64 protein-coding genes (1 of these 64 cut by a window edge) are annotated in these 53,311 nt (G+C 57.3%); 32 read left to right on the top strand and 32 right to left on the bottom strand.

Going from position 1 to position 53,311, the window contains the following annotated elements; translation table 11 throughout:
• Positions 1 to 484: the beginning of a Gfo/Idh/MocA family protein gene (locus ACZ6WW_RS22480; RefSeq protein WP_465276182.1), read on the bottom strand. The gene continues 713 nt to the left of window position 1, outside the view; only the first 484 of its 1,197 coding nucleotides appear in the window; it begins with the start codon at positions 482 to 484; its stop codon lies beyond the left edge, outside the window.
• Between the two features lie 342 nt (positions 485 to 826).
• On the opposite strand from ACZ6WW_RS22480, the gene ACZ6WW_RS22475 reads away from it, so the two are divergent.
• Entirely contained in the window at positions 827 to 1,903 is a 1,077-nt protein-coding gene (locus ACZ6WW_RS22475) for a LacI family DNA-binding transcriptional regulator (protein ID WP_465276181.1), read from the top strand.
• A 90-nt stretch (positions 1,904 to 1,993) separates the two neighbouring features.
• Complete coding sequence (locus tag ACZ6WW_RS22470) at positions 1,994 to 3,607, top strand: glycosyl hydrolase family 28-related protein (protein ID WP_465276180.1); 1,614 nt, start codon at positions 1,994 to 1,996, stop codon at positions 3,605 to 3,607.
• A 227-nt stretch (positions 3,608 to 3,834) separates the two neighbouring features.
• Here ACZ6WW_RS22470 and ACZ6WW_RS22465 read toward each other — a convergent pair whose 3' ends face one another.
• Positions 3,835 to 5,829, bottom strand: coding sequence for a beta-L-arabinofuranosidase domain-containing protein (locus ACZ6WW_RS22465; RefSeq protein WP_465276179.1), 1,995 nt, complete (start codon positions 5,827 to 5,829; stop codon positions 3,835 to 3,837).
• Positions 5,830 to 5,970: 141 nt separating this feature from the next.
• Here ACZ6WW_RS22465 and ACZ6WW_RS22460 point away from each other — a divergent pair, with 141 nt between their 5' ends.
• The gene (locus tag ACZ6WW_RS22460; RefSeq protein ID WP_465276178.1) at positions 5,971 to 6,318 is read left to right on the top strand and encodes a hypothetical protein; all 348 of its coding nucleotides are present in this window, start codon (positions 5,971 to 5,973) and stop codon (positions 6,316 to 6,318) included.
• A gap of 118 nt (positions 6,319 to 6,436) precedes the next feature.
• Entirely contained in the window at positions 6,437 to 6,760 is a 324-nt protein-coding gene (locus ACZ6WW_RS22455) for an EF-hand domain-containing protein (RefSeq protein WP_465276177.1), read from the top strand.
• A 127-nt stretch (positions 6,761 to 6,887) separates the two neighbouring features.
• On the opposite strand, the gene ACZ6WW_RS22450 is transcribed toward ACZ6WW_RS22455, so the two are convergent.
• The gene (locus tag ACZ6WW_RS22450) at positions 6,888 to 7,223 is read right to left on the bottom strand and encodes a transposase family protein (protein ID WP_465276176.1); all 336 of its coding nucleotides are present in this window, start codon (positions 7,221 to 7,223) and stop codon (positions 6,888 to 6,890) included.
• A gap of 319 nt (positions 7,224 to 7,542) precedes the next feature.
• Between ACZ6WW_RS22450 and ACZ6WW_RS22445 the strand changes: the two genes are divergently transcribed.
• On the top strand, positions 7,543 to 8,712 hold the full coding sequence (locus tag ACZ6WW_RS22445; RefSeq protein WP_465276175.1) for a lactonase family protein: 1,170 nt from the start codon (positions 7,543 to 7,545) through the stop codon (positions 8,710 to 8,712).
• A gap of 82 nt (positions 8,713 to 8,794) precedes the next feature.
• On the opposite strand, the gene ACZ6WW_RS22440 is transcribed toward ACZ6WW_RS22445, so the two are convergent.
• The gene (locus tag ACZ6WW_RS22440; RefSeq protein WP_465276174.1) at positions 8,795 to 9,172 is read right to left on the bottom strand and encodes a hypothetical protein; all 378 of its coding nucleotides are present in this window, start codon (positions 9,170 to 9,172) and stop codon (positions 8,795 to 8,797) included.
• 2 nt (positions 9,173 to 9,174) lie between these two features.
• Complete coding sequence (locus ACZ6WW_RS22435; RefSeq protein ID WP_465276173.1) at positions 9,175 to 9,441, bottom strand: ClpX C4-type zinc finger protein; 267 nt, start codon at positions 9,439 to 9,441, stop codon at positions 9,175 to 9,177.
• Between the two features lie 210 nt (positions 9,442 to 9,651).
• Between ACZ6WW_RS22435 and ACZ6WW_RS22430 the strand changes: the two genes are divergently transcribed.
• From ACZ6WW_RS22430 to ACZ6WW_RS22415, 4 genes are all read left to right on the top strand, one after another.
• On the top strand, positions 9,652 to 10,218 hold the full coding sequence (locus ACZ6WW_RS22430) for a RebB family R body protein (RefSeq protein WP_465276172.1): 567 nt from the start codon (positions 9,652 to 9,654) through the stop codon (positions 10,216 to 10,218).
• A gap of 403 nt (positions 10,219 to 10,621) precedes the next feature.
• Complete coding sequence (locus ACZ6WW_RS22425) at positions 10,622 to 11,155, top strand: hypothetical protein (protein WP_465276171.1); 534 nt, start codon at positions 10,622 to 10,624, stop codon at positions 11,153 to 11,155.
• A gap of 93 nt (positions 11,156 to 11,248) precedes the next feature.
• Positions 11,249 to 11,716: a hypothetical protein gene (locus ACZ6WW_RS22420; protein ID WP_465276170.1), complete on the top strand. Its 468-nt coding sequence runs from the start codon at positions 11,249 to 11,251 to the stop codon at positions 11,714 to 11,716.
• A 744-nt stretch (positions 11,717 to 12,460) separates the two neighbouring features.
• Complete coding sequence (locus ACZ6WW_RS22415) at positions 12,461 to 13,579, top strand: acyltransferase family protein (protein WP_465276169.1); 1,119 nt, start codon at positions 12,461 to 12,463, stop codon at positions 13,577 to 13,579.
• Positions 13,580 to 13,682: 103 nt separating this feature from the next.
• Here the strand turns inward: ACZ6WW_RS22415 and ACZ6WW_RS22410 are convergent, their stop codons facing one another.
• The gene (locus tag ACZ6WW_RS22410; RefSeq protein WP_281850789.1) at positions 13,683 to 13,973 is read right to left on the bottom strand and encodes a hypothetical protein; all 291 of its coding nucleotides are present in this window, start codon (positions 13,971 to 13,973) and stop codon (positions 13,683 to 13,685) included.
• A 151-nt stretch (positions 13,974 to 14,124) separates the two neighbouring features.
• The gene (locus ACZ6WW_RS22405; protein WP_465276168.1) at positions 14,125 to 15,162 is read right to left on the bottom strand and encodes a LysR family transcriptional regulator; all 1,038 of its coding nucleotides are present in this window, start codon (positions 15,160 to 15,162) and stop codon (positions 14,125 to 14,127) included.
• Here ACZ6WW_RS22405 and ACZ6WW_RS22400 point away from each other — a divergent pair.
• Positions 15,153 to 15,926, top strand: coding sequence for an SDR family NAD(P)-dependent oxidoreductase (locus tag ACZ6WW_RS22400; protein WP_465276167.1), 774 nt, complete (start codon positions 15,153 to 15,155; stop codon positions 15,924 to 15,926). The genes ACZ6WW_RS22405 and ACZ6WW_RS22400 overlap by 10 nt on opposite strands.
• A 36-nt stretch (positions 15,927 to 15,962) precedes the next feature.
• Here ACZ6WW_RS22400 and ACZ6WW_RS22395 read toward each other — a convergent pair whose 3' ends face one another.
• Positions 15,963 to 16,433: a methyltransferase family protein gene (locus ACZ6WW_RS22395; protein WP_465276166.1), complete on the bottom strand. Its 471-nt coding sequence runs from the start codon at positions 16,431 to 16,433 to the stop codon at positions 15,963 to 15,965.
• Between the two features lie 42 nt (positions 16,434 to 16,475).
• Positions 16,476 to 17,060: a DUF4124 domain-containing protein gene (locus ACZ6WW_RS22390; protein WP_465276165.1), complete on the bottom strand. Its 585-nt coding sequence runs from the start codon at positions 17,058 to 17,060 to the stop codon at positions 16,476 to 16,478.
• Between the two features lie 90 nt (positions 17,061 to 17,150).
• Here ACZ6WW_RS22390 and ACZ6WW_RS22385 point away from each other — a divergent pair, with 90 nt between their 5' ends.
• Positions 17,151 to 17,609, top strand: coding sequence for a DUF2946 domain-containing protein (locus ACZ6WW_RS22385; protein WP_465276164.1), 459 nt, complete (start codon positions 17,151 to 17,153; stop codon positions 17,607 to 17,609).
• Between the two features lie 234 nt (positions 17,610 to 17,843).
• Positions 17,844 to 19,238, top strand: coding sequence for a PepSY-associated TM helix domain-containing protein (locus ACZ6WW_RS22380; RefSeq protein ID WP_465276163.1), 1,395 nt, complete (start codon positions 17,844 to 17,846; stop codon positions 19,236 to 19,238).
• Positions 19,239 to 19,257: 19 nt separating this feature from the next.
• On the opposite strand, the gene ACZ6WW_RS22375 is transcribed toward ACZ6WW_RS22380, so the two are convergent.
• From ACZ6WW_RS22375 to ACZ6WW_RS22345, 7 genes are all read right to left on the bottom strand, one after another.
• Positions 19,258 to 19,380 (bottom strand): hypothetical protein, encoded by a 123-nt coding sequence (locus ACZ6WW_RS22375; protein WP_465276162.1) that lies wholly within the window; start codon positions 19,378 to 19,380, stop codon positions 19,258 to 19,260.
• 86 nt (positions 19,381 to 19,466) lie between these two features.
• Positions 19,467 to 20,141, bottom strand: coding sequence for an ankyrin repeat domain-containing protein (locus tag ACZ6WW_RS22370; RefSeq protein ID WP_465276161.1), 675 nt, complete (start codon positions 20,139 to 20,141; stop codon positions 19,467 to 19,469).
• A gap of 232 nt (positions 20,142 to 20,373) precedes the next feature.
• The gene (locus tag ACZ6WW_RS22365) at positions 20,374 to 21,399 is read right to left on the bottom strand and encodes a hypothetical protein (protein ID WP_465276160.1); all 1,026 of its coding nucleotides are present in this window, start codon (positions 21,397 to 21,399) and stop codon (positions 20,374 to 20,376) included.
• A 14-nt stretch (positions 21,400 to 21,413) separates the two neighbouring features.
• Positions 21,414 to 22,793, bottom strand: a complete 1,380-nt coding sequence (locus tag ACZ6WW_RS22360) for a hypothetical protein (RefSeq protein ID WP_465276159.1) — start codon at positions 22,791 to 22,793, stop codon at positions 21,414 to 21,416.
• A 219-nt stretch (positions 22,794 to 23,012) separates the two neighbouring features.
• Complete coding sequence (locus ACZ6WW_RS22355) at positions 23,013 to 23,900, bottom strand: hypothetical protein (protein ID WP_465276158.1); 888 nt, start codon at positions 23,898 to 23,900, stop codon at positions 23,013 to 23,015.
• Between the two features lie 136 nt (positions 23,901 to 24,036).
• Complete coding sequence (locus ACZ6WW_RS22350; protein WP_465276157.1) at positions 24,037 to 24,564, bottom strand: hypothetical protein; 528 nt, start codon at positions 24,562 to 24,564, stop codon at positions 24,037 to 24,039.
• Between the two features lie 166 nt (positions 24,565 to 24,730).
• The gene (locus ACZ6WW_RS22345) at positions 24,731 to 25,870 is read right to left on the bottom strand and encodes a P-loop NTPase family protein (protein ID WP_465276156.1); all 1,140 of its coding nucleotides are present in this window, start codon (positions 25,868 to 25,870) and stop codon (positions 24,731 to 24,733) included.
• Between the two features lie 904 nt (positions 25,871 to 26,774).
• Here ACZ6WW_RS22345 and ACZ6WW_RS22340 point away from each other — a divergent pair.
• Genes ACZ6WW_RS22340 through ACZ6WW_RS22325 form a run of 4 tightly spaced genes read left to right on the top strand, consistent with a single transcriptional unit; the run spans position 26,775 to position 32,051 of the window.
• Entirely contained in the window at positions 26,775 to 29,258 is a 2,484-nt protein-coding gene (locus tag ACZ6WW_RS22340) for a TnsA endonuclease N-terminal domain-containing protein (RefSeq protein WP_465276155.1), read from the top strand.
• The gene (locus tag ACZ6WW_RS22335) at positions 29,255 to 30,337 is read left to right on the top strand and encodes an AAA family ATPase (RefSeq protein ID WP_465276154.1); all 1,083 of its coding nucleotides are present in this window, start codon (positions 29,255 to 29,257) and stop codon (positions 30,335 to 30,337) included. Before ACZ6WW_RS22340 ends, ACZ6WW_RS22335 begins: the two co-directional genes overlap by 4 nt.
• A complete protein-coding gene (locus tag ACZ6WW_RS22330) occupies positions 30,334 to 31,605 on the top strand; it encodes a TniQ family protein (protein WP_465276153.1) in 1,272 nt (423 codons plus the stop codon). Before ACZ6WW_RS22335 ends, ACZ6WW_RS22330 begins: the two co-directional genes overlap by 4 nt.
• Positions 31,602 to 32,051, top strand: a complete 450-nt coding sequence (locus ACZ6WW_RS22325) for a hypothetical protein (protein WP_465276152.1) — start codon at positions 31,602 to 31,604, stop codon at positions 32,049 to 32,051. The genes ACZ6WW_RS22330 and ACZ6WW_RS22325 overlap by 4 nt, the downstream gene beginning before the upstream one ends.
• Positions 32,052 to 32,372: 321 nt before the next feature.
• Here ACZ6WW_RS22325 and ACZ6WW_RS22320 read toward each other — a convergent pair whose 3' ends face one another.
• Together ACZ6WW_RS22320 and ACZ6WW_RS22315 are read right to left on the bottom strand one after the other, a co-directional pair.
• Entirely contained in the window at positions 32,373 to 33,083 is a 711-nt protein-coding gene (locus ACZ6WW_RS22320) for a YjjG family noncanonical pyrimidine nucleotidase (RefSeq protein ID WP_465276151.1), read from the bottom strand.
• Positions 33,084 to 33,230: 147 nt separating this feature from the next.
• Complete coding sequence (locus tag ACZ6WW_RS22315) at positions 33,231 to 35,408, bottom strand: ESPR-type extended signal peptide-containing protein (protein WP_465276150.1); 2,178 nt, start codon at positions 35,406 to 35,408, stop codon at positions 33,231 to 33,233.
• A gap of 590 nt (positions 35,409 to 35,998) precedes the next feature.
• Between ACZ6WW_RS22315 and ACZ6WW_RS22310 the strand changes: the two genes are divergently transcribed.
• Entirely contained in the window at positions 35,999 to 36,229 is a 231-nt protein-coding gene (locus ACZ6WW_RS22310; RefSeq protein ID WP_465276149.1) for a GntR family transcriptional regulator, read from the top strand.
• Positions 36,230 to 36,814: 585 nt separating this feature from the next.
• Here the strand turns inward: ACZ6WW_RS22310 and ACZ6WW_RS22305 are convergent.
• The 14 genes from ACZ6WW_RS22305 to ACZ6WW_RS22240 all read right to left on the bottom strand — a co-directional run bounded on the left by ACZ6WW_RS22305 (position 36,815) and on the right by ACZ6WW_RS22240 (position 44,070).
• Positions 36,815 to 37,891 (bottom strand): tyrosine-type recombinase/integrase, encoded by a 1,077-nt coding sequence (locus tag ACZ6WW_RS22305; protein WP_465276148.1) that lies wholly within the window; start codon positions 37,889 to 37,891, stop codon positions 36,815 to 36,817.
• The gene (locus tag ACZ6WW_RS22300; protein WP_465276147.1) at positions 37,872 to 38,129 is read right to left on the bottom strand and encodes a hypothetical protein; all 258 of its coding nucleotides are present in this window, start codon (positions 38,127 to 38,129) and stop codon (positions 37,872 to 37,874) included. The genes ACZ6WW_RS22305 and ACZ6WW_RS22300 overlap by 20 nt, the downstream gene beginning before the upstream one ends.
• Positions 38,129 to 38,347 carry a DUF4224 domain-containing protein gene (locus ACZ6WW_RS22295; protein WP_465276146.1) on the bottom strand — a complete coding sequence of 73 codons (219 nt, stop codon included), beginning with the start codon at positions 38,345 to 38,347 and terminating at the stop codon, positions 38,129 to 38,131. Before ACZ6WW_RS22295 ends, ACZ6WW_RS22300 begins: the two co-directional genes overlap by 1 nt.
• On the bottom strand, positions 38,347 to 38,604 hold the full coding sequence (locus ACZ6WW_RS22290) for a hypothetical protein (protein WP_465276145.1): 258 nt from the start codon (positions 38,602 to 38,604) through the stop codon (positions 38,347 to 38,349). Before ACZ6WW_RS22290 ends, ACZ6WW_RS22295 begins: the two co-directional genes overlap by 1 nt.
• A complete protein-coding gene (locus tag ACZ6WW_RS22285; protein WP_465276144.1) occupies positions 38,604 to 39,290 on the bottom strand; it encodes a hypothetical protein in 687 nt (228 codons plus the stop codon). Before ACZ6WW_RS22285 ends, ACZ6WW_RS22290 begins: the two co-directional genes overlap by 1 nt.
• Entirely contained in the window at positions 39,287 to 39,637 is a 351-nt protein-coding gene (locus ACZ6WW_RS22280; protein ID WP_465276143.1) for a hypothetical protein, read from the bottom strand. Before ACZ6WW_RS22280 ends, ACZ6WW_RS22285 begins: the two co-directional genes overlap by 4 nt.
• Entirely contained in the window at positions 39,634 to 39,864 is a 231-nt protein-coding gene (locus tag ACZ6WW_RS22275; protein ID WP_465276142.1) for a hypothetical protein, read from the bottom strand. The genes ACZ6WW_RS22280 and ACZ6WW_RS22275 overlap by 4 nt, the downstream gene beginning before the upstream one ends.
• Positions 39,861 to 40,316, bottom strand: a complete 456-nt coding sequence (locus tag ACZ6WW_RS22270; RefSeq protein ID WP_465276141.1) for a hypothetical protein — start codon at positions 40,314 to 40,316, stop codon at positions 39,861 to 39,863. The genes ACZ6WW_RS22275 and ACZ6WW_RS22270 overlap by 4 nt, the downstream gene beginning before the upstream one ends.
• Positions 40,313 to 40,645: a hypothetical protein gene (locus tag ACZ6WW_RS22265; RefSeq protein WP_465276140.1), complete on the bottom strand. Its 333-nt coding sequence runs from the start codon at positions 40,643 to 40,645 to the stop codon at positions 40,313 to 40,315. Before ACZ6WW_RS22265 ends, ACZ6WW_RS22270 begins: the two co-directional genes overlap by 4 nt.
• Positions 40,646 to 40,748: 103 nt before the next feature.
• Entirely contained in the window at positions 40,749 to 40,997 is a 249-nt protein-coding gene (locus ACZ6WW_RS22260; protein ID WP_465276139.1) for a hypothetical protein, read from the bottom strand.
• The gene (locus ACZ6WW_RS22255) at positions 40,994 to 41,590 is read right to left on the bottom strand and encodes a hypothetical protein (RefSeq protein WP_465276138.1); all 597 of its coding nucleotides are present in this window, start codon (positions 41,588 to 41,590) and stop codon (positions 40,994 to 40,996) included. Before ACZ6WW_RS22255 ends, ACZ6WW_RS22260 begins: the two co-directional genes overlap by 4 nt.
• Positions 41,590 to 42,408 carry a hypothetical protein gene (locus tag ACZ6WW_RS22250; RefSeq protein ID WP_465276137.1) on the bottom strand — a complete coding sequence of 273 codons (819 nt, stop codon included), beginning with the start codon at positions 42,406 to 42,408 and terminating at the stop codon, positions 41,590 to 41,592. Before ACZ6WW_RS22250 ends, ACZ6WW_RS22255 begins: the two co-directional genes overlap by 1 nt.
• Positions 42,405 to 43,289 carry a Cro/CI family transcriptional regulator gene (locus ACZ6WW_RS22245; protein ID WP_465276136.1) on the bottom strand — a complete coding sequence of 295 codons (885 nt, stop codon included), beginning with the start codon at positions 43,287 to 43,289 and terminating at the stop codon, positions 42,405 to 42,407. The genes ACZ6WW_RS22250 and ACZ6WW_RS22245 overlap by 4 nt, the downstream gene beginning before the upstream one ends.
• A gap of 103 nt (positions 43,290 to 43,392) precedes the next feature.
• Positions 43,393 to 44,070 (bottom strand): S24 family peptidase, encoded by a 678-nt coding sequence (locus ACZ6WW_RS22240; RefSeq protein WP_465276135.1) that lies wholly within the window; start codon positions 44,068 to 44,070, stop codon positions 43,393 to 43,395.
• Between the two features lie 84 nt (positions 44,071 to 44,154).
• On the opposite strand from ACZ6WW_RS22240, the gene ACZ6WW_RS22235 reads away from it, so the two are divergent.
• The 15 genes from ACZ6WW_RS22235 to ACZ6WW_RS22165 all read left to right on the top strand — a co-directional run bounded on the left by ACZ6WW_RS22235 (position 44,155) and on the right by ACZ6WW_RS22165 (position 52,877).
• A complete protein-coding gene (locus ACZ6WW_RS22235) occupies positions 44,155 to 44,451 on the top strand; it encodes a YdaS family helix-turn-helix protein (protein WP_465276134.1) in 297 nt (98 codons plus the stop codon).
• A 96-nt stretch (positions 44,452 to 44,547) separates the two neighbouring features.
• Positions 44,548 to 45,009 carry a phage regulatory CII family protein gene (locus ACZ6WW_RS22230; protein WP_465276133.1) on the top strand — a complete coding sequence of 154 codons (462 nt, stop codon included), beginning with the start codon at positions 44,548 to 44,550 and terminating at the stop codon, positions 45,007 to 45,009.
• A 425-nt stretch (positions 45,010 to 45,434) separates the two neighbouring features.
• Positions 45,435 to 46,394 (top strand): ParB/RepB/Spo0J family partition protein, encoded by a 960-nt coding sequence (locus tag ACZ6WW_RS22225; protein WP_465276132.1) that lies wholly within the window; start codon positions 45,435 to 45,437, stop codon positions 46,392 to 46,394.
• Positions 46,391 to 47,902 (top strand): DEAD/DEAH box helicase, encoded by a 1,512-nt coding sequence (locus ACZ6WW_RS22220; protein WP_465276131.1) that lies wholly within the window; start codon positions 46,391 to 46,393, stop codon positions 47,900 to 47,902. Before ACZ6WW_RS22225 ends, ACZ6WW_RS22220 begins: the two co-directional genes overlap by 4 nt.
• Positions 47,899 to 48,099: a hypothetical protein gene (locus ACZ6WW_RS22215; RefSeq protein ID WP_465276130.1), complete on the top strand. Its 201-nt coding sequence runs from the start codon at positions 47,899 to 47,901 to the stop codon at positions 48,097 to 48,099. The genes ACZ6WW_RS22220 and ACZ6WW_RS22215 overlap by 4 nt, the downstream gene beginning before the upstream one ends.
• Positions 48,096 to 48,530: a Ref family recombination enhancement nuclease gene (locus tag ACZ6WW_RS22210; RefSeq protein WP_465276129.1), complete on the top strand. Its 435-nt coding sequence runs from the start codon at positions 48,096 to 48,098 to the stop codon at positions 48,528 to 48,530. The genes ACZ6WW_RS22215 and ACZ6WW_RS22210 overlap by 4 nt, the downstream gene beginning before the upstream one ends.
• A complete protein-coding gene (locus ACZ6WW_RS22205) occupies positions 48,527 to 49,447 on the top strand; it encodes a toprim domain-containing protein (protein ID WP_465276128.1) in 921 nt (306 codons plus the stop codon). The genes ACZ6WW_RS22210 and ACZ6WW_RS22205 overlap by 4 nt, the downstream gene beginning before the upstream one ends.
• The gene (locus ACZ6WW_RS22200; protein ID WP_465276127.1) at positions 49,444 to 49,590 is read left to right on the top strand and encodes a hypothetical protein; all 147 of its coding nucleotides are present in this window, start codon (positions 49,444 to 49,446) and stop codon (positions 49,588 to 49,590) included. The genes ACZ6WW_RS22205 and ACZ6WW_RS22200 overlap by 4 nt, the downstream gene beginning before the upstream one ends.
• Positions 49,591 to 49,843: 253 nt before the next feature.
• Positions 49,844 to 50,170, top strand: coding sequence for a hypothetical protein (locus ACZ6WW_RS22195; protein WP_465276126.1), 327 nt, complete (start codon positions 49,844 to 49,846; stop codon positions 50,168 to 50,170).
• Positions 50,167 to 50,454, top strand: a complete 288-nt coding sequence (locus ACZ6WW_RS22190; RefSeq protein WP_465276125.1) for a hypothetical protein — start codon at positions 50,167 to 50,169, stop codon at positions 50,452 to 50,454. Before ACZ6WW_RS22195 ends, ACZ6WW_RS22190 begins: the two co-directional genes overlap by 4 nt.
• Positions 50,451 to 51,137 (top strand): hypothetical protein, encoded by a 687-nt coding sequence (locus ACZ6WW_RS22185; protein WP_465276124.1) that lies wholly within the window; start codon positions 50,451 to 50,453, stop codon positions 51,135 to 51,137. Before ACZ6WW_RS22190 ends, ACZ6WW_RS22185 begins: the two co-directional genes overlap by 4 nt.
• Before the next feature lie 216 nt (positions 51,138 to 51,353).
• Positions 51,354 to 51,545, top strand: coding sequence for a hypothetical protein (locus ACZ6WW_RS22180; protein WP_465276123.1), 192 nt, complete (start codon positions 51,354 to 51,356; stop codon positions 51,543 to 51,545).
• Positions 51,542 to 52,039: a lysozyme gene (locus tag ACZ6WW_RS22175; protein WP_465276122.1), complete on the top strand. Its 498-nt coding sequence runs from the start codon at positions 51,542 to 51,544 to the stop codon at positions 52,037 to 52,039. The genes ACZ6WW_RS22180 and ACZ6WW_RS22175 overlap by 4 nt, the downstream gene beginning before the upstream one ends.
• The gene (locus ACZ6WW_RS22170; RefSeq protein ID WP_465276121.1) at positions 52,039 to 52,521 is read left to right on the top strand and encodes a lysis system spanin subunit; all 483 of its coding nucleotides are present in this window, start codon (positions 52,039 to 52,041) and stop codon (positions 52,519 to 52,521) included. The genes ACZ6WW_RS22175 and ACZ6WW_RS22170 overlap by 1 nt, the downstream gene beginning before the upstream one ends.
• Positions 52,518 to 52,877 (top strand): hypothetical protein, encoded by a 360-nt coding sequence (locus tag ACZ6WW_RS22165; protein WP_465276120.1) that lies wholly within the window; start codon positions 52,518 to 52,520, stop codon positions 52,875 to 52,877. The genes ACZ6WW_RS22170 and ACZ6WW_RS22165 overlap by 4 nt, the downstream gene beginning before the upstream one ends.
• Positions 52,878 to 53,311 lie beyond the last annotated feature (434 nt).

Here is a 53,311-nt window from a genome sequence, read left to right as displayed (position 1 = left end):
GCTCGTCGGTCAACCAATCCTGCAAGTAACAGCCATGCACGAACACCGCCGGGCCGACCTTGCCCTTGGCGATCATCGCGCGCGCCTGCTGCACCAGCGGGTAGCCGCGATAGTTAAAGGTGACCACGTGCGCGACACCCGATTGGCGCGCGGCTTCGTACAGTTCGCGCGCTTCGGGCGTACTGCTGGCAAGCGGCTTGTCGGAGATCACATGCTTGCCGGCACGTAGCGCGGCCAGGGAGACCTCGCGGTGCAAGTGGTTGGGCGTGGTGTTGTGAACCACCTGCACGGCGGGGTCGGCCAGCAGTTCCTGGTAACTCGCGTAGCCACGCCCGGCGTTGAGTTCGCGCGCGCGTTTTTTTGCGGATTCGAGGCTGGAGCCAGCGATACCGACGATCTCGACGTCGCCCAGGCGACGCACGGCATCGAGGTGATGTGCGGCAATAAAGCCGGGGCCGACAAGCCCCATGCCGAGCTTCTTCATCGGGCCCCCACCCTGGCGCTGGTCGTTATGGACTGGCCTGCCATTTCCCCTCCGAGCTACCGCTGTCGCAAAAATGTATTCGATTACATCCGCATAAACACTGGTGTTTGCTGCTTCACAGGTTTGGATTTTGCTTCAGCGCCACAGGCGACTTCGTCGTAGAGCGCTTGAAATGTGGCAGTGTATGTAACAGATGCGCAAAGGCAGGCGCAACGATTTCATGTAATCCATTACATTGCATTGCACAAATATCGATCGAGGTGACCACCCAGGCATCTCGTTCTAGGGCGCTACCGGCTGGTATCGTCCCAGGCACAATGGCGACAAAGGGGATAGGAACGCGTGAGTACGGACGGATCCAAGCGTAAACGGCAGAGTGCGAAGGGCGCGGACAAGAATGCTGCGCCGCAGCCTGCGCGTGTCCGGACGGTCAAGGAAATTGCCGCCATCGCCAAAGTTTCAGTTGCAACCGTCTCACGCGCCTTGCAGCGGCCGGAGATCGTCAGCGAGGAGACCCGCCAGCGCATCCACGAGGTCGTCAAGCGCCTGGGCTACACCCCCAACGCGTTGGCGCGCAACCTGCGCACGGCGCGCACGCGCCTGATCATCGCCTTGCTCCCCGACATCGCCAACCCGTTCTTCTCGGAGGTCATCCGCGGCATCGAGCAGGTAGCGCACGAGAACGGCTATTCGGTGCTATTGGGCGAAACGCAAAGCAGCCTGGTACGCGAGCAAGCCTACGCCGATATGGTCGCCGCCCGCCAGGCCGACGGCATCATCACCATGTCCCACCGCGTCCCGGCCATCCCCATTGATGGGCGCCTGCCTGTGGTCAATGCGTGTGAGTACGTCAAGGACAAGAAGATTTCCAGCGTCTATATAGATAACGTTGCTGCGGCGGGCGCTGCGGTCGACTATCTCGTGACGCTGGGGCATCGCGATATCGCCTTTATTGCCGGGCCGTCGTCGAGTCCGATTTGTGTGGACCGGGAGCAGGGTTATCAGCTTGCGTTGCAGCGAGCGAAGATTGCCGCAAACCCCGCGCTGACTGCCGTCGGTGACTTCTCGATCGAGGCGGGCGAGCGCGCCATTGACCTGTTTCTATCGCAGGGGCAGTCGTTTAGCGCAGTGTTCTGCTCCAACGACGAAATGGCGATCGGTGCGATGCGTGCTTTGATCTCGCATGGATTGCGCGTGCCGGAGGATGTCTCCGTGGTTGGCTTCGATGACATTCGTTTCGCGCGGTACACCTCGCCGCCATTGACTACCGTAGCCCAACCGAAGAACGCGTTGGGGCGGGAGGCGATGACCATGTTGATCGAGCTGCTGAATGATCCGGAGGTGCCGCCGCGGAAGCGGGTGCTGTCGGCGGATTTGGTGGTGCGGGGATCCACGGCGCCGCGAGCGGATGGGCGCTGATGACGAAGCAGCGTAACCATGGAGCGGATTCATTGAGGTGACGGTCTTTGAATCGTCGTTAATGAGTTCGATCTGTGCGTTGGACGTCGGTTGAGCGAAGTCAAGATTGATACAAATGTGCTGCGTGCCTGGTGGCGCGAGTTGAAGGCGCGGACGCCCTGGCGCTTCCAATATGAATCATGGGTTGCGACTGATAGTGAGGAAAGCATCATGAAAAGACGGGAATTTGTTGGAGCGCTCCCGCTCGTCGTTGGCGGCACATTAGCTATTACCTCCACCAAAGCCAATGCTCAAACACAATCGACATCGACGTACATAAGCGTCAAGCAGTTTGGAGCTGTTGGAAATGGAGCCGCTGACGATACCGCGGCCATCACGGCGGCTTTCACATATGCGTCGGGGCAGGCTTACCCGATATGTGTATTTTTCCCTGATGGGGAATATTTGGTCAGCGCAGGATTCACGATACCGGTTGGTGTAACGGTTCGAGGATCGGGGCGAGGCTCTGCAACGATTGTTGTTGGTGTCAGCGGTATCACAGTCTTCTCTTGCATCCAAAGTTCATTTGCTTATGCCAACATCACAGTGTGTGACCTTGGCATTCAAACATCTAAATCCAATGTGATTGGGATGCACTTTACGCTTTGCGAGATGACTTGCGTGGAGCGAGTTCTGTTTGCTGGCTGTACGCAGAGCATGGCTATAGATCGGGGACAACACCATCAGATTCTAGATGTAGTAAGTCGCGGATACAGCAGCAATCCTGCGGGCACGTTCCGCTTCTGGTCTTCCGTGGATACGGATTACATCTATCACTTAACTGTCAATAGCTTGCTTTTTTCCAATAGCGGCACCGGTGTTTCGACTGTCATGGACCCTGCTGCGATCTACCTGCGACGGGGCATCACTAGCTATTTCAGCCAAGTCATTGCTGGCGATCTAACGGATGGTGGGGCAGCGAGCGCGAGTTTTATTGTGATTGAGAACGACTGTCAAGGCTGCAAATTTTCTCAATGCATTGGGGTATACCCTGCCCAGGGAATCGTGATCAAGCAAGGAAGCGGAGTGGCTGCTTTCCCCGAGGTTATCGAATTCAATGGCGTTGATATCGACCAGCCCACTGTGCTTGCGATTCAAATTGTTGAGGCAAAGTACGTAACTTACAACGGTGGCACAATTACGCCCCGAGGCGGCTTCACCAATCTGAACCCTATTGTAGTGTACCCCGGAGGTCAGTTCGTCACGTTCAACGCAACAACGGTGTCTGGATTCTCCGGTGGCGCTGGATTTTTTCTAAACGGCGGATCCTACATTGAGCTCAACAACTGCATAGTCGATGGTTGTAGCACCGCTTTTGTTTTTGCCGGAGGCGACCACATACGGATAAGCGGAGGCAGCGTGACCAATTGCACCAACAAGTATTCCGGTGCGTACAACACGGTTGGCAGCTACTACCGTGGCGTATATGGTTTCAATCCATTCGCAGTTGGAACCCCGGCCTTGCCGCCCTCTGGTGCCGCGCTAACCAATAACTTGGGTGTGCGGTGTAGCGTATACATGACTGGAGGCAACATCACGGCCTTACAGATCAATGGGCAGGCGATCCCCTCTAGCGCTGCAAATGGCGCGATCGATCTCGAGCCAGGCGACTCGATCAGCGTAACTTACTCCACCAGTCCTTCGTGGACGTGGATCGGGCACTAAAAGTTCGCGCTGACCAATTCATGGGGGCTGGTCCATTTGAACGGTGATTCAAGCGCATCGTTGATAAATCCGACTCCTCGTTGCTTGGAGCCGGGCATGCAGCCCAAGCGAATGTTGGATGTCTCTGCTACCACGCTTGGGCTTTAGGAGGCACTGCAAATGCGCACTCGCCGCACCACGCGAGATGCTTTGTCTCCAACTCTAATATCAAATCGCCAAGCGCAACTTCAAGAAGTCAGCGCCGGAAACGAAGTGATGCGTAGCTTCGCGCCCGCGTAAGGCACAAGACGCAATGTGGTGTACGGCTCGTCCTCCACCTCGGGCTTCACGGGCACAGGATCAGCAGCGCCCTCTTGTGCCTTCCATGCCACAAGCCGCCCCTGCACGGTAAGCGTCACCGCCGGTGTTGCACCAGCAAAAGGAAGCGCACCGATCGTATGCTCCTCCACGGTGCCATCAGCGCTCACGGCATAATTCCACTGCGAAGTCGGATACACCTGCCAGTCATTGGTAAGACCGCGTTTGCGCCACTTCACCCAGGCCTCGCCAATCGGCAACGAGAACACCAACGGGCCCCGGCTGAAACTTATCGAGTCGTTATAGCCTGTTTCGGTAACGACTTCGGCGGGAAACGACAGGTGGATCGTGTCGCCCGCGGTCCATTGGCGTTCCACCGTAAGGAAGCCTTCTCCGGCGTTCACCTTCATCGGCTCACCGTTGATTCGCACCGACGGGGAGCGGCACCAGGCCGGCAGGCGCAGGCGCAGGGGGAACGTCACCGGGGATGCTGGCCGCATCGTCATGGCGATGTCGTTGCGGAAGGGATAGTCGGTGTCTTGTTCAATCTCGATGGGCACTCCGCGCGCCACGGTTTTGACGCGGCAGGGCGCGTAAACCGTTGCGGCGAGGCCTCCGTCCGCGCAGGCCATCCACAGACTTGCCGTCAGCTTTGGCCAGCCTTGGTGGAAGTTGGCCGTGCAGCAGCCAAAGTGCGGATCGAGGCCGAACAGGTTCGCTTCGGGACCGTTGGTCGTCCACGGTCGGCGGTGCAGGCTGCATTCCACCTGGTTGGGCTGCTGATCGTACTGGTGTGCCCACATGTCGTCGGTAAAGGCGCCCGGTAATGCGTTATAGGCGATACGTTCGATCCGGTCGCCCAGGGCGGCGTCGCCGGTGATCGCCAGCGCTACCTCCAACGAATACAGCGCCTCCACCACCGTGCACAGTTCGGTACCTTGGGAAGGATTGCGTCCGGCAAGATGCTCGTCGGCGGAATACATGCCATTGGCCAGGCCGTGGTAGCGGTCGAGCATGGCGAGCTGGTGATGGATCGCGGCGCGGTCATTCGCGTCGCGCGAGATCAACGACCACACCGGCGATGCCTTGAGTGCCTGCGCGACGTTGACGCCGTGCACCTGCAGCCCGTCGTCCTCCATGAAGACATCCTTGCCGCTCTTGGCCTCGAGCAGCTTCGCGTCGGTCTTTTCCCGGAAGGGAAAATCGGCGTACATACCTTGCCAGTCGTAGCCCTGCTTCTTCAGTAAAGCGGCCAGCTCAAGAAGCTTTGGGTCCTGCGTACGCGCATACAGCCAGAGCACGGAGGCCACTTCGTCTTGCCAACGCATCCGGCCCCAATCGCGCAATGGGCGTTCCGGCAATGCGTCCAGCTGGTAGTGGAAGTAGCGTGTCATGAAGGGCAGCACGCGCGCATCGCCGGTCAGCTCCTGATACTGGGTCAGTGCCTTGAGCATGACCATGCGTGGCCACCAATCGTCATTGCTCTTCGGTCCGAACATGCCGTTGGACCAAGGATTTTCGAGCGTCCACTCGATGAATCGCTGCGCCTTCGCTTTCAACGAGGGCGAATCGAGCTGCCATGCCAGGGGCAACAAGCCATCGATGAAGTACGGCCCGCGTTCCCAGGACTCGCCCTTGCCGCCGAGCCATCCGCTGTTGGGGCCCAGATCCGGCCAGGTCTCGTCTACCCGGCCGCCGAGACCTGCGGCCTGGACTTCCAACTGGCGACGCAACCAACCCGAGGGGCGAATCGAGCCGGCGGGAAGCAACTGAAACGGTTGCGGCGCGAGGGGCGCTGGTGGAAATACGGCGGCGGCTGGAGCCGTCGCTGCACCGAGTGCCTCTAATGGCAGCCATGACGTGAGCGCTCCGAGTACGGACGCTCTAAGAAAGTTGCGGCGGCCAGGAGCGGTCGAATCATGCATTCGGAAAACCTCACTTACCAGGCTAGTCGTCGAAGCGTGTCACTGATAGCCAACTATAGCCCCTCGGCCCCATGTGGACGTTTCTCTTTTCGGCGCTTTGATGTAAAAAAGCCCAACGGGTCAGAGGGGTTAGATCGCGCCATGCGAAACGACACTCAAGCGAACCATCTCAAAGTTTATTTCCAGCAGGAGTTCATTAATTTCCTGCGCACCACCGGAAACCTGGCTACCTATTCGACAGCCTGCGCATTGCTGGCGCAGACCACCACCACGTTCTTTGGTAGCCGGCGGCTTGCGGATGCGATAGCGATTTGCATTGCCCTGATGACGGCAATCGGCGCCTGGTTCGCTGTCGATCTCTTTCATAGGGCGTGGACAAAGCGTTATGACATACAGAGTTCCGGTCACGTTTTTCGCTTGGCTATCATGATGCTGGTGACCACATTGATTGCCGCTCCATGGGTGGTCGTCCGCGAGCAAATCAAGTAACAGGCCAGCGCGGCTGATGATCTTTTCAGCCAGTACATTCAAAGCGAGCCATATGAACTGATCTGTATCGCACTTACGTGCATTCCTTGATGGGATTATTCCCAACGGAGAGATCATCATGCGTCGTCTAACAATCGCAATCGTAACTGGTGCCGTTCTTGGCGCAGCGTCCACAGCGTCGATCGCCCAGGCCGGCCTTTCTCAACTTACCAATAGCGTAAGGAGCATCGAGAAGAACTTCGATGTGGCCGACAAAAACCACGATGGCAAGCTGACCCGGGAAGAAGCGCAATCTGGAGCGACGCCGGCGATAGCCAAGCACTTTGACGAAATCGATACGGACCACAAAGGTTACGTCACCAAGGCAGACACACGTGCCTTTATTCAAAGCAACTTATTGCGTGGTCATGTAGCTCCGCCCAGTTCTTCGGCTGGGCATTAAAAGGCTGCACTGTCTGTGCCCACGGCGTAGCGGAGAGATCGGGGGCATCCGTGGAGGGCGTCTTCGGGTGCTCAGAAAATGGATGTCACCTCATCGATGATGGACGTCCCCGATGTGGCCCTCGGCTCTACAGGCCCCTTGCATCCAGATGCGTACCGCAATGCGTGCAACAGCGGATCTTGAAGCGGCGTCCGCCTTTGCCATAGATCAGCTGTTGCCCACAACTGGAGCATGCCCGGGCACGTAGCCAGCTGCGTTCCGATAAGCCCTGATCGCCGCATGCCGGGCAATGGCTGCCGTTGGTACGGCTGATGTACTCATTGCATTCAGGGCATTGAAGCGACGGCGCGGTAAAAGCGGCGGCAAGGGCGATGAGCCAACCTATCAGCGCGACGATCATGAGTGCTGGCATGTATTTTTTATCCAGCAGAAAAACTGCCGGTATCGTCAGCATAAAAACCATGAAGCCGCCGCCAGCAATTTCTTGGTGTCGCCTGTAGCGGCGAGTAGTCAGTGCGAAAGATTCCCTGCGTGAAGACAAGGATAGAGCCTCTAAAGTCGCCCGTTGAAACGAGCATCATTTCATAAATGCCGGGATGGCGTGAGCAAGTGGCCGCGCCAATGGCGGGCCGGTTTAATGCGAGTTGCGTCACATAACAGTGTTTCTATCTGGAAACACTTAGTCGACGCCAGAGATTCTTAGCTTTTGGAGCGGCGAGGTAACTACCTCGAGATAGTCGGCGAAGTCTCATGTGGCCCCCCTGGCCCAAGGAGACCTGACCATGCAATCCCTTCGACTGCTTACCGCCGGCGTTGCGATCGCGCTCGGCTTGACCGGTAGTGCCTATGCGCAATCTTCTGCGGCTTTACCACGTGTGGATTCCCCTTACGTCTATGTGATGTCCAACGATATTCACGCCAACAGTGTCGCGGTGCTCAAGCGCAGCGTCTTTGGCGGGCTCGATAAAGTTGCGGTAGTGGCTACCGGTGGTGCCGGCGTTGGTGTGGGTACCACTACGCCGCCGCCTGATCCGCTTGGTTCGCAGAATGCATTGCTCAAAAGCGACGACGGTCGATGGTTGTTTGCCACCAACGCGGGCAGCAATCAGGTTTCGGTGTTCGCTATCCGCGGCAGCCAGTTGATCCTGACCGATGTAAGGGCCTCGGGTGGCACGTATCCCGTCAGCGTGGCGCAGCGAGGAAACCGGGTTTATGTGTTGAACTCGGCCGGCGCGTCGAACGTTTCGGTGTTCGAACTCAACGCCAATGGACACCTGACGGCGGAGCCCAACGAAACCCGCGTCATCGGTACGGACCAGGTACTGGTGGGCAATCAGCCCAATGTCGGGATGACACCGGCAGAACTTCAGTTGACGCCCGATGGCCAATGGCTGGCGGTGTCCGTCAAGGACGCTTCCGCCAAGGGCTGGTTTGAGCTGTTTTCCGTAGATCGTCGTGGCGATCTGGCTCAAGACCCGGCCATCACGCCATCGAACGATCCACAACCGTTTGGCTTTGCGTTCGATGCGCGTGGCCATCTGATTACCAGCGAAGCGGCAGGGTCGGCGGCAAGTTCTTACTCCGTGACGCGCGACGGCCAATTGCGTGCGATCTCCAGCGACATCGCCAACGGACAAGCCGCAGCCTGCTGGCTGGCGGTGTCGGGACGCTACGCGTTCACTGCCAATGCGGGAAAAGGGGACATCAGTGCATATCGCATCGGCGAGAACGGCGCGCTTACTCTGATCGGCAATGGCATTGCAGCCACGTTGGAGAGCGGGGCCGCGCCTACCGATCTGAAAGTGTCGGCAGACGGGCTGTTTCTCTACGTCGGCAACTCCCTGGGTGGTGACGTGGACAGCTATCTGATCTTGCCCGAAGGCCAGCTATTCAAGGTCGGCCAAACGGCGGTCTTCCCCGGAGCAAGCGGCATGCAAGGTCTGGCGCTTTGAGTCCGGCGAGACAGTAGCGGAGGCAAGCCCCGCGCCATGCGAGTGGATGGCGTGGGGCTTTCATGTATGCCCGGATCTCACATCAAAGAGTGATTTCCGTCTGCTTTGTCGCTCTGTCAGGTGGTCCATAGCGCTTTACCACCTTGGCATTCTTCATGAATGGGGCGGTTGTGAGGACAGGCTTGATCGCATCGAACAGCTTGTCCGCACTTGGCCCGTACATATAGATATAACCGTCGTGACCATCCGAGGCGACTTCGTCACCATCGAACTCCCCAGCGCCGGCTTGTTTGATGGCAGCTTCGAGCTTGTCTTCCAATGCGAAGATCGGTTTGAGGTCGGTCGATCCATAATTGAAATGGACGATAACGGCTTGCTCTGCAGGGTCAGGTGTCCCGCTGGCCATGCTTGGCTGTGATGCGATGAGCAAGGAGATCAAGAGCATCTTTGATATCTTCATTTCTATTCCTGAGAATCGATGGTATCGATGTCGAAAAAAAGGATCTTATGTGCCACCAGCACGCATTCATTGCACATATGAAGGTGTCCGCCTCTGCCTTCTACCATCCCCTGAACTTCATTACGCGCCTTCGCGCAGAAATCGCAGAATGGCGGTTGAAGATCCCTGATGTTCCTTGAGTCTGGGTCTGGGCCCTCGTGCTTTTCGAGTATCCCGAATTTGAGGCGTAGTAATTCCGTCCGAAGACGTTCGTCATCTTTGCCAGCCATACTCACCCTCTAGTCAGATCGCTTCGGCGCCCGCTTCGGATCGAAACACACATGACAGGAAATCCGGGATGCCCAGGAAATGAGCGCTGCTCCATGGGCAGCGTACGCCCGGAAAGCCAAGACCGTAGTTTACTTATTTGATGAAAATAAGTTAGAAAAAGTGTATTACGGTACAAATTTTAGTCGGCTGTCTTAACCTCAGGGGCTCTTATGACGATATCGCCAGTTGCCAGCAATGAAATTACCGATGCCGTGACGGCAACCAACACCAAGCCTTCAGGCAACACGCCTGCCGACGCACTCGGGACCATTTATCAGGCTGTGGCACATGCCCTGGCCAACGCCGTACAAAGCGCCGTCAATGCCCAGCAGCAGAGTTACATTCTGGCGCAATCGGCAACAATGCAAGCAACAATGCTTCTGCTGCCGATGGGCAACCCGAATGGTTCGATGCCGTTAGATGGAGACAAGGCATCCGCCGTAGCGAATGCGCTCGCGGCAACAGCTGCGCCTGATGCTACGATGGGTACCATCGCGCAAGCGGTCGAATCGGCAAGCAAGCTCGGATTGGAGAGCGCTGGCTCATGGTCTGAAGCGGTACGGATCATAATGAGCACAGTAGCCATCGCCTTACGCGAATTGCAGATGGCCTCTCAGGATTACAACATGGCGATGGTGAAGCAGGCAGCCATAGCGGCTGCGTTGACAGCCATGATCAAGGCACCCGATCAACTTGAGCAATATCAGAAAATTCTGGGGTTGATCCAGGGGCTCTAGCGCAACGTAAGGGCAGCTCTTAGCTGACTCAAGTGACACTTGGCTGCACCTGAGCGGTGGGGCTGAGCGTGGAAAGTGTTTTGGGATAGCAAGAAACCCGCTCGAATGAGCGGGTCTCGATAGCGTCTGGCCGAGTACTGCAAGCACCTCGTCGGATGCATTGCTAATGAAAACTGCGTTCCGAGAAACCCCCGACGTGGGCTTGAATGTCCCGTCCTATCAGCAAAGATTTACATTTCGTGCAACAGATTAGTTAGTTACAGATGGATAGACTTTTCACGGAGTAGGACGGCGCAATTCGGCCAATGTGTCGCGGAAAGCAAACTGCAAGCGAAGCAGCCCCATGCTTGCTGGACCGATCAAGGTTCGCTCGCGCCTCTGATGTCTGCGACAAGGAAGGCTTATGTCACGCTGGCTATGGTTGTGCATGCTGCTGTTCGCCTCGCGCGTCTGCGCTCAAGGACAATTGCAATTCGATGCGCCATGGGGGCCTCATGCGATCGGCTTCAAGGTGGTTCATCTGGTCGATAGCAGCCGCAGCTGGGGCGATGGCCACGATCCGCTAACCGGACTCTCCGTCGCTGCCATGCACGAGCGTCCCTTGCAGGTGCTGGTTTGGTATCCCGCTAGTGCCGCCGGTAAGCCGATGGTGTACAGCGACTATCTGGCGCTGCTCGCTAGCGAAGATGGTCCCGTAAACGAATCAGCAATCATCCCGCGCGTCATCGAGGGTCAGCTCCATGGATGGGCGGGCAGTAACCCGCTTGGCGACTATCAGGCCATTGCCGCTCAATCCGTACACGCGACCTCGGCGGCGACGCCGGTCAGCGGGAGTTTTCCGCTGGTCATCTATGTTCCCAGCGACAGCAATGCCGCCTTCGAAGATGATGTGCTGTGCGAGTGCGTTGCCAGTCATGGTCTCGGCAAAGCTCACTGATTGAGGCACACGCCACGGCAGTCAACTATCCGAAGGCTTTACAACGAGAGCTTGGGCAGCCAGGAAATGGGTAGAAGAGTATCTGGAATCAGGGTGATCCGATCCGATGACGGCTTTAATGTTGTCATTCGACCGTCACAGCGATGGGTTTCCATCGCTGTGACGGTCGCTTGGCTGACATTGATCACAGCACAAATTCCAACGCCAGGCCATGAAGTGAAATCGTCGTCAGCCATGGGTTTATTTTTCATGCTGAATTTCTTGGGTGGAGGCGTATATATAGTCTGGCAGCTAGTTGCCAAGGAAATGCTCTTTCTGCGCCCTGAAGTTGTTGTTGTGCAGAAGATGCTGGGGCCGCTCAAGCTCGGCGATGTCAAAAAAGTACAACGTGAATCTATTACAGATGTCGTCGTCAAAGAACATCGCTTTAGGGCGAAGTCCAGAGACTATGTAAAAAGAAGGGTTGTCTTGGAAACGGATACGGGCGATGTTGAATTGTCCATGAGGGTTTCGAGTGAGGATGGAGAGGCGCTGCGAAAGATCATCTTGGAGATATCGTGAGTCTCAGTGATCGTATGGCTAGCGAATCCCGTTTGAGCGGCATGGTATTGGAAAAAGCGGCGATGCAGTCAGTGAGGCCAAAGCATCGGCTATGAGCGCGCGCGGGACATCCCGGCTGGCAGCCTTTTTGAACACTGTTTGGATTAGAGATGAGCTCAACATCGCATCGCGTAATCGCGACTCGGCAACTGACTTACAAGGTCAAGGGTGATTCGACACTAAAAGATGTCACAGTTTGTATCAGTGAGCCATATTTGGTATCCGAAAGTTCGGTCATCGCGAGCTGCATCTTGAGTTTCCATGGTCTCCCGGAAAGGGAGCACGAAATAACAGGCGGCGACAGTTTGCAGGCCTTGGAGCTCGCGATTGGCGCGGTGGAGAGCCACCTTCGCAGATTCAGCAAGAAGTATGATTTCTACCTGGACGGTGACCCCTATTTCGATGATTGACGAGAAGGCTCCCGTCGTCACCAGCCCTGTTGAGGAGCTCATCTGTTTGGCGATAGCCGGCTGCAATTAGTTCTTCACGGGGGAGGCTGGGCTCATTGGAACATCGGGTCTGGCCGGTTTTGATGAAACCGCTCCCATCTGTTCAGGCGGCTACGCGGTTCGCAACCTGTTGCCTCCCAATTCGTAGACAGACGAACATCGCTTTGAACGCCCCGAGCGAAAACCCGCATTCACCCTTAGCCACTCCGCGCGGCCAGGGAAACCACCAGGCATGAGCTATCGCAACATCCAGGGTATGCGTGCGATCGCTGCGCTGTTGGTCATCTCGTGCCATAGCTTCCAGAGCCTCGCGCCCATGCGCACACACTGGGCCAAGTCATTCTTCCTGGCCGTCGGGCCGGTGGGCGTCGATATATTCTTCGTGATCTCGGGCTTCATCATCTATCAGGTGATGCAACGGTCGATCGCCAGCATGGATACGGTGGGGAAGGGGCGGGCGGTCTACGCGTTCGCGATGAAGCGGATCATTCGCATCTACCCGCTCTACTGGATCGTTTTCGGCACGTCGTGCCTGGCTATGGTGTGGGCGTCGCCCGAGGTGCGGTTGCCAGGGCCGCTGTTTCAGTTGCTCACGCTTATCGACAACTTGCCGAACGTCTACGTGTCCGTCGCCTGGACACTGACCTTTGAAGTCTACTTCTACACGGTGATGGCCTTGAGCCTGCTTCTGTTCGCGAGGCGGGCCATGGCAGGGGTAACGATCTGGTTTGCTGTGGTCGGAGGCGCGACCCTGTTGGGTTTGTGGTTCCCCTGGGACAAGCCGTTGGACTTCGTGTTCGGCCCTCTCGTGCTGGAGTTCCTGTTGGGTATTGCCGTGGCCATGTTCATCGAGCGCGGCTTTCACCGATTCCATGGCGCGCTACCGGTGGGCGCTTTCATCTGGATGGTTATCGGCACGTTATTCGTCAAGCCCGGCACATTCGACGTCTACGTGATCCGATGGGGTATGCCGGTGGCGATCTACCGCACGTTTGCCCTTCACGTGGTGTGTTGGGGGATACCGGCCGCGATCTTGATCTATGGGATCGTCGTGCTTGAAATTCGTCAACGATGGATCATGCCGCGTGTGCTGCAGTATCTTGGCAACGCGTCATTCTCCATCTACTTGTGGCACGTCGTGGTGTTCAATGTCGTGGCGGGAGTGTTTGCACGCCTCGGCTGGGTAGGCGTGCTGAGTTCGACCGGGCTTACCGCGCTCATGATCGCCATCGCTCTGGGTGTTGCTTTGCTCAGCTCCCATTTTTTGGAAAAGCCATCGCTGAGAATGCTGGGCCAATGGTTTCTGGGGAGAGGTGTTTCGTCCCATTTGCTGGAAACCGAGGCTATGCGCGGTAGCGCTTTGAAGAAGGGTTAGAACATCGTTCTGCTTCTAAAAATGTTCTGCACCTGCGGCGCGATCTTTTGAAACTGCAGCTCGATAGGTGGCCGCGCCGTGTGCGCGGCCACCTCCGTTCTACTTACTTACTCTCGGGAACGAGATTGGCCAGCTTGCCTTTCTTGTCGAACTGGCAGGTGAAATTCTTCTTGCCGTCCATGCCGGCGTCGGCGACACCAGCAATCGAATAGCCGGCGTCAGCGGCCTGAATCGGCTGGAGTTGGATGTAGTCGTTCTTCACGTCGAATTTTTTCGCTGCGGCATCCAGGCAGTGGGTCGTCAGCTTGCCAGGATCGGGCCGATCGGAAGCGAGGGCGTGCGAGGCCATGACAAGCCCAAGGGAGGCAGCAAGGAACAGGGCAGAGTTGCGCATGGGTTTATCTCCGTACGAGGCACGAGGCCGGGATCATTGCCAGCGCGAGTGTGCCCTTCGATTCCTTGCGGCAGGATGAATCACGTGCATAGGGCGTTTCACGCGCCTGGATCGGATAACTTCAAGCCACGAAACAGCGCTTTATGGGCTTCTAGGCCTTCATCATGTCGATGAGGGCTCTCAATCCCGCAGATTGGTGCTTTCGACTGGGGAAATAGAGAAAGAGATTTTCCTCGGTACCGCACCAGTCTTCGAGACAGTATTGAAGTCTGCCATCGGCGATATAGGGCGCGGCGCGATCTTCCCAGACATAAGCGAGGCCGACGCCACGCGCTGCGGCGGCCACCATCAATTCCTGGCTATCGACGGTGAGCGGACCGTCGACTTCCACCCGGACGGATTCACTTCCCTTGGTGAATTCCCAATGAAAAATAGCTCCACTAGGAAAGGCATAGCGAATGCATGCGTGCTCCTGCAAATCGTGCGGAGTAACCGGTGCCGGTTTTCTCTGGAAGTAGCTTGGCGATCCCACCACGGTAAATCGAAACGTCGATGTGATACGAACGGCGATCATGTCCTGGGAAAGCGTTTCGCCAAGACGTATACCTGCATCAAACCCTCCCTCTACGATATCCACCAGCGAGTCGGTCGCGACAACCTCTAGCTTCAACCCCGGGTTATTTGCCAATAGCGTCGGTATGACATCGGCAAGTATGTAGAGCGCGAGCGAGCTGGGAACATTCAGGCGAATCGTTCCAAAGGGTGTGGCCCGGAAGGAATTCAACTGATCTACGGCTGCGCGCATATCCGTCAATGCGGGTTCGAGCCGGGAGAAAAGCATCTCGCCCGCTTCGGTGAGCGAAACGCTGCGCGTTGTGCGATGAAAAAGACGCACGCCCACACGTGATTCGAGGTTTCGAATCGAGTGGCTGATGGCGGACGCCGATGTTCCTCGCGCCGTCGCTGCCTGACGAAAACTTCGATGCCTGGCAACGGCTGCGAAGACGGCGAGCTCGCTTAGCTCGGTGTTTTCCATTAGTGAATACAGCTCATCATAGTAAGAAATATTGCTTACTTTATCGCAGCAATTCAAGTCACCAGAATGGCGGCCAAGGACAGAAGCCTGGTTGATCCCGGCTCGGTTCTTTGACATCAACCCTTTGATTCTGGAGATAAACCATGAACGCATCCATCGCAAACAAAACCCTCTCGGGAAAGGTCGCCTTGGTTACCGGGGCCAGTTCTGGAATCGGTCGGGCCGCAGCCATCGAACTGGCGCGCCGCGGCGCCAAAGTTATCGTGAGCGCCCGCCGCCAATCCGAAATCGACGCCCTGGCCGAGGAGATCAAGCGCGAAGGACATGAAGCCACCGCGGTGGTGGCCGACATCAACGTGGAGCAGGACGTGATCGACCTGGTCGCCAGGACCATTCGGTCTTACGGCCGCATCGATATCGCTTTCAACAATGCAGGCACCGAAGGCGAATTCACGCCTTTCGTCGAGCAGTCCAATGAGGTTTACGACACCATCTTCAACGCCAATGTGCGTGGTGTGTTCTGGTCGATGAAGCATGAAGCCAAGGCCATGCTGGCGCAGGGCGGCGGCGTCATTATCAACAACGCCTCGATGGGCGGTGTGATTGGTTTTGCCAACGCCGGTCTCTACATCGCCAGCAAACACGCGGTGCTCGGCTTGACCAAGACCGCGTCGATCGAGTTGTTCAAGCAAGGTATCCGCGTGAATGCGGTAAACCCGGGCATCATCGACACCCCATTCCAGGATCGCATCTGGCCAAGCGCGGAAGCGAAGGATGCGTTTGCTGCGTCGACCGTACCTGGTCGCGCCGGCTCTCCTGCGGAAGTGGCCAACGTCGTTGCGTTCCTTGCATCCGATGACGCTTCATTTGTTTCTGGGCATGGGCTGCTTGTTGATGGCGGCTACTCGATCGCCTGATTTGTCGTAGCAGTCAGGGCATCTTGTTGAGCATGTTCATAACCATCGGCGAGTGCGTTTTTTATAGTTTACGAACGCCTCGCCGAACGTTTGTTCAAGCTGTACTTCCTCGCGCCTGATGAAACGGTCTATCAAGGGAAGATGCAGCGCCGTGATGACCAAGGCCATGACGGAGCCAAGGACCAACGCTGCTCCAACGAACATGAATACATTACCGCCTAGATAAAGCGGATTCCGGGAAAACCGGTAGGGACCGGTGGTGATGAGCGTCGCTTGAGGCTCAAGCGAAACCACACGCAAGCCGTGCTGGTAAAAATGGATCGCAGCCCAGGTGCGTACGAAGAACCCCAGGGCCAGGAGAACACAGCCTGCAATGCACGTAGCTGTCGAGGAGAAAGAGGCTATGCCAAAGAGCCCATCCGCACCCCTGCCAAGGTAGGCAACCAGGAACGACACCAGCAGGACGCCGATGTTGTGCAGAATGCTTTTGGCGATAACGGTGATCATCGCGCCCTTTTGTACGCCCAAAACAAACGGGTCAGATCAAACTCAATGACAGACCGTAGAGCCGTCATTAGCCACCATGCACCACTGATTTTTGGCGGCGTTGTACGTCGTGTTTATGCCGCGCTCCAGCCTGAGAGGATCCTTTTCCCGCATCTCTTGCCAGTGCGCTGCGCGATAGCGCTCTCCCTCGGCATCCTGTTTCTGCAGCACTGCCTGGAATTGCTGCGCCAACACTTGATCGTGGTTTTGCACAGCCGCTGCGCGCGCACGTTGAGCCGCGGCCTCATTGGTTACTTCCTGTTGGTGTTCTTCCTGCTCGCGCTTGCGCCTGGCTTCAATGCGTTCTTGCAGCAGAGCGTCAGCACCATTTGCAGCGGCGAAGGATCTGGCTTCATCCAGATGGCCGGTTTCGAGCAATCCATTGAGGGCATTGGAGATACGTTCCTGTTTCGCTTTGGCGGCTTCTGACGCCGTCTCCTTGTGCAACAGGGTCGCTTGCTGCCCAGGGCAGGGCGCATCCCCATACGAAACCGTTCCGTTCTTGCCGGTGCACTTGTAGATATCCGTCGCGCACGCATTCGAGGCCATCAAGGCCAAAAGAACGAGAGACCAAAACCTGGCTTGCATGCGCATCCCCCAATACGTGCAGTGATAAGAAGTCTAGCAAGCAATCCGGAGCCACAGCGCGGATGCCCAGGCGGGCCGTGACATCTCGCCATGGCGTGCGCTTTGTCCACCTGGCGAGGGCGTGGCATGATGTCTGGACCTGGGTCCAGAGTTGGCCCGTTCGGGGATGTCGTGACCCATAAGCGGGCTCAACACGCTCTAGTGAAATGGCTGGCCTTCACAGCGCTGGTCCTGATCGTTTTTGCGCCCACCGTTTCCCGTACCTTGGTGGCGTGGTCGCAGGGCCATGAGGCCGCTGGCCTGGTCAGCGACTGTCCCGAGCACGCGGTTCATGCGCATCACTCTGGCGAGCCCGAGCATCCCGGTTTGCCAGACGGCGATGCCTGCGGTTACTGCACCCTTATGGGTCACAGTCCACCCCTGGCGTCGGGCGTGGCATTCCTTGTCTTTCCCCTGCCGACTGCCCCCTTCTCGGTCGCCTTTCGTGGCGCTGATGCGCCTGCCCCGGAGTGGCTCGACCAACGTTCGCGCGGCCCACCGGTCGTCTGATCCCATCGCCTGAAATGCCCTGACGGCCGCGTTGACCTCTTTCGGAGGTTTCGGCGTTGCATGCCGTTCGTTTTTCATCTGGCTTCCGGATTTGATGATCATGTTTGACCCCCGCACGCGCTACGCCCCTGCGCTGATATTGATTGGTCTTGCCGCTCCTCTTTCGCTACACGCGTGCAAGGTGTCCCCGCGACAGCCTCATCTCATGAGAGTCGATGCGCTTCGGAGGGGATCATGAACGCTCCGGCTCCTGGTGCCATGCGCCCTTCATCGAGTGCGTACCGCTTGCTGTGGCGTTGGCATTTCTATGCCGGTCTCTTCTGTTTGCCCTTCGTGCTGTGGCTGGCCTGCACGGGGCTCATCTATCTGTTCAAACCCCAGATTGAGCCTTTGTTGGAACAGCGCTATGCCCAGGTGGCCGGCGCATCTGCGCAACCGGCGTCGGCTCAGGTCGCCGCGGCGCTGGCAGCGGCCCCAGGCACCGTGCTCAATGCTTACCAGGTGCCCAACTCCTCGACGGCCGCCGCGCAGGTGCTGCTCGGTCGAGGCAGCGAGATCATCCGCGTCTACGTGGATCCGGCCTCGTTGCGTGTGCTGCATGTGGTGAGCGAGAACGACCGATTCATGCGGGTGATCTTCTATCTGCATGGCGAACTGATGCTCGGCAGCGCCGGGTCCATGGTTGTGGAGCTGGCTGCCTCCTGGACGATCCTGATGTTGCTCACCGGTCTTTATCTCTGGTGGCCGCGTGGTCGGAGGCTGGCAGGGGTGCTCTATCCACGGTTGAACCAGCACGATCGGGTGTTTTGGCGCGACCTGCATGCTGTCACCGCCGTGTGGGTGTCCCTGTTGGCGCTGTTCCTGCTGGTGTCGGGCTTGCCGTGGGCGAAATCCTGGGGTGGTCTGCTACGGGATGCGCGCCAGAGCTGGACACATGCTCACGTGGTGCAGGACTGGACGATCGGCAGCGCCGACGCACGAGCGCAAGCTACTGCCGAGAACACGCCACCCGATGACGAACACGCCATGCATCATGGAATGGCAGGCATGGAACACATGCATGCAGCCCCGGTAGATCTGGCCGTCCTGGATCGGGTGTTGCCGACGGTACTTGCACAGCATATCGCCGCGCCGGTGCTGATAGCGCCACCCTCGATGAAGAAGACGCAATGGTCCGCACGCTCCGATGCTGCCGATCGATCGCAACGCGCCGACCTGACATTGGATCCAGTATCCGGTCTGGTCATCCGCCGCGTAGATTTTGCCCAACGTCCGTTATTGGATCGCTTGATTGGTTATGGGGTGGCCGTCCATGAGGGCGCGCTGTTCCCGCCACTCAATCAGGTCCTCAGTGCATTCACGGCATTGGGGTTGATTACGACATGCCTTAGCGCCGTGGTGATGTGGTGGCGCCGCCGTCCTCATGGCGTGCTTGGCGCTCCGCCGGTGCATGCGGATGCTCGACATCCTCGGGTGTTCGTCGCGCTTTTGGTGCTGCTGGGAATCTTCCTACCCTTATTGGGTGTCTCGATGCTGACCGTGTTGATTGTCGAACGGGTGGCGTTGCGGCACTGGTCTGGAGCGCGGCACTTTCTGGGCTTGGCCTCCACCGAAGGTGGATCGTCGTAGCGCTCGTCTCGCTCAAACGTCAGAACTTGTGCTTACTCAACTGATCGCCGCGATAAACATAGAGCTCATAGGAGCGCTTTTTGAAGGTGCGCACCTCTTCGACCACGACGCGATCGGCACTTTCCATCCAGACCAGGGTCATCCACCAACGAGGGCTGTGAACCTCTTCATACAGTGATCTTCATGCAGAAATTCTGTTCCTAAATGGCTCGAATCAATGAAGAGGCTTCACCAACCGGACCCGTGGTCGTAAGTCGACCGGTTGTCTGGATGAATGGAAAAATCGCCGTAGCAAAGTCGCCTAAGTATCGAAGCCGGGCGCAGATGCCAACTCGCCCAGCTAAGCGGCGTATCGCCATTCATGTCCTTGGCATCGATGGAGGCGCCGGCTTTCAGAAGAAGCTCTATAGCCTCTTCGGTTCCAAAAGTGCCCGCACGATGCAATGGGGTTTCGCCTTTTGTCCTGCAATCCCGCATGAAGCTACCCGTTTCGACATTGGGCTGGGTCGCACAGTTCGGATTTGCACCATTCGCTAACAGCACCTTGAGCACCAAGTCGTATTTCGGGCGATTCGCTTTGCACAGACAGACATGCAGCGGTGTCTCTCTGGTTTCGGCATTCGTCTGATTCACATTTGCGCCGTTCTCGATCAGGAACTGGCACAGTTGCCAATGCCCGTTGAATACGGCGTCGCCAAGGCTAAGGTTCGGACCAAGGGATTCCAGCGACTCGCCCTGGGCAAGCAGGAAGCGAATGGCGCTGACATCGCTATAGTAGGCACACCACCGGATGAGCGGCACTCCGTTGCTGTCCGTCGAGTTTGCGGGGTGCTCTCCGGCGACGTACTCGAACACGAGATCCGTGCGCCCTTCCGCAATACGCTCCAGCGTGTCGTTATGCATGATCCCCTCCTTTTCTTACGCAGCTAGCCACGGACCCATAATTTGTCCGATTTTGGTACCCAAATCTTGTCCCCTACTAGCCTAGTAGGACAGAAATTGGGTCCCGCAAGGAGGCATATTTGTGCAGAAGTCCTACTGGTGGCTGTATCTGGATGGGCAAGACAGTTTCATCGCAAGCGAAGCGTAGCTTCACGTTCTAGCCTACGGAGGAATTTGCGTGCGCCACACCTCCCTAATTTGCGCGAATAGTCAAAGGCTTGGGTTGGTAGCGGGCTACCTCGCTGGCCCTTCTCGTTAGCTGCTCCAGCAGGTTATGCAGTTCAAGGATAGTTACAAAGGGATCAGGCGAGTCGCGAATGTTCAATCCGCTTGCTCTCGATGGAGCGAGCCGAATAGTCGTGATTGGGCCGGCCGCGGTGTTCATCTCGGTCAGTCGAAGCATCGCTGCCTCAGGATTTGCGGCCATAGGTTGCCTATGCACCATCTGATTGCGTAGGTCTCCGAGCTTTCGCAACCATGAGGGGCTTTCCTTGGTGCCCAAAGCAGCAAGCAGGAGTGCGGCTATCGGCTCCTGGGTTAAAGACGATTTGGATGGCTTTTTTAGCCATCCTTCTAGCCAAACCATTCCATTCATCGACTTCGGCGCACCAAGAGTGATCGCAGCTATGTATGCGAGATGATCTCGCGCTGCGCACAGTTCTGTCACAAGAGAATGAAAATCTATGTACAAATCGAATAGAGCAATATTCGAAAAGCTAGCTCCTGGTGACCGCCCGTCTTGGAGCGCCCAAAGAAGCTGATGGTGGTGATCCTTGGCAACATCTCTTAGCCGCAACCCGGCCGCCTGCATCGATACAGACAAATATCGAGCTGCTTCCTCGTACTCAAGGTCTCCCTCAATGTGTGCTCGGTGAGAAATGGCACCCCAGCTATCAGCGCCGTTAAATTGGCCTGTGGGTGGCGCAACGCTTGGGCTCCATATTTCTGTCGGTACAGCCCCATTGCTCTTGCTGGCTTGATTAGAGCCGACGAAATGGCTGCCGCATTGGCTCGCCAATTGGCAAAGTTGTGGCCAAGACAACCCAGTTATTCCACCTACGTTACCAGCGCCACGTACAGGTATAAGTGCGAGGCCTCCGCTCTGGACAGCAAATCCTGCTAATCCTCCGGTGAAGTAAGCAGTTTCGTCTGCAAGGACGGTCCCGTCGTATCTGATGCTAAGAGCATCAAGATCATGTTTGTCTGTCGTCTGAGTCATATCGTTCTCAAAGATCAGATAACTACATTGCTGGGCTTAGGTGGCTGCCATCCGGTCACCGGACCAACATGTATATCGATGCCGTACGCAAACTGACTCTGATGGCTAGGAGCGCCTCGATAGAGGATCGCGTCTGCATCCCGGGCAAGTTCCCGATAAAGTTTGTTGTCCGTTGCGCATGAAAACAAAAGCGCCACCCTTAATCTCTCCTCTCCACTGGAAGCAATGACTACTACGTAGAGAGCTTGGTCATCAGGCTCACCGACCTCTACACTCCAGCCAACATTCCTTAGCGGCCGCACTAGATCGTCTATGCATTCCTGCTGTAGCGCCGCTTTTCGGAGACTGACCCCATTGTCGGTGGGCATGGGCGGGACCAGTTGACCATGATCGCGATAATTCTGCTGCTCTACTTGCTTGATAATCGTCTGGACCTGGGCTTGTAAGATAGCTTGTTGCCATAAAAGCCGACCATCGTCATTCATCTCCGGAAAGAATAGCGACACCTGGTTAGACTCGTCGTGCCATGACTCGATCACTCCAAGAGTTGTGAGGGCTACCACGAGTCGGGAAAAGTTCGAGGACTTCTGCCACTCCACTGACGAGCCATGCGCGAAGAGGTGACGGTTCAACCAAGTTATCCCGTCATACTCCCCGGTATGTCGGAAAAACGATTGTTTGAGCCAACGTCGGAACGTCTGGAAAATGAAAGTCCTTTCGTCTTGCACATATAAGAAGTCCTTTTCGCGGTACTCGGGCGGAACCCACATGTCACCAAAATACAATTTGGCTGCCAGTTCGCACGCCCGATCAACGATCTTGTCTACTTGTTCTAGGACAGGCTGTTGCGTGGATTCGCTTGATATACGGCTGATCGCACCCTCCATGACAGGAATAAGGGCCGCAATACTCGACGCTCTATGTCCTGCGTAAAAAGCTAGGTACGCCTCGCGAGCTAGAGGAGCAAACGCCGAGAGAGATCGAGAGCGAGGCATGATCTGGGCGACGCATACGGCTTGGAACGGCAATGTGTAGATTGTCGATGTGTGATATTCAAATTGCCGTAACGCGTCTTCTTTGGAGCGGTGCTCAAGCGCTTGAAGCAGTCTATTAGATTGTCCGCGGGGAACCCAAAGAGGCGAAAACCACTCTACCTTCTCCCACAATTTCGCAACATGGTCCAATCGCTCTTTGTTGGCTATCCATTGCGGATCATCAGTTGCGGAAATCTTTGGAAAGCAGGCGACACCTTGATCTGAAGTGAGTACGACCGAGGGGATGGGTCGAAAAAGACCGACATCTCGTTCTGAAACCTCGTAGGACTTGAGGCCCATTTGACGAGCCCAGTCGGTGACCAGCTTGCCATGAAGGCCATCCAGGCATGGAAGAGCCATGGCGCGACGCCAGAGCTCACGAAATCTCGACGCACTCTTCTCTCGCGTCATTCTTTATCCAAATATCGAGTGTGCTCGCAACGAGTCACGACCACTCCAGGCATTGTCGGCATGTTGCCAACGGCAATGAAGCAACAAGTACTTCCGGATAATGCTAGCTGGCCTAAGTGCTGGAGTGCCCATATAGCTATGGCATCAAGTGTCCGCGGGATTAGCGCTTCATTGTGCTTGTGGCAACCAGTAGCGCAGCGATGGACAGATTTTTTTGCCTATCTGATATCGCTTATCGCTTGTAATGAAGTAAGCGCATTCAAAAGTAAGTAATGCCAAGGCAACCACGAGATATTGCCACGTTCCGATGGTCCAGCTACTTAGGTGGAAGAGAAAGATGGTGAGAATCACGAGGAACAGTAGGCCGCTTGCCCATGAGCCTAACGTTGCCCAAGCCAGTTGCTTGGGGAGTCGATCTGCCTGTCTTAGATCTATCCGCCAAATCCTTCCACGAAATTTTCGTTCGCGAAGGTGACGCATGGGGCCGCAAACCGAAAAAGTGGCGGCTCGAAGCGATGGCGCCTTAAATATAAATTCGATGACCACGCCAGAATTAGGCGGCCAATGCTTGACCATCGTGGCGAGGACTTGCGAGCTGGATGGCACTAAGGGGTTCTCTGGAGTATGGCGCGTTAACGTCCACCCTTTGAGAATCACATCGTGGTTTGCCACTTTGATTTTATAAGACTCTATTTCTCCTCGGATCAGGTCGATGTACAAAGGGTGATTATCAAACACCTCATCTTCGGTGATATCTTCGATGCCCGCATTCCAGATGAAAAGCTCTGCGACGTGCCTCTCATTGGTCGGCTGAGTGACGGCCTGTTCATCCAGGCTGGCGCGGGGCTGGGGTTTTGGTTTTCGCCCAAACGCATCAGCGATAAGCTGACGGAGTCTTGGAGGAAGCCAAGTCGCTTTTTCCGCTTTCCACACCGCGTAGTGCAAGCGTTTGCCAGCTCCTTTGTCCGATCGTCGTGCCTCAGTCGCTTTCCAAATTAGCGGAATGAGAACGATCATAATTTTAACGATGTAATCGATACTGTCCTTTACTTCCATGAGATCTCCCCCCGTTTCGGTCGACTTACCGCTAATTAATTGCTGATCTTTAGACTCATCGTTCAGATGTATCGGGTATATCTTTCGAGCGCATCCACCGGCAGTCCGGAGTTTGTCTAGAAACATAGCGGGTCTTCTAGTTCATTGGCCCCGTTGCCTCAAGTGCACGTTTTGATGGCTTAGCACCAAGCTTAATTGCGAACGCCAGACCCTCGCGATCAATGCGACAGACGCGGTGTCCGTAATCGTTGTAGCTGCGTTCGATCCAGCCTTCGGCATCAAGAGACCGAAGTGCGATTTCTACATCTTTACGACCGACGTGTTCATCGGCCTGCGCTGCCATCCCGTTGATTAGAAGCTCTTCGCTAGCATCGCCATCTGTTTGCCGGAGAATCATGAGAACGATCTTCTCGACGTTGTTTGGCTGGAAGGCGCGAATCTTTCTTGCATGCCTGATTTTCAAAAACACCCATGTTGTGTTGATGATGGCGATGGCGGAAATGGTGATAATGATCCACAAAGGGACCGACACATCGGTATAGATCTTCGGGACGATTTCGCTCAGCGCGGGGACTTTTCCGGTAAGTGCCCATAGGGCGTTTGTAGCAACGCCTCCAATAGCGGCCACCACGATCGGGTTGGAAAAGATGCTCTTGATCGACATATGTTGGTTCCAGCGTTTGCACCGAAGCATCTACTGTTTACGATCAAGGGACAAGCGAGGAGGTCGCGAGGTACATCACTAAAGCGAGGCTCCAACGCTTGGCCGATGAGTATCTTTTCGGCTCGAAATATAGCTGCACGCCGCCGAAAATTAGCCAATGCAGATCTTACGTCCCACTCAAACGCCGAATGAAGTCATCAAGCATGGGCACCGCAAAAGCGTATTTTCCGTATCGGTTTTTGTACACAAGTCCAGCATCGGATAAAGAGCCAAGCATCTGGTTCACGTGGCTACTACTAAATGGTTGCTCAGTTTGCTTTGACGCCGACACGATCTCCGCCACGCTAAATTCGGAGTCAGAGCTCGGAAGTTCTGAGATAATACATAACAAGTCGCGCTGCCTGTCAGTTGCTCTGGCCCATCTTCCTGCAAAGAAATCTGTATCTAGTTTGTTTCTTATACTTATTATTGGCACGGTCGCCTTGGAGTCATTAACCCAGATATCGTAGACTTCCCTGCAAATGAACTGAACAAAATACGGGTAGCCACCAGAAAGTTTTACGATGGTTTCCACACTGCCGGTGCTTGGCTTTACGGGTGATCCTTTACAGGGCATCTGTATGGCTTGCGTGGTCTCTTCTTTAGTTAACCTGTCCAGGGTGAGCACGCGAAACATTCTTTCCGCATAGGTTCTCGCCTGAACCAATTTGGGGAAGAGGGTAGGCAATCCGGTGAGTAGAAGCATGAATCGCATTCCACTTTTTTGAATCGATTGGAATACATCCAAAAGTAGCGAGAAAGGATATTGTTCTTTAGCGGCGTGATCTGAAAGGGTCTGGGCTTCATCGTAAGCAAATATTATACCCCTCATCTTTGATGACGACACACATGACCACGCAACGTGCAGCACGGCCTTCAATTTATCGGATACAAGGCCTGGAGTTGTTTTATATCGATTTAAAAGAAAATCGTAGTCGAGCTTGTGTGTCACTTTGCCCGGTTCGGATAAAAATCCCGGGCCAGCGCTGACGACTTCCTGGTAGGTGAAGTTCGACGTTATTACCGAAAGGTCGGTGATGATGCGGGTGGCTAGGCTCTCCTCCGTCACGGAGACCGTTTCGGACAACTCTGTACCGACCCATCCCCAACCACTCTGTAATGCGACGGGCTTCAGCGAGTCCATCAACACGGTTTTCCCGACACCGCGCAGCCCGGTGAGAATAAGATTGTCGAGAATGACATCTTGTTGAAGCAGCCGCTGAAATTCTTGTTGTTCGGCAGTCCGGCCTGCCAAGTAAGGGGGCATGTGCCCTGCACCGGGGCGAAACGGGTTAGTGAAGTTAGCGACCATACTATTAGACCAGTGACTAAATTTAGCGTGGAAGCTAACACGAAGTTATCCGGTCAACAAGCAAGCTCAGCAGCGACTGGGTCACGAACCCGTGCCGTGATGACGTCATCTCGAAGCCACCCGGGTAGCTCAACCTGAAAACGGCGTCTGATGATGGTCGGAGCTAGACAAAATGAGCAATTTGGTTGACCAACTTGGTACATTTTGGTCTTGTAAATCAACAACTTGCTTGTTTTTCTGATCGCCTTGGATATATGCTCGGTCGTAACCGAACCAAGCTGGAACGAACCTATGGCCGTCCAGATGAATCCTAGTGAGGTAGTGAAGCGGAACTATGCTCAGAAGCTGGAGCTGGATCTCGTTGAGCGTCACGGGACTCTCATCGGAGGAGATGAGCTGAGGAAGCTCCTGTGTTACCCGACCGTTGAGGCGTTCCGCCAAGCGGTCCGCCGAGGCACCGCCCCTGTGCCTATCTTCCCGCTGAAGCATCGCCGCGGACACTACGCCATCGCGAAGGACATAGCGCTCTGGTTAACAGAGTGTCGAGAGCATGCGTTCCAGGGTACAAGCCGGATTGAAATGTGAGCTTCGTAGCGTGGGCTTAGCTTTAGCACGCCTGCACGCTGTATTGGTCTTTGATTGTGACGATGACTGAGGGAGGTAGATCCGTGAAGTCGTGATCGCGCAAAAAAGGTATCAGCAGAAAACACAAAAGCCCGGCGGCAACCGGGCTTTGTGTACTAAGGATGTCAAGTTCGCTCCTGACACCTGAAGTATCTGCTTGCCCAAATGCCACGTCAAGTAGCCGCTCGTGCGACCGCACGGTCGGTGCGCGGTCGCGTCCTGGCGGACACGACGTATGGCTATTCCTAATGATCTGTTCGATCGATACCTAGCTTCCGGCCTCACCAAGACCGGACAGGCCTACATTGAGGCGGTGCGGGCTATGCCGCCCGCCCGTCGCGTGGGCGGGTCACGGTTCTTATCCGTCGCCTGTCGATTTCCATCGACCAAGATGGGCTGCACGATCCAGGCGGAAAGCCGGACAGGCGAGTACCCATTTCTCCTTACGCTAGAGCTTGATGATGATGTCATCGAGTACTACGACCAGCCGCAACCGATACAAGTTGTACGCAACAGAGCCGGACGGCGGCATGTCAGCGCGTACACGGCAGATTTTTTGATCCTCCGGCACGACTATCCGGAAGTCGTCGAAGTGAAGCCGTACGACACGATCAAAAAGAACCGGGAGAAGCACCCCGATGATTGGGTGTGGCGAAATGACTGCTGGGTCAACATGCCTGTGGCTTCGCAATTTGGGCGGCTTGGCATTGCCTATCGCATTCACCCGGTGGAGGACATCGGGCAGATAGAGGCCGCAAACCTAAATTTGCTTGTGGCTGCAAGTGGATTGAGTGCACTTCCAAATGAAGACACCCTCATAAAGCGACTAGGTCGACTGGTTCATGAGAATGCGATAGCGACTGTGCGAAGCATTGTTGATGACCTAGCTTTGGAGGACGCGACGCCTATCTTGCGATGGATAGTGGAACGAAAAATCTTTGCGGCGACGTCACTGCAGCTTCTGGCTGACCCGAGAAACGCGCGTATTTTCCGTAGCGAGCAGGCCATGCTTCGGTTTGCAGATGCTAAGGAGCATGAGCCATATCGCGATCAAGATCTCGCGGAGGTTGATCTGAGAGCGTCGAGTGGTGAGCGCGAAAGTAGATCTGCGATTGATGCGCTCACTGATAAACAGATTGCAAAGGCTTCGGAGCGACACAAGGCAATACTTCCCGCCCTGAAGGGAGAGCGGCCACCTACGAGAAATGAACGAAGGTTACTTCAAAGAATGAAGGTCTCAGAGGCATCAGGTGCAGGCGTACTCCCTGGCCTGGTTCCGCTAAATCATAAGCAAGGAAACAGGACTCCCCGAATAACCCCTGCTCAGGAAGCCCTTATGGAGCACGCCAAGAGTCGCTATTACGCGACTCCGGCTCGTCGATCCATGCACTGGGTGTACACCGGTATTGTTTGGGGTGAAGTGCCGAGTGTCAGCTACAAGACTTTCCGAGCTTTCATTCGGAGAACCCCCAAAAGCGAGCTGGCAAGGAAACGATTTGGTCATCGTAGCTGGCTAGCGAGCCGTCCACCGGCACATCCTAACGTGAGAGCAGTGTGGCCGACGACCGCATTGGAGCTAGTGCATATCGACCACACGCCCATTGATGAAAAAGTATGGGCACAGCTCGGGGCGGCAGAGGTACTTGGTCGTCCGTGGCTAACTACCATGATCGACGGGTGGAGCGACGCAGTCATCGCGTTCTGGCTCTCATTTTCGCCGCCAAGTTGGGAATCGCTGGCCATGCTGCTTCGTGACTGCGTCAGGCGCCATGGGCATCTGCCTTTGGCTTGGATTTCAGATCAAGGACCGGAGTTTGGTGGAGAGTTCTGGGAAATGTTTAGCGCAAATCATGGCTGCACCAAGCTTGAACGTGCAGTGGCGGATGCGCGTTGCGGCTCTCAGGTAGAGCGATCATTCAATGCCATCCATCGCGACCTCATCAATCAGCTTGATGGGAACATGCAGAACGACAAAGAGTGGCGAAGCGCCACCACTTCTCATAAGTCGGAAGCCAACGCTCGCTTCGTACTGGCTCGCATTTATAGCGCGATCGAACACTATCTATTTGGTTACTACAATGAGAAGCCACATGGCAACGAGCGCTTTAGCCCGAAGCAGCGGATGGTGGCGAGTACTTCAGATTTCTCGGGATTGTTGAAGTCAGTCCAATGTGACCAAGCTTTTCTGATCGAAACGGCAGGCCGTCCCCCCAGGGCGAGCTATGTCGTCGATAGTCGGCGAGGAATTCGGGTTGGCCAAAGAATCTACTGGCATGAGGAACTATCTCAGCCTAAGTATGAAAGGAAAAGGGTCGAGGTAAGGATCGAGCCCTTCGACAGCTCGGTTCTGTACGCGCATGTCGGTGGGCGATGGATTGACTGCGTGTCAGCAAGACATGTGACCCTAAAATCTTTCGATGAGTTCGATCGTTGGGCGCAAAGCGCCATTGACTATTACGGGAGGCCTTTGGCGGCGGCGTTAAAGAGAGCGGCTGATGAGCGCTTCGTGGCCAAACAACGCCCCACCTGGGTACCAAGTGACGAACTGGCCTCGAAGAGAGATAGCCAAGCGCAAGCAATGAGTGCCTCGTCGACGGAGCCCGTGGACGTCGAGGATACAGATGCGATTTCGGATCAACCTGTCACAGCCAAGGCATCACCGGGTTTTGATCGGTTGCGATCCCTGGCGGTTGAACCCTTTCAGGACATGGCGTCATGAAAGACGATTTCGCAACCAAGTTACGCCAGTTGGTTTGGAATCACAGGAAATTTTCAGAAGCTCTGCAACTAGTGCATGCTCATGCGACGTTTTCGCCTCCTGGCTCGATGATTCTGGTCGTCGGTGCATCGGGAGTTGGCAAGACCAAGCTTCTCGAGCAACTTCCCAAGAGCCTCGCTGGACCTGTCGAAAATTGGCCCGCGGGGAATATCCCGATTGCGGCTACATCCATACGCAACGATGTTGCAGGGCTTTTCAGTTCGAAGACCTTTGTTCTCCGGCTCCTTGAGGCAGTGAAGCATCCTTTCTACGCGGCTAAAGGGGGAGTTCCGATTATTGCTGGTGACAGTCCGAGGCTGGACTTGGAAAAGATAAGGCTCGGGCATTCTGAGCCCCAGTTACGTCTCGCGCTTGAGAAGGCGATTTTTCATCGGGAGACCGCTTATTTACTGGTAGATGAAGCACAGCACTTGCTGAAGACTGGGTCAGTACGCAAAGCCATCGACAATCTTGATTCCATCAAGGGATTGGCTGAAGGAACGGGTACTGTGGTGATCCTGTTCGGAACGTACGAAATCCTCCCGCTCTGGAACCGCTCTGCTCAGCTCAATCGAAGGCTTCAAGATGTCGTCCTTGATCGCTACAGGAAGGATCAAGCCGAGGACTTAATCGATTTCGAAAGGCTCCTTGAAAGCTTCTCACAACATATCCCACTATCCGGCTCCCTGTCGCTACGTGATCTCAATGAGTTCATTTACGACTCGACAATCGGAATCATTGGGGAAATAGCCCGCCTAGTGAGAGGCGCGTATGCACAAATGCGCGCAACAGGGAGTGCGTCAATTACCAAGAAAATGCTTTTGGCCTCCGCACACTCTCCTGCGAAGCTTCAAACCTTGCAGCGCGAAGCATTCGGGGGGGAGGCGATGCTATTAGGTGAGATCGAAGTTCCCGACAGGATGTTTGAAAACAAGCGTAGATCGCCGAAGAAGGGGCGAAGAGGTCGAAGATTGCCAGTGCGCGACCCAGTTGGAGGCAACAAAAATAATAGACCGTCCAAAGACGATGATCTCTCATGACTACGTTATTTCCTCTTCCGCTTTACGGTGTTGGGTCAGGGCGTGTGGAATCGCTCGCATCGTATGTTCATCGTCTCGCTGTTGCCCACAACGTAACTATCCGGCAGCTTTTAGCGACCCTTCACGAGGCAAAGGAGCCCGGACTGCTGAACGGGTACTCCGATTTCGCATCGTCAGTAGTTGAGCGCCTCTCCGTTCTGACTGGGCGGACTGACCTACGTTGTGGCACCTTGCTTCGGCTTCGCTCTGTACTCGCCTCCAACAACAATGGCTCGGTATTTTCTACGCGAAGATGGTGTCCGGTATGCCTCGCAGATGGTGAAGATAAAGAACACGGATATGATCCACTTCTGTGGAGCGTCAGCGCGCTGGCTGTGTGTCCCGACCACGATGTCTGGCTAACTAGTCTGTGTCCCCATTGCGTATCTGCTCAACCATACGCGACGTTTGGTAGAACGAGCCGCGAGTGCTGTTTCCGATGTGGCAAGGCTCTCGGTTCGGTTGGTGAGAAGGCTGAAGTGTCGGACCAAGAGCGATGGTTTCGTAGGCAGATTTCTCTGATCCTTAAGAATGGTGAGGCTGAGCCGTATAAAGGCAATCCTTTTCACTCGTATCTTAAGGCCCGTAAGCGATGTCAGCAGGCAGGCTTCTCATACGGCCCAGAAAATCCAAGCACTCCTCCAAGCGAAATTCGACATTGGCTCAATATGCCAACCAAGAAGCCAAGCCTAGTTACGATTCTTCATTTCGCAGCCGCAGCTCAGCAGTCAGTAAGCACAATTCTGGAAGAGCCTGTGCTCGCGGCATCTCAAGGCCAATTTGCTTTGGAGGCATCCCGAGCCCAAAGATCGGCCAGACCACGCCTTGGGCGGGAGGAACGACAAAAGTTAGTGGGGTCACTTAGGGAGGCTGCTTACGCTTCACCGACACTATGTCCTCCATCAGTGGCGACGATCTGTCGCGAACATGGTGTCACGGAGAGATGTGCGCGTTACGCCTATGAAGTGCTCTCCAACAGGATTACCGCTAGGCGCTCTGCCTATAAAGCTGCCGAGCTACAGCGTGTTGCTAGGCTTGCATCGGACGCGGTTAGAAAAAAGTTATCAGAGTTACTTCCAAGCGATGTAGAAAGGATGTCGCGGAAGGCGTTTGTCAAGAGGCTAATGAGGGAGACGGGACTGCCTAGGCGGTCTATAGGGAAGGCTACGCGAGTCGCTTTGGAAGGATTGCCACACGTTAGATCTTCCTCTCTTGGGGATGGCGAATGAGTTCGCCTGAGGGGGTGCAGGAACAAAACCTCTGCAGGACCAGGGACGTAGGGAATGATTGGTTCCCCGAGCTGGCGACGATTTTTGTGGCTGCTGAGAGAAAGCTAGCGGAGTTGTCGCTTTATCGAAGACGCCTCTATCAAGAGTTGAATGCACTACAGGAATCGCCCTGCTATGAACGGGCCACCATCCATTTCAAAGCTCGTCAGTACGCATACCTGAAGCGGTGGGAAGATGGTCGGCGGAGCAAGACGTATATTGGATGCGATCCAGAGAAAATTGCGGCTGCGCAACTTGCGATCAATAGAGGGACTAGGACATATGAATTAAAGCGAGAGATTCTTAAGGCTGAAAGGGATGCGGTGCAGTTCATTGAAAAATTTGCATGCGTCGTTCGAGACTTCCAGGTATTAGAGCCGCAGCACTGGTTGTCCTCTACAAAGTAGGGATTTGGAAGCTCCACGGCGATTTTAAGAAGCCGACTTTAGATGTGGATTCTGGTAATCCGCAACACGGCTGCTCGAAACGAAGTTGGGGCAATCAAGCAGAGCCGCGTGTTGTGTCCCGTCTGCTGCGGCTTAAGTCCACTTCAATGCACTCAGTCTCACTGATCGCTTAGTTAGGCGCTCCATACCTACTAGAACTCACCACGGGAGGCGCCCCTGACCATTCCTGCTGCCGAGAACTAGCCGACCCCGATAGTATGATTGGCCCGCATTAACGGGGATATTCTCAAACGATATGCGATGGCACACAGGATTGATAGGCTAAAGCGGAGCCTTGCCTGGGTCCGGCACGAATGCGTCGATGATTTCTTTGAGCGTCGTCGCTTCGAACGTGGGAGCAGCACCACCCTCATTCACAAGTCGCTTCGGATTGAACCAGTAACTATCAATACCAAAACGATTTGCGCCCAGTACATCAGCGTCGAGCCGATCGCCCACAATGATTGTCTCCGGCTTGCTGATTTTGGAGAATTTTTCTACTGAGAACTGAAAGAATCTGCTATCTGGCTTGGCGAACCCGCAAGCTTCAGACGTCGCCACAAATTTGATCCAATCGTGTAGGCCTGCTTTCTCGATTCGTTTAGTCTGAACGTATTCGATGCCATTTGTAATGATGCCAATTTCTCCCAGGCCAGAAAGGGCTTCGCAAAGTGCTGCCGCCCCATCGATCAACACGACGGTTTCAGGAAGGCAGTCCAAGTAACGCTTGCTGGCCTCCGCAGGATCAATGTCGAGTCCATGGGAAGAAAAAATGCGTCGAAAACGTTCTACCTTCAGCGCATCTTTGGTGATTAGCCCGAGCTCGAATTCAGCCCAGAGACGGTGGTTCTCGCGTTGATAGTCAGCAAAGATTTCCGAGTTCAGTAGTTGTGCACCAAAGCTCTGAAGGGTTCTCTCGAATGAGAGGCTTTCTGATGCCCGAAAGTCCAATAGAGTGTCATCTAGGTCAACGAGGAAGTGGCGATATGTCATGTGCGTGCCTCATCAAGTGCTAGGGCGGCGCGCCCCTCAGAGGCGGCTTTGACCTACAAGGCTTGAATTGTAAGACAGCCACGGTTATCTCGAGAGAATGCCGCATAAAAAGGGTGAGCCGGAGCTCACCCTTGTGGTGTTTCTGAATTACCAACCGAGACCGACCCCGACGCCGCCGGAAGTTTCGCTGCCCGAGGCAGACCCTCCAAAGGACAAGTTCACATTGGGAGCAACACTGCGTGAGTAGCCCACAGCGATAGCATTGTGACCGGCCTGCGTGCCGATGCCTATGCCCACGCGATTTGGTGTATTGATACCTTGCGCGCTAAACGCCATCTGAGAATAAGCTGCACTCATCGCCCCTACGCGGCTGATGCGGGTATCCTGCTGCTGGAAGCGACGGTCCACCGTGGCCTGGAACTGATCCAGCCGCTGACTGACTGCGCCAACCTGCGTGTCGGTGTAGCTCTTGGCTGTGTCAATGGCTTGTTGCGTTTGCTGCGATACCTGACCCACCGTGGCTGCATCGGTCTGTGCGACGCCGTCACCAACGTTGCCGATGATGTGGCCGCCGTTGTCCGTCACCGGGCCACCATCGCTCGGCGGCGTCACCGGATCGGTAGGTGTCGGCCCCGGTGTGCCGGCGCTCTTCTCAACTTCGGTCACACGATCGCCCAAGCTGTTCACCTGATCCTGCAGGTTCCACAGCTGATCGCCATTGATCGCGTCCATGCTGCCTGGTGCGACGGTGCCTGCCATTACGTTGGTAAGCCGCGTTCCCAGGGCTCCGCCTAGAGCGATAAGCCCTTGGTCGGACCCCGCGCTATACGTCACCGCATCAAGCAGACTGCCGTCCCCACCAACAAGGCCGGCTGACTTCAGCTGACGCAGGTTCACGGCATCGGTGTCTTGGGTGCCGTCGGCGACGTTCACAATCTGGCGCTCGCTACCGGATGCACCCACCGACACTGTATTGGCTCGGTTGGCGATGCTGCTCGTGCCGAGTGCGACCGCATTGGTGGCGTCCTTGGCGACATTGGCGTTCATGCCAAGCGCGGTGGCGCCGAGTGCAGCACCGGTGGCCTTGTAGCCCAAAGCAACACCCGACCCAATAGACTGTGCGCTTCTCCCGATAGCGGTGGCTGCCGTATCATAGGTTCCCGTTGAATCGGCGATGGCGCCATAGCCAACGGCCACGTCACCAGCACCCACCGTCTTGGATCCGCCTCCTAAAGCAACCGAATGAAAAGCCTGAGTGACAGTTCCATCGCCAATGGCGACTGATCCGTAGCTCAAGGTCGATGCATTGCGGCCGATAGCGACATCGCCGCCACCACCACCAGCGGATGCGCCTTGGCCAATGGCGAGATTGTTCGCGGTCGCTACTGCCTTGGCGCCGATAGCCAAGGCACCCGTACCTGATGCCACGGCATCATCGGTCCCGTCATTTTTGCCAACGACCTTGACATAGGTGGTTGTGCTGTCAGCCAGTGCCTTAACGCTTTGCAGCTGCGAGAAATTCACCGCGTCTGTGGCCCGTGTTCCTGCCGCGACGTTAGTGATTTGGCGCTCACTGCCCGCCTTGCCCACGGAGACTGTATAGGCACGGTCAGCCAAGCTGTTGGCGCCCAGGGCAACAGCATCATCGGCGATCGCCTTACTGTTCAAGCCGATAGCGACATCGTGTAAGTTCGCTGCATTCGAGCTGTCGCCAATCGCCACACTGCTGCTGCCCTTGGCGGTTGCTCTGTAGCCGAAGGCGGTACTCCATTGGCCCAGCGCGGAAGCGGCATCGCCTACTGCAGTGCTGTAGAGTCCTCTGGCAACGGTGTTGTTGCCCAACGAGGTGCTCCCATCGCCCGATGCCTGGGCGTTGGTGCCTGCCGCCAAAGCCTTCGAACCCGTCGCCTGCGCCAGGTTGCCAACGGCCACACTGCTGGCACCAGCAGCATTGGCGCGGATACCCAGTGCCGTGCTCTTGTCGCCGTCCGCGGTGGAGAGAAAGCCCATTGCCACGGCACCATTAGCCGAGCGCGATTGGCTACCCACGGAGATACCATAATTGCCGGCGGTCGAGCCGTCCGGTGCAGTCGAAGCCTGAGCATTGTCACCGATGGCAATCGAACCGGTGCCTCGCGCTTCAGCCGAATCGCCGATGGTGACATTTTCTGTAGCGATGGCGGCACCCATGCCGAAGCTGGATAAGGCCAAGGCCAAGGCGGCGCTCTTCACGGCGCTCCTCTTCTTGCGTCCCTTTGCGAGCTCAGAAGCGACCACCCACTTGCCAGTGGTGGTGTTCCAAACGATGCGGTAAATCGAGTTCATGGATTAATTCCTTGAAAGATGGCAAACGCGTGACTTTCAATCGGCCACGCGAATCCCTCGCGAGATGCGACACAGCAAAGTAAGCGTTTGTCTGACTAGTTCCGGCCGAGCCGGCGCGTGGTTGCAACACGAATCCCCGTCATGCGAGAACATCCATGGGGATGATCAAATGCTACGGAGTCAGCAGGAATCGGCCTATAAAAGTGATACGAAAAATGAGGCTTCCCCATTTTTCAAACTATTTCGATGTTGACTTCTGAAAGCGGGTGGTTGCCGATGAGCGCAACGATCTCTCAGATGACCTTCATTGGACAGGGCATCAATACGTCGAACCGAGTGAATCTAGGCGCGGGCGCGCAGACATATTGCAAGGCTATTGCCGCGAACTACTCATGCGATGTTGCTTTCAACGTGATCTTGTCATTTGTAGTCCTGCAGCATCTACCTCGGGTAGCAAAGTTTCAGGCGATACTTCAGCATGGCTGGTGCCGAAAGTTGGTACTCAAAAAGGGCGAGGTGAGACTCACCCCTTTTGGAGTGGACGGAGTAGGATCTGTTTGCCGTGTCGAATCGGAATGTGACGGAAAGTAATGACACTTCACCTCCCCATTCGCGACCTTCTTATAGCTACGCTGCGAGATAGCATCGTTTCAGGAAGCTATGGAGCTGATGGCTGTCTCCCGACCCAGCAAGCTTTAGCCGTGCAGCACGGGGTAAGCACGGGCACAGTAAAGTTCGCGTTGGTTGAGCTGCAAAAGGAAGGGATGGTCATCCAAACTCATGATCGGCGCTGGCGTGTCGTGGCTTCAGCCGGCGACTGACCGCATTTCATGAGGCTGCAAGCCATAGTGGGCGCCTTATGGGTAGCTATTGCCCATAACTTGACCGAGTTGGCCAATGTTTGGGTAAGCGCATACTTCATCTCCTTCCTACGTGTATCTGCTTCGAATTGTTAGCAGATACCAATATTCTGAGCCGCTAGGCGCAGGCCAAAAGGTCGGTTCGCCATCCGTCAACGGGCCTTCCGGTTTGCCCTGAACACTTCATGCTTCAACAAACAGAAATTCGCAGACTGGGCGACGCGCCGCGGACATTTCTTTCGGAGCCGGCCTTGGGAAGCGCCCCGCAACATGGCCTGAAGTTGGAACCATAAGTTGTCACTTGACTGGTAACCATATGTTGTCATTTCGGACAACTTATGGGTTCGTGGCTAGCAGCACAGCGTACCAGTAGAAAACTTGGTGGGCCCACCAGGACTCGAACCTGGAACCAAAGGATTATGAGTCTCGGGGACTGGTCCAGCAATTTCAGCAGCTTGCGCTTCTTTCCGCTCCGCAACGCATGCGTCATGACACCCTTGAAACGTAGACACAGCAAGGGGCTCTTGCAAATTGCGGAGCGGAATCCTACCGCGTCGGCTTCACGCGTTTGCCGCGTCGCTGGCGCAAATAATCCTCGGTCTGAGTTATGCTCTTGTGGCCCAGCTGCTCCTGGGCGTCACGTATGTTGCCTGTTGCTTCTGCCTTGTCTGTGCCGGCCTTCGCGCGCAGATCGCGGAACTGGAATGTCAGGCCGGTGGCATCGCGGGCCTTGTCGAAACGGTAGCGCAGCTGATCCTTGCTTAGGGGCTGGCCAGTCTCGTCGACAATCAGCCGGAACGACCGGATGACATATCCGCGCTTGCGCTCGGCAATGCGCGCGAGCAGATCCGCCAGCTCACCCTCGACCTCGATGCGCACCTTGCGACCGCGCTTGCCCTGTTTGACGTGGATCACGCCGTCACGAACATCCTGGTCCTGCATGGCCAGGGTGTCGGCAGGGCGTTGGCCAGTCAGGTAAGCGAGATCCAGAGCATCACGCAGTGGCTGATCTGCGACCTCGGCGAGCGTGCGTAGCTCAGCATCCTCCACGTAGATCTCGCGTGGCCGCTCGGTGTTGCGCTTGATGCCGGCGCAAGGGTTCGGGAGATCCGTATAGCCCTTGTTGCGCGCGAAGTTCCATATGTGGCTCAGGAGTGCCTTCTCGCGGTTGGCGCGCACGCGGCCGTCGCCGGTCGATTTCATCGGCAGTCCGGTCTTCGGATTCAGTCTGGGCTTCTGGCCGACACGCCAGGTCATGTATTGGCGTACGCTGATCGGCCGGATCTTCTCCAGCGGGCACGGCGGGTCGTCGAAGAATTCCAGCAGCTTGTCCAGCTCACGCAAGTTGCCCGTCTGCGTACCAGGCTTCTTGGTAGGGATCACCTGGACGCGGTACTGATCTGCGACGTAGCGGAAGGTGATGACCGCGGCTGCGGTAGCCTGCGCTGACCTGGTGCGCTCGTACTCGGCCCACTTCTGGATCGCAATGCCGTAGTCGCTGCCCAGCGGCTCCTCGACGCGCGGCTTGCCGCCGTGGTCATAGTAGTAATGGACCTTGCCCGACTTCTGCTTGCGTGCGCGCAGGCGCGGGATTGCGTTTGGTTTAGATGAGCGCCTGCCCATGACTCCTCCCCAGGAGCAATTTGCCGTTCTCCAGCATGACCGCGTCGACCTGGTTAATTTCCAGGAAAAGCGTCACCAGCACTGTCATCGCGTCCTCGGTGATGTTCGCACGCAACCCAGCGCCCTGCGCGATGCGGAATTCCATCGTGTAGACGCCGTCGAGGCGCCCAAGCGCAACCGAACGACCATCGATAGGAATGGCGTTGCAGTGCATGATTGGTCTGGACTGCCCATCCATCACGCGGCCGCCTTGTTCGATTTCCACTCGCCGGGCGGCGTCTTCGGCGGCGCCATGCCGTTCGCCTCGGCGACAGCACGCGCGACCACCGGCCATCCTTTCCGGTCCAGATAGTGCTTGATTCCGTTCGACCGAAGAAACTCGACCTGCAGCTTCTTGGTGTGCGCCCGGCACATGCTCTTGATCTCCTCTTTGCTCAGCCAAAGATCGAAGTCCATCAGGGCGCCCTCCCGGCCAGCGCTTTGCGCGTCCATTGATCGCATTCGTATTGCGTGACCGGCACAGCGACCGGCACCTTGCCAGGGATCAGCACCAGCGAATGCTGGGCGCGCCGCTGGGTGCAGGTGAACTCAGCCTTCGGCAGATGGATCGCCGGCGAGAACTCGCGATACAGCACGACGCCGGCGACTGTCAGCAGCGCGATCATGCATGCCCCGACCCCCAGGGCTACCAGCCATTCCCATAGCCGATCCATCACGAACCGCTCCCGCCGCCAGGCGCCAGCTGGGAATCCAACAGGATTACGCCAGCGCTCTTGCCGAAGCGATCGGCATAGATGGCGTTGATCCGCTCGAACTCCTGGCAGCACGCCTCGAGCGCGCCGATGATCGCCTCGAGCGAGTCCGCTTTCCCTATGCCTGGGATGACGGAGCGAGGTGATACGTCCACCACGGACTGGCCTGCGAGCGATTGAGCCCACATCGGCCAGTTAACGCTTGCGATCCTGGTCAGCCGCGGGCCGGAATGTCCATCGCGGTCGGCTCCACGTTCAACGAAGGCAACGCCGACGAACTCGCGACCGTACCCATAGCCATCGCGCAAGGCCTTGGCCAGCCTCTCATAGAACTTGATGACGTCAGCACGCTCCCACACCGCGATCAACGTGTCTTCTGGGTCGAAGCGCGCATCGCGGGTCTCGCCATCGAACTCCAAGGCCACCGAGTCGCCGGACGCCGATGCCTTTTCCATCGCCATGACGGAATCCAACCCATCTGGGCCGGCGCCGACAACATCGGGCAGGTTCAGATCGTTAGCGTAGAAGTCGACACTGCCGGCGTTATCGCCTTTGATGTGGATCCGGCCGAGCACACACGGCTCCCAGCTCTGGTAAATGGTGCCCGCCGGAAGCTGCAGGAAGTCTTTGCGCTTGACGAACCTCATAGCAAGTCCTTCCCGCCGGGAAACGGCTTCAAGCCGCCGACAGGGTCGCCAGCAGCCATCCGCTCAGCGAGGGCGCGCTGCAATGGCGCTGGCGCACACACCTTGCGCACCTCGTTAATGGTCATGGTCGATCGCATCGCAGCCTTCTGCCGGTCCGATATGCGCACTGTCTTCCAACAGAGAAAGGCCAGTGCGATGACCGATGGCGACAAAAAGAATATGAAGCCGATTCTTCCGGGCACCATGACAGCGAGGCCAATCCATAGCGTCATACCTGCGACAATCGAAAGGAACAGAGCGGCCGCGCGGGCGATCTGCCACAGCGCGGTGCGGGAAGGCATCTTCATGTTGCACTCCGGGCAAGTTGGGCGGTGGCTTCGATGCACGCACCGCAGAGAAAGGCCGTGGCCGAGTAGTAGTCCTGAACTTCGCCGACCTGGACCGCGAACGGCAAACCAGTGGCGCCGCACATATCGCAACCAGGCATCGATTCGAGCGAGATGTCTGCACTGGCCATTCGTGCGCGATCGAGCGTCGACGGCATGATCAGGATCGGGTTGATAAGGCGTGTCATCGACGGTCCTCGCAATAGGTGCCGGTCCCGCCGCCGTCGGCGCGGGGGGAGGGGAACACGTCAGACGACGGGACCGGCGAAACGAAACGGGGTGGCGGGCTGCCTTCGTCGCCCCAGCAGTCAGCGCACTCGCTGCCAGCCGGAGCTGGCATGACGACAGTGGCGTGGCCACGGGCGCGCATGGCGGCGGTGACGATCGAGGCGTGGCTCACACAGCAGTAGCGCCAGCCGACCTGGGTGTGAACCTTGATGGCGGCGGGAAACACGCCTGCCTGTCGCAGTAGCAGGCAGCGCGAGCACGGCCAGCCGTCGGCGCATGTGCATGGCTGTTCCTGCAGCTGCTTGATCATCATCGCCGCGATGATGGCTTCTGCGTCATCGCCGAGCGCGATCAGCAGCGCAGCCGAGACATTCGCTGTCACCGTAATGGTGCGTTCTTTCGGGAATGTCATGCGACACCGCCTTCGGCGCGGACGATGGCAGCATGCAGCTCGCGCTTTATCTGCTCTATCCGCTCATAATCTTCGGCCAGCTCCGCTGTCGTGCGATCGGTATCGACGTAGTCGGACAAGCGCACCAAACGGTGCGTTTGCATGAGCTCAAGCGCCTTGCGAGCCTTGGCCAACAGCTCGTCCGCTGCTTCGGCGCCAGCGATCATGCTGCCGGCCCAATGCCCCTCGTAGTGCGGCTCGGCTAGCAACCCGACCAGGTCAATGGTGGTCGGCCGCTTCGGGTAGTACGCCGCTGCCTTGGCGATGGCCTGGGTGTGCTTAGAGGTCATTGCAGCACCCCCGCAATGCGCAACGCCATGGGCGCGCAGCTGGCCAGCCCCAGGGCGGTCCAGAACAGCCAGCTCCGATCGAACTTCGCGAGAAGGATCGACATCACAGGCCCTCCGCTTCGTCTGCGGCCTCAGTGAGGTATTGCGCGAGCTGACGCGCAGCGACCACGCTGATGGCGAGGTGATAGATAGGCTGGGCTGTTCGCCGGTCCATCGAGACCAAGTTGACGCCGGCACCCATGCCGCCGGGAAGGCGAGTCGCCTGGGCCGCGATCATCTCGAAGCCGACAAAGTCAGCGACGAATCGAAAGCTGCCCTTGCTCGACGGAACGACCCCATGTTCTGCGTTCATGGCAGCACCTTGGGATAGAAGCCGACGAATCGGTCTGTGCCTGGGCCGTCCTGGAACCACACACCATCGCTGGCGGCGAGGTAGCCAGCGCGGCTGTAGTCGCCCGGGCTGAATCCGTCGGTATTGACCTTGACCGTGGCTGGCGTGCTGGCGCTGCGCATCAAGCCGCGCACAGCTGCGCCGTTGCCGACCAGGCGCAACGCCAGCTTGTCCTGGCGGTTCGTCAGCAGGCCGCTTTCGGTCGGGTGGCTATGGATGGTGAACGGCAGTGGCGTCATGTCCGCCGGCACATCGGCACCGCGGCTATTGCAGGCGATGTGCGACTTGTTGGTGAACGCGATGACGACGAACTGGCTGCGTTCGACGCTGGCGCCGACCCAGCCGCAAGCTTCGAACTGCGTGCGGCCGGAGAAGGCATGGAGCGCGGCGCCAACGCGCAGCAGGAACGGTTCCATCTGCTCGCCAGGGTGGCTGTAGAACTCGCCGACCTTCTCAACCGGCAGGTCAGAAGCGTCAGGCGCGGCGCTGCACGTTGCTGCCACCAGCGCGGCGACAGCGGCGATAGAGCGGGCGTGTGAGCTACGGAAGGCCATTACTTGACCTCCCGAACTTCGCATCGACCGAGCTTACGAAGCTTGGCATCCGCATCGATGACGAGCCGGCGAGCCATGCGGATGAACTGGATTGCTGCCCAGTGATGGTTCTCCAGGTTATCCGCCTGAGTGCGCATGACATCGTCTGCCATGTCGAGATAGGAATTGGCATCGGACAGACAGTCTTCAACTGTCCCGGTGTCGACGGGCATCCAATTGACGTTCAAAGTCGTCATTCTGCAGTCGACGTTGCTCGGATCGACGCCACCGTCGATAGCCTTGAGCGGGCTCTCGACGAACTCAGTCGCTGCAGGTGTGGCAGCGCGGTACTTCTGGTCGATCAGATGCGGGGAATCGGCTCGCAGCCGTACGGCCTTGTGCCACAGCTCGGTGGCCTTACTGTCGTTCCAATCTTCGGCCGCACCATGGGCGCCGCTTTCGGCAAGGATTGCCTCACGAGCGTTCCATTCGAAGTCCCACAGGATCCCGAAGGCCAGATGGAAATGGCGGTCTGTTCGGAAGTCGTCAGCATCAGCCAAAAGCGATTCATGATTGATCGAATCGGGCTCGGCAAAGTCATAATGGTTGGCGAGGTCGGTGCGCTGCTCGTCCGACAGTCCATGCATGATGCCGTTATTGTAGGCGGTCGAAATCGCACCCTTGGCGACGAATTCGCCATACTCTGGCTGCATGTCCTCCTCGGTCCAATCCTCGGGAAACTTGACGCCCAATACGCCAAGCCGGGCGACGATCTGAGCGAATGTTGCGTCGCCGAGCGCAACGACATGGACAGCGGACGTCCTGCGTACGGCGCTCATGCTGCGTCCCTCGGGCGCGCATAAAGCAATTTCGAATGCGCAGCGCTCAGCATCGTCAGGGACATCTCGATCAGCTGGAACGCAGCGAACGCGCGACTGTTCAGATCTTCCTGGTCAAGAATGTCTCTCGCGGAGCGAAGCGCTCCGCTCGTGCCGGTGAGGCATTCGTCGACAGTTGCCTTGGGATCGAGCGCGAATTTCGCCCCCGAATACATAGTGTCCACGTCGTAGTTGACCAGTGTTTTATGGGCAGGATTAATCTCACTGGCATCCATGAAATCCGGGCAGAGTGCCGAAATGGTTTTGGGGTACGTCTTCCGGAACTCTTCCAAGAAGTACTCGGCAAAAACACTGTCACGCGCTGCCTCGATCTTGTCCAAGTCCCAATCGGCATCGCCCCGATGCAACGCAAGCGACTTGATCAAACCAGTGCGCGCATGTTCCGGCAGGTCGGTGAGAATGCCCTCGATAAAGGGATGTGCCTCGCCCGGCTTGCGGTCGATGCCCTCGCAGGTGCAAGCGTGCTTTTTGCTCAGCGGTGCTGCAGGCGCGCCTTGGGTTTTTTCGTTGCGAATAGCCTGATCGACGTAGGCGGGGTCGACGCCATCAAGCAGGACTGTATAGCCAAGTACTTCACCGTCGACGCGAAGCCAGTACACGTCGCTGCGCATGTCTTCGCAACGAACCCCGGTGGCAGCCTCGATCGCTATGCAGCGATCAACTGGCACGCCCTTGGTGTGCCACTCCGAAACGGATGGTGATGCGACGCCGATTGCCTCGGCGAACTTCTTTTGACTGCCTGCCGCCTGGATGGCAGCGGCTAAAGCGGACTTGGCTGGCGCGCCAGGCGTGGCGATGGCAGCCGCAACTTGAATGCCCATCGGTTTCCCCTCCCTTGGGGTTGGTCGATGGGCGGAACGTTAGCAGTCTGCTACTGAATAAGCAATAGCAGATTGCTAATATCGTCGAGCGAAGCGCTACCCGTTAAAGCTTGCGACCGCTTGGCGGTAGAATTGCAGCAACATGATGAATAAATTCAATGTCTTGCTCGGGTATGACGAGTCTCTCGTCATTTGAAATGGCGTGAAAGACGTATTCGCCGTCACGATGCCACAGGAACTCCTTCACGCTGCTCCGGCCATCTTTGAACCGAATCAGCGCGAATTCGCCTACCTGCGGGGCAGTCTTCGGCTCGATGGCAACAAACCAGCCCGACCGAATGGCCGGGTACATGGAGCCTCCCTTGACTCGAAGGATGTACGCGTCGGTATCCTTCGTTGGGAATTCGAAATAGCCATCCCCGTGGCCTGGCGGATACTCCAGATCAGTCCAGTACCCATCCATCCCCAAGCTTGCTGTGCCCACGACCGGTACTCTCCTGTACGACAGGGGAGTAAATTGCCTTTGTATCGCATCAAAGTCTGAGACTGATAAATCGTGTACGGCATCGAGCCATCCAGGAGCTAAACCAAGGCCTGCTTCGATGCTTCGTGCTCGTTTGTCGCTTATGCCGCGAGCGGAAGGTCCAGATCCCCTGGCCATCTGATGCAGATAAGCGGGGGCAATTTCCGCAACCCTCGCGATATGGGGGCCGCCATGCTTGTCCAGCAAATTAGATAGGTTATGCCGGCGTAACTGCTTGATGTCGTTGATCGATTCCATAGGCATAGTCTCTAGCTTTCCGCTATTTATTGCATCGCGCACAGTGCTATTGCGATTGAGATAGCACTTTGCTAGATTCGCGGCATGAATCTCGCCGACTACATCGCCGACGCGGCCGCCAGGTCCAGGCTTGCCCTCGACCTCTCCTGTAATCGCAACTACCTCTGGCAGATCGCCACTGATCGTCGTCGAGCGAGTCCTGCGCTGGCGATTTCGATTGAAGCCCATACGGCGCGCCGAGTCACGTGCGAGGAACTGTTGCCGGACCTGATTTGGGAACGCAACGAGCACGGCGTTGTGACCGGGTATCTGACTCGGGTGGAACCGGCCAGCTTGCCGGCTCCGAATCCTGCCAGCGAACCGCTGCCGAGCGTGGCGTAAGCGGATGACTTCTCCCATGACTTTCCCCTTTGCGATTGATGGTGCCGGCACGGTAAGGGCAGGCGCTGCGGAAAAAATCGTTCGTTGGAGGCACGCATGAACGTGAATGACGCCGCGCACCGCACGGTGCATGCCTATCCGGGCGGTAGCGAATCCCTAGGCCCGCGCATTGGCATCTCGCCCGCGGTGCTGCGATCGAAGGTCAACCCGAACATCACGACGCATCGGCTCGCGCTCGAGGAAGCAGTCGAGATCATGAGCGTGACTGGCGATCACCAGATGCTGCAGGCACAGGCTGCGACGCTCGGGTATGCACTTCGCCGCCTGGACGAACCGGCCGCGGGGCAGGGCAGTGTGATCGACGGCGTGCTGGCGCTCGGTACTGCGAACGGCGAGCTGTCCAAGGTGATTGCCGATGCCATCGCCGATAACGTCATCACCGAGCACGAGATGCGCGAGATCGAAGCCGCGGCATCGTCTGCAACGGGCGTGATCATCGCCTTGATCAACCGCCTGCGCGCCGTCTCCGGCAAGCGTCACCTCGGCGCTGTGGCATGACCACGATCAAGCGCTCGCTCATGTGGCTTTTCACTCGACACCTGATCCCTTCCGTCCTCATGCGCGCAGCGTTCGCGCTCATGCCTCTCAGCTCCGCATAGCGCCTTTCGTCCAAGCAACGCGCATAGGACGAATCGGTAGTGCGCATCCGTGGCGAACCAGGCGGACCGAGGCATTGCCAGCGAAAGCTGGCGGTGAGGCTGCAATGCCGGGGCTGGTTCAGGGGATTCGTTTCAGTCCCCTCTCTGATCTCTCAACACATGCGATGCCGGACCAGAAAAACCGGATTTCGCGCTGGGGGGTAGGGGGGGGGCTTGGGGCTCTTCGCTCCGTAGAAATCCTTGCCGACAGCAAGGGTTGGGTAACGAAGAACTTCCTACGTAGCGATAGACCGCGCGACAAATTCAAACCGACGAGATCGAACCATGCTGTTACCGCTGGACCAAATCAAAACCGATGGCGGAACCCAAGCGCGAGCAGCGCTGGACTTGGAAGTTGTTGCCGAGTACGCCGGTTCGATCACGGCCGGGGTTGACCTGCCGCCGGTGACGGTGTTTCACGACGGGAAGGCGTACTGGCTGGCGGATGGCTTCCACCGCTTTCATGCGCACCGCCACGCCCGCGCTATGGAGATCGACGCCGACGTGCGCCAGGGCACGAAGCGCGAGGCCATCCTGCATTCGGTCGGTGCGAATGCACAGCACGGCCTGCGCCGCACCAACGAGGACAAGCGCTGTGCGGTCAATACCCTGCTCGGCGACAAGGAATGGTCGAAGTGGAGCGACCGAGAGATTGCGCGGGTTTGCTCCGTGTCGCCCACCTTCGTCGGGTCACTTCGGGCACCTCTCACTGTAAACGTGGACAGTGAGAAGGCCACCCGGACGTTCACCAACAAGCACGGTTCGACCGCAACGATGGACGTTTCGGCCATTGGCAAGGGTGTAATCGGATTACACGCTGCTCCACCCGCCGCGCCTAAAGCCGGCTCCGATGTCACCCCCAGGGACGCGCCACAAAGCCATTCTGCTGCGCAGCCTGCGGTGCCGTCCGCGCCACCCGTTCAAGACGAATCGCGGACAGAGCCGCCACCGGTCGCGCCGACCTTCGAGGCCACGGAGCGCTCCGAAGATTTCGTGTCTCGCGCCGACTACGAAGATCTGCAAGAGCGTTGCCGTGATCTGGCCGATGAACTCGCTGGCTTGGCCAAGGTGGAAGAAGGGGAGGCGGCAGCGGCGCGCGAAATCACCACCCTGCGCGGCCAGCTCCGTGTCGTAGAAAGCCAGCGCGACCAGTACATGACCACCTGCAACGAGATCAAGCGCCAGGTCAAAGCTCTGCAGCGCGAAAACGACAAGCTGAAAAAGCAGGTGGGTAGCGCCAAATGATCCCTGTGCAACTGCGCGACTATCAAGCCGAATCGATTGATGCCCTGCGCGCCGGCATCCGCGGCGGTCACCGCAAACAGGTGTTGATGGCACCCACCGGTGCCGGCAAGACCGAGATCGCCTGTGACATGCTGCAGGAGGCTTGGCGCAAGCATTCGCGTGCCATGTTCATCGTCGACCGCGTCGTGCTCGTCGACCAGACTAGCGCCCGCCTGGACGCGTACCAGATTCCCCATGGTGTCATCCAGGCGAACCACTGGCGCTTTCGCCCGCACGAGCGAATTCAGATCTGGTCAGCGCAAACCCTCGAAAGCCGTGGCGTGCCAGACGATGTCGATGTGATCTTCGTCGACGAGGCGCACATGATGCGCAAGAAGATCGTCGAATTGCTGGCCAACACCAAGGCCGTCGTAATCGGGCTGACCGCTACACCCTTCACCAAGGGCATGGGCAAGATCTATAGCAGCTTGGTCAACGTCACCACGATGGACGAGTTGATCCGTCGCAAATTTCTCGTGCCATTGAAGATGTACGCCGCCAAGGCGATCAACACGACGGGCATGAAAGTGGTTGCCGGCGAATGGTCCGATAAGGAGATTGAAGAGCGAGGCATGGACATCGTTGGCGATATCGTCAGCGAATGGCAGGACAAGACGCAGCTGCACTTCGGCGGCCCCGTGAAAACCATCGTGTTTTCCGCCACAGTCGACCACGGCGACGAGCTCTGCCGCCAGTTCCAGGCCGCTGGCTTCAACTTCCAGCAGATCAGTTACCGCGACACCAGCGAGCAGCGCCGTAGGGAGTTGTTCGACGAGTTCCGCAAGCCCGATTCCGAGATAACCGGCTTGGTCTCGTGCGAGGTTCTGACCAAAGGCTTCGACGTGCCCGATGTGCTGTGCGGCATCTCGGCACGCCCGTATCGCAAGAGTCTATCGAGCCATATGCAGCAGCTGGGCCGCGTCATGCGCTCTGCGCCCGGAAAGGAGTTCGGCCTGTGGCTGGACCACACCGGCAACGTGATGCGCTTTCGCGAAGATACCCTCGATATCTTCGCCAATGGCATGCGCGAGCTCGACGAAGGCAAGCTGGAATCGAAGACGCGCAAAGAACCTGAGAAGAAGGAACGCGAGGAGATCCGCTGCTCCTGCGGCTACATGGTCATGCCGTGGGACGAGAAATGCCCTGGATGCGGCAAGGAGCGGAAGCGCCAATCCATGCTGGAAACCAAGCCTGGCGTCATGCAGGAAGTCACCGATGCCAACGGCAAACGCCTGTTGCCTTGGCAAAAGGATAAAGGCTCCGTTTGGAGGCAGCTTTGCACGTGGGCGGAATCGAAGACGGATGGCGATCACGCTAAGGCCAAGAGCCGAGCGCTGGCGAAATATCGCGCTATCTACGGCGAGTGGCCTCAAGGCGACTTTGCGACTGGAGTTACACCGTGCCGGGAGCTGCAGAGCTGGATCAAGAGTGACCTTATCCGCTACGCCCATCGGAGGAATGCGGCATGAGCTGGGGCGACCCCATCACTCCCGATAACATCAGCCCGCTGGCGCTCCTGTTCCTGCTGAAATCGAACGGCCATGCGGTCGCCTTGCGCGATGGCAAGTTGCTTGTCGGGCACCGCAAGGATTTGCCCGAAGGCGTCGAGGGCGCCATCAAGCGTTGTCGCGATGACCTGATCAAGATGCTCGGTGGCACACCATGAAGCGGACAGAGCTATTTCGCCGCTCAGGGTTCAAGGCGCCGCGCAGTTCGCGGCTACGGCAATCGCGCAGCACGAAGGCGCCTTCGCGCAACGATGTAAAGCATTTCGAAAGGCTGCGCTCGATAGGTTGCATTGCATGCCTGGTCAATCACCTCGCCGGTTATGCCACGGCGACGTTCAACGTTCGCGATCTCGAAATCCATCACGTTCTGAGCGGTGGTCGCCGTATTGGCCATCACGCTACGGTCTGCCTCTGCCATTACCACCACCAAGGCAAGAGGCTCCCGTTCGCTAATCAAGGATATGCCGCGCAATCTCGAATCTACGGGCCAAGCCTGGGTCGCGAGCCGCGCCGCTTCCGAGCGATCTACGGGAACGATGCCGGCATTCTGGAATTCCAGTGCGCGCTGCTCGCCATGGGTGCGCGATGAACAGGCCAAAGGCGAAGGATCTCGCGCAAGGGAAGTGGCGCTCCGTGCTTGAGCAGCTGGGCGTGCCGGCTGACGCGTTGGATGGGAAGCATCATGCATGCCCAAAGGACGGCGGAGGGAAGGATCGCTTCCGGTTCGCCGACAACAATGGCAGTGGCAATTTCTTTTGTACGTGTTCGGATGGAAAGCAGGGCGGCATGTCGCTGTTGATGTGCTGCCGTGGCTGGGATTATGCGACTGCTGCGAAGGAAGTCGAAAAGGTCGTCGGAGCCGCGGTGCCCACGGAACATCGCGAGAAAGCTGACCCTCGGCCAGCGCTCGAGCGCGTCAGGCGCGCAGCGCACGCCGCTGGCGCTCCGGTTTCAAGCTATTTGGCTGGGCGCGGTCTCGAAATTGCGCCCGGCTTACGTGAGGCTCGGCTGAAATACTGGCGTGGCCCGAACGATCCGGCAGGTACGTTTGACGTGATGCTGGGCCGCATTGTGAGTGCCGATGGCAAGCCCGTAAGTTGGCACTTGACCTATCTGGCAGACGGCAAGAAAGCCGACATTGAGCCGAATCGCAAGGTCATGTCGCCGATCGGAACGATAAACGGCTGTGCTGTTCGCCTGTATCCACAAGAGGCGCACATCGGCATCGCTGAGGGCATCGAAACCGCCATAGCCGCACACATGCTCTATCGCCTTCCAGTGTGGTCGGTGCTTAACAAGCACGGGATCCGCACATTCGAACCGCCAGTCGGCGTTGACCGCGTCACCGTATTTGCAGACCGCGATCCCTCATTCGTTGGTCAGGCTGCCGCCTACGTCTGCGCTGAACGCCTTTACAAGCTGGGCCTGCAAGTGGAAGTCCTCGCACCCACTGTCGAAGGCGATTTCAACGATCAGTTGCTTATCGCCATGGAGAAAGCGGCTTGAACAGAGATATTACCCGCGCTTCGGAACGCGCCCTGATCATCGTCATCTGGGCGACGATCCTGTACCAGGCCGGTGCGCCTGCCTGGTGCGCGATGGGCATTGGCGCTGTCATCGGCTATCTACGCATGCCGGTGCGGTCATGACTGCCAGCCCTGGTGAGCAGCTGGCTGATGCCCTGATCAGAGTAATCGAGGCCCAGCGAGCCTTTTCCCGTGCAATCGTTTCGATGTATGCGAAGCAGGTCCTGACTGACATCGAAAGGATTGTCACTCGCGTGACGATCGATCAGATCCTGCTGGAGCTTGCAGCTGGCAACGCGGCAATGGCATCCGGTCGGTTGCGTCAAGGTCTGACGCCGCCGCGGAAGCTCGGCGCCCGGCCCAGCGCGTACCGTCCATGTCCAGGCCGGCCGATGCAGAGCAGCAAGCGCCGGAGGCAATGGCGATGATGATTTCCCGCCTGTGCTGGTGCGCCGATTTGGCCTGCCGCTTCAACGATCCACGCATTCCATGCCCATCGCCGCGGCCGTCATACCTTGACGAAAACGGGTTCGATACGCGCGTAAACAGGATCGACCCATACAGCAGCGCAGGCCGCGACCTGCGTGCTTCGATGAAGAAATGGCACGGCCGTCTATTCGTGCACGCGCAAGGTGCGCCCTTAAAAGCCAAACGCGTCAAAACCATCACCCTCGACGAGATCGGGGTAACGGAGCAGTCATGAAACGAGATCCACTCGAACCGATCGGCCAGATCCACGTTATCGTCACAGGCAGCCTACGCATGGCTCCCATCGTCTACCGCATCGTGCGTGCCGAGGGGCCGCAGGTCGTCAGCGTCGACAGCGATGGCAAGGTGTACTGCACGCCGACTGCGCTCCGCTTCTCTCGTGAGCTGTTGAAGAAATACGCCGACTGTGTCGCCGGTACCTACGACAAGGATGCGCTGGTTCTGGATATCCGCGATGACCTGGCCGCGACCGTCCAGGCGCAGCGGAGCGCTGCATGACCCACGTGGGCAAAGCCATGGCACGCTTGAACGAGAAGAACGTTCGGCTCGACCCGGGTAGCGGCCCTGACTCTGCTGGCGCTGCGATGACGCCCGAGATCGTCGCTGGCGCGCTGGGTTTCATCAAGGCGGGCCTGGGTCGTGAGTTGCTGATCTATCGGTGGTGGCCTGATGGCGCCGCATTGACGAAGGGCGCGCTGCAGGCCGAGCTGGCCAAGCTACTGGTCACCGAATGGCAGGAGCGCTATGACGCGTTTGTCACTGCGGTCACAGCCAAGACGATCGCTGATGCGGTTGCAAAGCCACGGGCCCAGCTGATGTATGCCCAGGCCCGTAAGCGTCGATGGCCGGACGCAGTCATCAAGCGCGATGGCGAATACACGCTATCGAACACCTACGTCGGCGTGATCCAAGGTGTGCTGGCCGAGATCCGTAACAACAACCGTTGCGAGCCATGCGGCGGTGGTGGCCAGGTCAACAGCGGAAACAGGCGTACACCATGCAAGCGTTGTGGCGGTCATGGTTCATCCCGTCCGAGCGATCGGTCACGCGCTGCCGCGTGCGGGCTGAAAAGCCATAGGGATTTCTCCGCACTGTGGTCGCCTGTTTACCAGTGGTTGATAGATCTGGCCGAAGACGCGATCGCTCCAGCAGAGGCGGAATTTCAGCGTCAGCTCAAATAACAATGTGGATCGTTGACGACCCCCGGAATATTACGAAAAATGTGTAACATCGCGGGCACGGACAGCAAGCGATCGTCGCAATCACGGAACGAGTGCGACCCGGAGGCTGGGCTTGATGCCACAACAGTCTCCGACCTCTCCCGACAGCCCCGCCATTGAGCGGGGCTTTTTATTGCCCGTTCGTCGCGCGTCGACCGCCCACAAGGGGACGCATCAATGGAACAGACCGAAATGATGCATGAAGCAGGACGCGCTGCCGCCAAGTTGTCTCCGCCAGCCGTATTCGCAGTGGCGAATGCCGCAGGCTGGGGGCCGGAACAATGGGCTTATGTCCTGATTGGCTCATATAGCCTGCTTCAGATCGCGCATTTGCTGTGGCGCTGGCGCCGCGAGTGGAAGAAGCCATGAAGCTGCCGCTGCGCGCCACGTTCGCTACAGCTGGCGCTGGCGTGATTATGGCGATCGTGGCCGCGCTGCCGGCGCACGAAGGCCGGAAATACGTTCCCTATTGGGACAAGCTTGGCCATGTCTGGACGGTGTGCGCGGGCATTACTGGCCGAGCTGTCGTTCCAGGCCGCACCTACACAGACGCCGAATGCGACAAGCTGGAAGCTGCGTACGTCCAGGTCATGCTGGGCAACATGGGCAAATGCGCTCATGGTGAGCTGGCTTTCAATGAGATCAAGGCCTGGGGCGATTTTGCGTACAACGTCGGGACGCACGCCTTTTGCCATTCGAGCGCCGTGCCGCTGCTGAACGCCGGCAAGAATAAGGCGGCATGCGCTGTCATCAGTCGATATGTTTACGCCGGCGGCTTGGACTGCCGTGTCGCTGCGAACGACTGTGCTGGCATCCCGGTGCGCCGCCAATGGGAACGATCGCTCTGCGAAGGTGGTGAGTGATGGCCTGGCTGCGCATCGTTCTGATCCTGGCGCTTGTCGCTGCAGGCTATGCCATGGGGCACCACGTTGCTGCGGAAAGCGGAGCAACTGCGCTTGCGAAACAAGCAGCCGTGACCGCAAACGAATCAGCCAAGCGTGCGCAGCTGTCGTTGAAGGCGTCCCAGGATGCGCGCGCCACGGAACAGCGTAACGCGCTCAAACTCAATCGGATCGCTTCTGACTACGAACAGGACAAGCAGAATAATGAAGCCGCTGCTGCTCGCACTCTTGCTGATCTCAGGTCTGGTGCTCTCAGGCTGTCGCCACGTTGGCGCTGTGCGTCCGGATATACCGATATGCCCGAAGCCGGGCCCAATACCGGCAGAGCTTATGCAGCCGCCATCGATCGAGAGGCGAGTGCGAGCCGAGCTATTAGAGCAGGCGCCGACGGCGACGCCCAAATCCGTGGACTCCAAGCCGCAATAAGGACTGTCTGCCAATGAAGATCCTGCAATCCATCGCCCATTTCGTCGTGCGCCTGATCGGCCTTGGCCAACAGCCTTCCGAATCGCCAGCACCTGCCGCCGTCAAAGAATTACCGCTGATCATGGGCGCCGATGGCAAGTGGTACATCAACAAGGCGCTGATCACCGACGTGGACTCAATCACGATTCCAAACGCGGCGCCTGCCGCACCTACCGAGGATTCACCCGTGTCCGATACCACCCAGACCCAGACCGCCGCTACTGCCACCACCGATCCGCTCCTGGACAAGCTCAAAGCCGTGCTGACCACAGCGGGCCATGACGTCGAGAAGGTGTGGGACGAAGCCGTCGCACTGGCCAAGAAGCTGGTCTAAGCGACTGCGCTATGACCGTACGGCAACCAGGTGGCAGTGTATTCGGCCACCTGTATGGCACTGCACGCTGGCAACGTATACGCCTGCTACAACTGGCAGCGTTTCCACTGTGCAAGTTCTGTGATTCACGCGGCCTTGTGGTCGCTGCGAATGTGTGTGACCACGTCAATGGACATCCTGCCGGCGAGACAGAGGCGATGTTCTGGGACGGCCCGTTTCAGTCGCTCTGTCGCGACTGTCACAACAGTGATAAGGCGCGTATCGAGCGAGGCCGCGAGGTTCGAGGGTGCGACGCCGACGGGTGGCCGGTGCCGAGCCTCAATTCATTGAATTGATTGGCATACCCAGGGGGTAGTCAAAAGTCTAGGCGATCCGCTAGCTAGACCGACCGCCCTCTAATTTACGCATTTCCACAATTCGCCGGACGACTTTTG

The organism is Dyella sp. NPDC103356 (assembly GCF_055584465.1).
Note: the sequence above shows the minus strand (reverse complement) of the source record. Positions and strands in the feature narration are given on the sequence as shown.

Excerpts from the sequence above, each read along its gene's own strand:
- ACZ6WW_RS22465 (WP_465276179.1), bottom strand. The coding sequence starts at position 5,829 with ATGCATGATTCGACCGCTCCTGGCCGCCGCAACTTTCTTAGAGCGTCC.
- ACZ6WW_RS22460 (WP_465276178.1), top strand. The coding sequence starts at position 5,971 with ATGCGAAACGACACTCAAGCGAACCATCTCAAAGTTTATTTCCAGCAG.
- ACZ6WW_RS22455 (WP_465276177.1), top strand. The coding sequence starts at position 6,437 with ATGCGTCGTCTAACAATCGCAATCGTAACTGGTGCCGTTCTTGGCGCA.
- ACZ6WW_RS22450 (WP_465276176.1), bottom strand. The coding sequence starts at position 7,223 with ATGGTTTTTATGCTGACGATACCGGCAGTTTTTCTGCTGGATAAAAAA.
- ACZ6WW_RS22445 (WP_465276175.1), top strand. The coding sequence starts at position 7,543 with ATGCAATCCCTTCGACTGCTTACCGCCGGCGTTGCGATCGCGCTCGGC.
- ACZ6WW_RS22440 (WP_465276174.1), bottom strand. The coding sequence starts at position 9,172 with ATGAAGATATCAAAGATGCTCTTGATCTCCTTGCTCATCGCATCACAG.
- ACZ6WW_RS22435 (WP_465276173.1), bottom strand. The coding sequence starts at position 9,441 with ATGGCTGGCAAAGATGACGAACGTCTTCGGACGGAATTACTACGCCTC.
- ACZ6WW_RS22430 (WP_465276172.1), top strand. The coding sequence starts at position 9,652 with ATGACGATATCGCCAGTTGCCAGCAATGAAATTACCGATGCCGTGACG.
- ACZ6WW_RS22425 (WP_465276171.1), top strand. The coding sequence starts at position 10,622 with ATGTCACGCTGGCTATGGTTGTGCATGCTGCTGTTCGCCTCGCGCGTC.
- ACZ6WW_RS22415 (WP_465276169.1), top strand. The coding sequence starts at position 12,461 with ATGCGTGCGATCGCTGCGCTGTTGGTCATCTCGTGCCATAGCTTCCAG.
- ACZ6WW_RS22410 (WP_281850789.1), bottom strand. The coding sequence starts at position 13,973 with ATGCGCAACTCTGCCCTGTTCCTTGCTGCCTCCCTTGGGCTTGTCATG.
- ACZ6WW_RS22400 (WP_465276167.1), top strand. The coding sequence starts at position 15,153 with ATGAACGCATCCATCGCAAACAAAACCCTCTCGGGAAAGGTCGCCTTG.
- ACZ6WW_RS22405 (WP_465276168.1), bottom strand. The coding sequence starts at position 15,162 with ATGCGTTCATGGTTTATCTCCAGAATCAAAGGGTTGATGTCAAAGAAC.
- ACZ6WW_RS22395 (WP_465276166.1), bottom strand. The coding sequence starts at position 16,433 with ATGATCACCGTTATCGCCAAAAGCATTCTGCACAACATCGGCGTCCTG.
- ACZ6WW_RS22390 (WP_465276165.1), bottom strand. The coding sequence starts at position 17,060 with ATGCAAGCCAGGTTTTGGTCTCTCGTTCTTTTGGCCTTGATGGCCTCG.
- ACZ6WW_RS22385 (WP_465276164.1), top strand. The coding sequence starts at position 17,151 with ATGGCGTGCGCTTTGTCCACCTGGCGAGGGCGTGGCATGATGTCTGGA.
- ACZ6WW_RS22380 (WP_465276163.1), top strand. The coding sequence starts at position 17,844 with ATGAACGCTCCGGCTCCTGGTGCCATGCGCCCTTCATCGAGTGCGTAC.
- ACZ6WW_RS22375 (WP_465276162.1), bottom strand. The coding sequence starts at position 19,380 with ATGACCCTGGTCTGGATGGAAAGTGCCGATCGCGTCGTGGTCGAAGAG.
- ACZ6WW_RS22370 (WP_465276161.1), bottom strand. The coding sequence starts at position 20,141 with ATGCATAACGACACGCTGGAGCGTATTGCGGAAGGGCGCACGGATCTC.
- ACZ6WW_RS22365 (WP_465276160.1), bottom strand. The coding sequence starts at position 21,399 with ATGACTCAGACGACAGACAAACATGATCTTGATGCTCTTAGCATCAGA.
- ACZ6WW_RS22360 (WP_465276159.1), bottom strand. The coding sequence starts at position 22,793 with ATGGCTCTTCCATGCCTGGATGGCCTTCATGGCAAGCTGGTCACCGAC.
- ACZ6WW_RS22355 (WP_465276158.1), bottom strand. The coding sequence starts at position 23,900 with ATGGAAGTAAAGGACAGTATCGATTACATCGTTAAAATTATGATCGTT.
- ACZ6WW_RS22350 (WP_465276157.1), bottom strand. The coding sequence starts at position 24,564 with ATGTCGATCAAGAGCATCTTTTCCAACCCGATCGTGGTGGCCGCTATT.
- ACZ6WW_RS22345 (WP_465276156.1), bottom strand. The coding sequence starts at position 25,870 with ATGCCCCCTTACTTGGCAGGCCGGACTGCCGAACAACAAGAATTTCAG.
- ACZ6WW_RS22340 (WP_465276155.1), top strand. The coding sequence starts at position 26,775 with ATGGCTATTCCTAATGATCTGTTCGATCGATACCTAGCTTCCGGCCTC.
- ACZ6WW_RS22335 (WP_465276154.1), top strand. The coding sequence starts at position 29,255 with ATGAAAGACGATTTCGCAACCAAGTTACGCCAGTTGGTTTGGAATCAC.
- ACZ6WW_RS22330 (WP_465276153.1), top strand. The coding sequence starts at position 30,334 with ATGACTACGTTATTTCCTCTTCCGCTTTACGGTGTTGGGTCAGGGCGT.
- ACZ6WW_RS22325 (WP_465276152.1), top strand. The coding sequence starts at position 31,602 with ATGAGTTCGCCTGAGGGGGTGCAGGAACAAAACCTCTGCAGGACCAGG.
- ACZ6WW_RS22320 (WP_465276151.1), bottom strand. The coding sequence starts at position 33,083 with ATGACATATCGCCACTTCCTCGTTGACCTAGATGACACTCTATTGGAC.
- ACZ6WW_RS22315 (WP_465276150.1), bottom strand. The coding sequence starts at position 35,408 with ATGAACTCGATTTACCGCATCGTTTGGAACACCACCACTGGCAAGTGG.
- ACZ6WW_RS22310 (WP_465276149.1), top strand. The coding sequence starts at position 35,999 with ATGACACTTCACCTCCCCATTCGCGACCTTCTTATAGCTACGCTGCGA.
- ACZ6WW_RS22305 (WP_465276148.1), bottom strand. The coding sequence starts at position 37,891 with ATGGGCAGGCGCTCATCTAAACCAAACGCAATCCCGCGCCTGCGCGCA.
- ACZ6WW_RS22300 (WP_465276147.1), bottom strand. The coding sequence starts at position 38,129 with ATGGATGGGCAGTCCAGACCAATCATGCACTGCAACGCCATTCCTATC.
- ACZ6WW_RS22295 (WP_465276146.1), bottom strand. The coding sequence starts at position 38,347 with ATGGACTTCGATCTTTGGCTGAGCAAAGAGGAGATCAAGAGCATGTGC.
- ACZ6WW_RS22290 (WP_465276145.1), bottom strand. The coding sequence starts at position 38,604 with ATGGATCGGCTATGGGAATGGCTGGTAGCCCTGGGGGTCGGGGCATGC.
- ACZ6WW_RS22285 (WP_465276144.1), bottom strand. The coding sequence starts at position 39,290 with ATGAGGTTCGTCAAGCGCAAAGACTTCCTGCAGCTTCCGGCGGGCACC.
- ACZ6WW_RS22280 (WP_465276143.1), bottom strand. The coding sequence starts at position 39,637 with ATGAAGATGCCTTCCCGCACCGCGCTGTGGCAGATCGCCCGCGCGGCC.
- ACZ6WW_RS22275 (WP_465276142.1), bottom strand. The coding sequence starts at position 39,864 with ATGACACGCCTTATCAACCCGATCCTGATCATGCCGTCGACGCTCGAT.
- ACZ6WW_RS22270 (WP_465276141.1), bottom strand. The coding sequence starts at position 40,316 with ATGACATTCCCGAAAGAACGCACCATTACGGTGACAGCGAATGTCTCG.
- ACZ6WW_RS22265 (WP_465276140.1), bottom strand. The coding sequence starts at position 40,645 with ATGACCTCTAAGCACACCCAGGCCATCGCCAAGGCAGCGGCGTACTAC.
- ACZ6WW_RS22260 (WP_465276139.1), bottom strand. The coding sequence starts at position 40,997 with ATGAACGCAGAACATGGGGTCGTTCCGTCGAGCAAGGGCAGCTTTCGA.
- ACZ6WW_RS22255 (WP_465276138.1), bottom strand. The coding sequence starts at position 41,590 with ATGGCCTTCCGTAGCTCACACGCCCGCTCTATCGCCGCTGTCGCCGCG.
- ACZ6WW_RS22250 (WP_465276137.1), bottom strand. The coding sequence starts at position 42,408 with ATGAGCGCCGTACGCAGGACGTCCGCTGTCCATGTCGTTGCGCTCGGC.
- ACZ6WW_RS22245 (WP_465276136.1), bottom strand. The coding sequence starts at position 43,289 with ATGGGCATTCAAGTTGCGGCTGCCATCGCCACGCCTGGCGCGCCAGCC.
- ACZ6WW_RS22240 (WP_465276135.1), bottom strand. The coding sequence starts at position 44,070 with ATGGAATCGATCAACGACATCAAGCAGTTACGCCGGCATAACCTATCT.
- ACZ6WW_RS22235 (WP_465276134.1), top strand. The coding sequence starts at position 44,155 with ATGAATCTCGCCGACTACATCGCCGACGCGGCCGCCAGGTCCAGGCTT.
- ACZ6WW_RS22230 (WP_465276133.1), top strand. The coding sequence starts at position 44,548 with ATGAACGTGAATGACGCCGCGCACCGCACGGTGCATGCCTATCCGGGC.
- ACZ6WW_RS22225 (WP_465276132.1), top strand. The coding sequence starts at position 45,435 with ATGCTGTTACCGCTGGACCAAATCAAAACCGATGGCGGAACCCAAGCG.
- ACZ6WW_RS22220 (WP_465276131.1), top strand. The coding sequence starts at position 46,391 with ATGATCCCTGTGCAACTGCGCGACTATCAAGCCGAATCGATTGATGCC.
- ACZ6WW_RS22215 (WP_465276130.1), top strand. The coding sequence starts at position 47,899 with ATGAGCTGGGGCGACCCCATCACTCCCGATAACATCAGCCCGCTGGCG.
- ACZ6WW_RS22210 (WP_465276129.1), top strand. The coding sequence starts at position 48,096 with ATGAAGCGGACAGAGCTATTTCGCCGCTCAGGGTTCAAGGCGCCGCGC.
- ACZ6WW_RS22205 (WP_465276128.1), top strand. The coding sequence starts at position 48,527 with ATGAACAGGCCAAAGGCGAAGGATCTCGCGCAAGGGAAGTGGCGCTCC.
- ACZ6WW_RS22195 (WP_465276126.1), top strand. The coding sequence starts at position 49,844 with ATGTCCAGGCCGGCCGATGCAGAGCAGCAAGCGCCGGAGGCAATGGCG.
- ACZ6WW_RS22190 (WP_465276125.1), top strand. The coding sequence starts at position 50,167 with ATGAAACGAGATCCACTCGAACCGATCGGCCAGATCCACGTTATCGTC.
- ACZ6WW_RS22185 (WP_465276124.1), top strand. The coding sequence starts at position 50,451 with ATGACCCACGTGGGCAAAGCCATGGCACGCTTGAACGAGAAGAACGTT.
- ACZ6WW_RS22180 (WP_465276123.1), top strand. The coding sequence starts at position 51,354 with ATGGAACAGACCGAAATGATGCATGAAGCAGGACGCGCTGCCGCCAAG.
- ACZ6WW_RS22175 (WP_465276122.1), top strand. The coding sequence starts at position 51,542 with ATGAAGCTGCCGCTGCGCGCCACGTTCGCTACAGCTGGCGCTGGCGTG.
- ACZ6WW_RS22170 (WP_465276121.1), top strand. The coding sequence starts at position 52,039 with ATGGCCTGGCTGCGCATCGTTCTGATCCTGGCGCTTGTCGCTGCAGGC.
- ACZ6WW_RS22165 (WP_465276120.1), top strand. The coding sequence starts at position 52,518 with ATGAAGATCCTGCAATCCATCGCCCATTTCGTCGTGCGCCTGATCGGC.